Origin of the sequence: Pseudomonas sp. TH34, from assembly GCF_016650865.1 — a bacterium.
Classification (GTDB): Bacteria; Pseudomonadota; Gammaproteobacteria; order Pseudomonadales; family Pseudomonadaceae; genus Aquipseudomonas; species Aquipseudomonas yamanorum.
In genome coordinates this window covers 283708-339630 of sequence record NZ_JAEKFB010000029.1, presented here as the reverse complement: position 1 = coordinate 339630, position 55923 = coordinate 283708, and the positions used below count along the sequence as shown (strand labels likewise).

Annotated in this window: 53 protein-coding genes (2 of these 53 cut by a window edge); 29 read left to right on the top strand and 24 right to left on the bottom strand. The window is 61.1% G+C overall.

Annotated features, from left to right (window positions below; all coding sequences use genetic code 11):
• On the bottom strand, positions 1 to 27 hold the start of the coding sequence (locus tag JFU58_RS22610) for a DUF6436 domain-containing protein (RefSeq protein WP_201142369.1). The gene continues 558 nt to the left of window position 1, outside the view; the window shows 27 of its 585 coding nt (coding positions 1-27); its start codon is at positions 25 to 27; its stop codon lies beyond the left edge, outside the window.
• Positions 28 to 138: 111 nt separating this feature from the next.
• On the opposite strand from JFU58_RS22610, the gene JFU58_RS22605 reads away from it, so the two are divergent.
• On the top strand, positions 139 to 1080 hold the full coding sequence (locus tag JFU58_RS22605; RefSeq protein WP_201142367.1) for an alpha/beta hydrolase: 942 nt from the start codon (positions 139 to 141) through the stop codon (positions 1078 to 1080).
• A 104-nt stretch (positions 1081 to 1184) separates the two neighbouring features.
• Here JFU58_RS22605 and JFU58_RS22600 read toward each other — a convergent pair whose 3' ends face one another.
• A complete protein-coding gene (locus JFU58_RS22600; RefSeq protein ID WP_076013040.1) occupies positions 1185 to 1937 on the bottom strand; it encodes a DUF2059 domain-containing protein in 753 nt (250 codons plus the stop codon).
• 131 nt (positions 1938 to 2068) lie between these two features.
• On the opposite strand from JFU58_RS22600, the gene JFU58_RS22595 reads away from it, so the two are divergent.
• On the top strand, positions 2069 to 2701 hold the full coding sequence (locus JFU58_RS22595) for a 2OG-Fe(II) oxygenase (protein ID WP_017476570.1): 633 nt from the start codon (positions 2069 to 2071) through the stop codon (positions 2699 to 2701).
• Positions 2702 to 2703: 2 nt separating this feature from the next.
• Complete coding sequence (locus JFU58_RS22590) at positions 2704 to 3198, top strand: DUF523 domain-containing protein (protein WP_063033885.1); 495 nt, start codon at positions 2704 to 2706, stop codon at positions 3196 to 3198.
• Between the two features lie 110 nt (positions 3199 to 3308).
• On the opposite strand, the gene JFU58_RS22585 is transcribed toward JFU58_RS22590, so the two are convergent.
• Entirely contained in the window at positions 3309 to 4088 is a 780-nt protein-coding gene (locus JFU58_RS22585) for a transporter substrate-binding domain-containing protein (RefSeq protein WP_201142365.1), read from the bottom strand.
• 134 nt (positions 4089 to 4222) lie between these two features.
• On the opposite strand from JFU58_RS22585, the gene JFU58_RS22580 reads away from it, so the two are divergent.
• A complete protein-coding gene (locus JFU58_RS22580; RefSeq protein ID WP_063026439.1) occupies positions 4223 to 4663 on the top strand; it encodes a DUF4399 domain-containing protein in 441 nt (146 codons plus the stop codon).
• Between the two features lie 61 nt (positions 4664 to 4724).
• On the opposite strand, the gene serA is transcribed toward JFU58_RS22580, so the two are convergent.
• Positions 4725 to 5954 carry a phosphoglycerate dehydrogenase gene (gene serA / locus JFU58_RS22575; protein WP_010167810.1) on the bottom strand — a complete coding sequence of 410 codons (1230 nt, stop codon included), beginning with the start codon at positions 5952 to 5954 and terminating at the stop codon, positions 4725 to 4727.
• A gap of 204 nt (positions 5955 to 6158) precedes the next feature.
• Between serA and JFU58_RS22570 the strand changes: the two genes are divergently transcribed.
• The 4 genes from JFU58_RS22570 (at position 6159) to JFU58_RS22555 (ending at position 10442) form a co-directional block, all read left to right on the top strand.
• Positions 6159 to 7553 (top strand): FAD-binding oxidoreductase, encoded by a 1395-nt coding sequence (locus JFU58_RS22570; protein WP_003213844.1) that lies wholly within the window; start codon positions 6159 to 6161, stop codon positions 7551 to 7553.
• 22 nt (positions 7554 to 7575) lie between these two features.
• Entirely contained in the window at positions 7576 to 8241 is a 666-nt protein-coding gene (locus JFU58_RS22565; protein WP_003213842.1) for a fumarylacetoacetate hydrolase family protein, read from the top strand.
• 248 nt (positions 8242 to 8489) lie between these two features.
• Positions 8490 to 9419, top strand: a complete 930-nt coding sequence (locus tag JFU58_RS22560) for an SdiA-regulated domain-containing protein (protein WP_201142364.1) — start codon at positions 8490 to 8492, stop codon at positions 9417 to 9419.
• Between the two features lie 117 nt (positions 9420 to 9536).
• The gene (locus JFU58_RS22555; RefSeq protein WP_201142362.1) at positions 9537 to 10442 is read left to right on the top strand and encodes an SdiA-regulated domain-containing protein; all 906 of its coding nucleotides are present in this window, start codon (positions 9537 to 9539) and stop codon (positions 10440 to 10442) included.
• A gap of 133 nt (positions 10443 to 10575) precedes the next feature.
• Here JFU58_RS22555 and rpiA read toward each other — a convergent pair whose 3' ends face one another.
• The gene (gene rpiA, locus JFU58_RS22550) at positions 10576 to 11247 is read right to left on the bottom strand and encodes a ribose-5-phosphate isomerase RpiA (RefSeq protein ID WP_008438935.1); all 672 of its coding nucleotides are present in this window, start codon (positions 11245 to 11247) and stop codon (positions 10576 to 10578) included.
• 136 nt (positions 11248 to 11383) lie between these two features.
• Here rpiA and ilvA point away from each other — a divergent pair, with 136 nt between their 5' ends.
• On the top strand, positions 11384 to 12898 hold the full coding sequence (gene ilvA, locus JFU58_RS22545; protein ID WP_201142360.1) for a threonine ammonia-lyase, biosynthetic: 1515 nt from the start codon (positions 11384 to 11386) through the stop codon (positions 12896 to 12898).
• A 40-nt stretch (positions 12899 to 12938) separates the two neighbouring features.
• Positions 12939 to 13352, top strand: a complete 414-nt coding sequence (locus JFU58_RS22540) for a DUF2269 family protein (protein WP_076013032.1) — start codon at positions 12939 to 12941, stop codon at positions 13350 to 13352.
• A 112-nt stretch (positions 13353 to 13464) separates the two neighbouring features.
• Here the strand turns inward: JFU58_RS22540 and JFU58_RS22535 are convergent, their stop codons facing one another.
• The gene (locus JFU58_RS22535; protein WP_201142358.1) at positions 13465 to 14121 is read right to left on the bottom strand and encodes a histidinol-phosphatase; all 657 of its coding nucleotides are present in this window, start codon (positions 14119 to 14121) and stop codon (positions 13465 to 13467) included.
• A 143-nt stretch (positions 14122 to 14264) separates the two neighbouring features.
• Between JFU58_RS22535 and JFU58_RS22530 the strand changes: the two genes are divergently transcribed.
• Both JFU58_RS22530 and ptsP read left to right on the top strand, forming a co-directional pair.
• Positions 14265 to 14744 (top strand): RNA pyrophosphohydrolase, encoded by a 480-nt coding sequence (locus tag JFU58_RS22530; protein ID WP_003176750.1) that lies wholly within the window; start codon positions 14265 to 14267, stop codon positions 14742 to 14744.
• Between the two features lie 22 nt (positions 14745 to 14766).
• On the top strand, positions 14767 to 17046 hold the full coding sequence (gene ptsP / locus JFU58_RS22525) for a phosphoenolpyruvate--protein phosphotransferase (RefSeq protein WP_010167790.1): 2280 nt from the start codon (positions 14767 to 14769) through the stop codon (positions 17044 to 17046).
• Positions 17047 to 17145: 99 nt separating this feature from the next.
• Here ptsP and JFU58_RS22520 read toward each other — a convergent pair whose 3' ends face one another.
• Positions 17146 to 17892, bottom strand: a complete 747-nt coding sequence (locus tag JFU58_RS22520) for an NRDE family protein (RefSeq protein WP_201142356.1) — start codon at positions 17890 to 17892, stop codon at positions 17146 to 17148.
• 89 nt (positions 17893 to 17981) lie between these two features.
• Here JFU58_RS22520 and JFU58_RS22515 point away from each other — a divergent pair, with 89 nt between their 5' ends.
• The 3 genes from JFU58_RS22515 (at position 17982) to JFU58_RS22505 (ending at position 20528) form a co-directional block, all read left to right on the top strand.
• Complete coding sequence (locus JFU58_RS22515) at positions 17982 to 18764, top strand: sulfite exporter TauE/SafE family protein (RefSeq protein ID WP_017476560.1); 783 nt, start codon at positions 17982 to 17984, stop codon at positions 18762 to 18764.
• Positions 18765 to 18830: 66 nt separating this feature from the next.
• Positions 18831 to 19643 (top strand): prolipoprotein diacylglyceryl transferase, encoded by an 813-nt coding sequence (gene lgt / locus JFU58_RS22510; RefSeq protein WP_008438947.1) that lies wholly within the window; start codon positions 18831 to 18833, stop codon positions 19641 to 19643.
• A gap of 51 nt (positions 19644 to 19694) precedes the next feature.
• Positions 19695 to 20528, top strand: a complete 834-nt coding sequence (locus tag JFU58_RS22505) for a thymidylate synthase (protein WP_008438950.1) — start codon at positions 19695 to 19697, stop codon at positions 20526 to 20528.
• A gap of 124 nt (positions 20529 to 20652) precedes the next feature.
• Here the strand turns inward: JFU58_RS22505 and cadR are convergent, their stop codons facing one another.
• Positions 20653 to 21102: a Cd(II)/Pb(II)-responsive transcriptional regulator gene (gene cadR / locus JFU58_RS22500; RefSeq protein ID WP_017476559.1), complete on the bottom strand. Its 450-nt coding sequence runs from the start codon at positions 21100 to 21102 to the stop codon at positions 20653 to 20655.
• Between the two features lie 85 nt (positions 21103 to 21187).
• Between cadR and JFU58_RS22495 the strand changes: the two genes are divergently transcribed.
• The 7 genes from JFU58_RS22495 to JFU58_RS22465 all read left to right on the top strand — a co-directional run bounded on the left by JFU58_RS22495 (position 21188) and on the right by JFU58_RS22465 (position 30204).
• Positions 21188 to 23464 (top strand): heavy metal translocating P-type ATPase, encoded by a 2277-nt coding sequence (locus tag JFU58_RS22495; RefSeq protein ID WP_201142348.1) that lies wholly within the window; start codon positions 21188 to 21190, stop codon positions 23462 to 23464.
• Positions 23465 to 23480: 16 nt separating this feature from the next.
• The gene (locus JFU58_RS22490; protein WP_008438952.1) at positions 23481 to 24344 is read left to right on the top strand and encodes a LysR family transcriptional regulator; all 864 of its coding nucleotides are present in this window, start codon (positions 23481 to 23483) and stop codon (positions 24342 to 24344) included.
• A 225-nt stretch (positions 24345 to 24569) separates the two neighbouring features.
• Positions 24570 to 25634 carry a putative 2-aminoethylphosphonate ABC transporter ATP-binding protein gene (locus JFU58_RS22485; protein WP_063026458.1) on the top strand — a complete coding sequence of 355 codons (1065 nt, stop codon included), beginning with the start codon at positions 24570 to 24572 and terminating at the stop codon, positions 25632 to 25634.
• A gap of 1 nt (position 25635) precedes the next feature.
• The gene (locus tag JFU58_RS22480; protein WP_201142345.1) at positions 25636 to 27360 is read left to right on the top strand and encodes a putative 2-aminoethylphosphonate ABC transporter permease subunit; all 1725 of its coding nucleotides are present in this window, start codon (positions 25636 to 25638) and stop codon (positions 27358 to 27360) included.
• A gap of 23 nt (positions 27361 to 27383) precedes the next feature.
• On the top strand, positions 27384 to 28400 hold the full coding sequence (locus tag JFU58_RS22475) for a putative 2-aminoethylphosphonate ABC transporter substrate-binding protein (RefSeq protein WP_017476554.1): 1017 nt from the start codon (positions 27384 to 27386) through the stop codon (positions 28398 to 28400).
• A gap of 125 nt (positions 28401 to 28525) precedes the next feature.
• On the top strand, positions 28526 to 29650 hold the full coding sequence (locus JFU58_RS22470) for a TIGR03364 family FAD-dependent oxidoreductase (protein ID WP_201142343.1): 1125 nt from the start codon (positions 28526 to 28528) through the stop codon (positions 29648 to 29650).
• Positions 29650 to 30204 carry a phosphonate degradation HD-domain oxygenase gene (locus tag JFU58_RS22465; protein WP_177070884.1) on the top strand — a complete coding sequence of 185 codons (555 nt, stop codon included), beginning with the start codon at positions 29650 to 29652 and terminating at the stop codon, positions 30202 to 30204. Before JFU58_RS22470 ends, JFU58_RS22465 begins: the two co-directional genes overlap by 1 nt.
• Here the strand turns inward: JFU58_RS22465 and JFU58_RS22460 are convergent.
• Positions 30201 to 31574 carry a DUF3482 domain-containing protein gene (locus JFU58_RS22460; protein WP_177070883.1) on the bottom strand — a complete coding sequence of 458 codons (1374 nt, stop codon included), beginning with the start codon at positions 31572 to 31574 and terminating at the stop codon, positions 30201 to 30203. The genes JFU58_RS22465 and JFU58_RS22460 overlap by 4 nt on opposite strands.
• Complete coding sequence (locus JFU58_RS22455; RefSeq protein ID WP_017476550.1) at positions 31567 to 32946, bottom strand: DUF2868 domain-containing protein; 1380 nt, start codon at positions 32944 to 32946, stop codon at positions 31567 to 31569. The genes JFU58_RS22460 and JFU58_RS22455 overlap by 8 nt, the downstream gene beginning before the upstream one ends.
• 90 nt (positions 32947 to 33036) lie before the next feature.
• Here JFU58_RS22455 and JFU58_RS22450 point away from each other — a divergent pair, with 90 nt between their 5' ends.
• Complete coding sequence (locus tag JFU58_RS22450; RefSeq protein WP_201142341.1) at positions 33037 to 33549, top strand: dihydrofolate reductase; 513 nt, start codon at positions 33037 to 33039, stop codon at positions 33547 to 33549.
• Between the two features lie 94 nt (positions 33550 to 33643).
• Here JFU58_RS22450 and JFU58_RS22445 read toward each other — a convergent pair whose 3' ends face one another.
• Positions 33644 to 35035, bottom strand: coding sequence for an L-cystine transporter (locus tag JFU58_RS22445; RefSeq protein WP_201142339.1), 1392 nt, complete (start codon positions 35033 to 35035; stop codon positions 33644 to 33646).
• Between the two features lie 241 nt (positions 35036 to 35276).
• Between JFU58_RS22445 and JFU58_RS22440 the strand changes: the two genes are divergently transcribed.
• Complete coding sequence (locus JFU58_RS22440; RefSeq protein WP_063026473.1) at positions 35277 to 36335, top strand: phosphorylcholine phosphatase; 1059 nt, start codon at positions 35277 to 35279, stop codon at positions 36333 to 36335.
• A 244-nt stretch (positions 36336 to 36579) separates the two neighbouring features.
• Positions 36580 to 37911 carry an IS4 family transposase gene (locus tag JFU58_RS22435; RefSeq protein ID WP_201139679.1) on the top strand — a complete coding sequence of 444 codons (1332 nt, stop codon included), beginning with the start codon at positions 36580 to 36582 and terminating at the stop codon, positions 37909 to 37911.
• A gap of 41 nt (positions 37912 to 37952) precedes the next feature.
• On the opposite strand, the gene ilvD is transcribed toward JFU58_RS22435, so the two are convergent.
• The 4 genes from ilvD to JFU58_RS22415 all read right to left on the bottom strand — a co-directional run bounded on the left by ilvD (position 37953) and on the right by JFU58_RS22415 (position 44042).
• Positions 37953 to 39794: a dihydroxy-acid dehydratase gene (gene ilvD, locus JFU58_RS22430; RefSeq protein WP_063026475.1), complete on the bottom strand. Its 1842-nt coding sequence runs from the start codon at positions 39792 to 39794 to the stop codon at positions 37953 to 37955.
• A gap of 259 nt (positions 39795 to 40053) precedes the next feature.
• On the bottom strand, positions 40054 to 41253 hold the full coding sequence (locus tag JFU58_RS22425; RefSeq protein ID WP_201142337.1) for an MFS transporter: 1200 nt from the start codon (positions 41251 to 41253) through the stop codon (positions 40054 to 40056).
• A 122-nt stretch (positions 41254 to 41375) separates the two neighbouring features.
• Positions 41376 to 42458, bottom strand: a complete 1083-nt coding sequence (locus tag JFU58_RS22420) for a SagB/ThcOx family dehydrogenase (protein WP_201142335.1) — start codon at positions 42456 to 42458, stop codon at positions 41376 to 41378.
• 387 nt (positions 42459 to 42845) lie between these two features.
• A complete protein-coding gene (locus JFU58_RS22415) occupies positions 42846 to 44042 on the bottom strand; it encodes a class I SAM-dependent rRNA methyltransferase (protein ID WP_003213799.1) in 1197 nt (398 codons plus the stop codon).
• A gap of 313 nt (positions 44043 to 44355) precedes the next feature.
• On the opposite strand from JFU58_RS22415, the gene JFU58_RS22410 reads away from it, so the two are divergent.
• Positions 44356 to 45168, top strand: a complete 813-nt coding sequence (locus tag JFU58_RS22410) for an HDOD domain-containing protein (RefSeq protein WP_172834596.1) — start codon at positions 44356 to 44358, stop codon at positions 45166 to 45168.
• A 21-nt stretch (positions 45169 to 45189) separates the two neighbouring features.
• Complete coding sequence (mutM, locus tag JFU58_RS22405; RefSeq protein ID WP_201142333.1) at positions 45190 to 46002, top strand: bifunctional DNA-formamidopyrimidine glycosylase/DNA-(apurinic or apyrimidinic site) lyase; 813 nt, start codon at positions 45190 to 45192, stop codon at positions 46000 to 46002.
• 133 nt (positions 46003 to 46135) lie between these two features.
• Here mutM and JFU58_RS22400 read toward each other — a convergent pair whose 3' ends face one another.
• The 5 genes from JFU58_RS22400 to JFU58_RS22380 form a co-directional block, all read right to left on the bottom strand.
• A complete protein-coding gene (locus JFU58_RS22400) occupies positions 46136 to 46387 on the bottom strand; it encodes a YfhL family 4Fe-4S dicluster ferredoxin (RefSeq protein ID WP_003213796.1) in 252 nt (83 codons plus the stop codon).
• A 102-nt stretch (positions 46388 to 46489) separates the two neighbouring features.
• The gene (coaD, locus tag JFU58_RS22395) at positions 46490 to 46969 is read right to left on the bottom strand and encodes a pantetheine-phosphate adenylyltransferase (protein WP_003176711.1); all 480 of its coding nucleotides are present in this window, start codon (positions 46967 to 46969) and stop codon (positions 46490 to 46492) included.
• Between the two features lie 114 nt (positions 46970 to 47083).
• Positions 47084 to 48679 (bottom strand): GMC family oxidoreductase, encoded by a 1596-nt coding sequence (locus tag JFU58_RS22390; protein WP_003213795.1) that lies wholly within the window; start codon positions 48677 to 48679, stop codon positions 47084 to 47086.
• A gap of 33 nt (positions 48680 to 48712) precedes the next feature.
• The gene (locus tag JFU58_RS22385) at positions 48713 to 49258 is read right to left on the bottom strand and encodes a hypothetical protein (protein WP_063026481.1); all 546 of its coding nucleotides are present in this window, start codon (positions 49256 to 49258) and stop codon (positions 48713 to 48715) included.
• Positions 49259 to 49286: 28 nt separating this feature from the next.
• Positions 49287 to 50714, bottom strand: a complete 1428-nt coding sequence (locus tag JFU58_RS22380) for a coniferyl aldehyde dehydrogenase (protein ID WP_063026482.1) — start codon at positions 50712 to 50714, stop codon at positions 49287 to 49289.
• A 147-nt stretch (positions 50715 to 50861) separates the two neighbouring features.
• On the opposite strand from JFU58_RS22380, the gene JFU58_RS22375 reads away from it, so the two are divergent.
• The gene (locus JFU58_RS22375) at positions 50862 to 51533 is read left to right on the top strand and encodes a TetR/AcrR family transcriptional regulator (protein WP_003213791.1); all 672 of its coding nucleotides are present in this window, start codon (positions 50862 to 50864) and stop codon (positions 51531 to 51533) included.
• A 39-nt stretch (positions 51534 to 51572) separates the two neighbouring features.
• Positions 51573 to 52427: a sulfurtransferase gene (locus JFU58_RS22370; protein ID WP_177070878.1), complete on the top strand. Its 855-nt coding sequence runs from the start codon at positions 51573 to 51575 to the stop codon at positions 52425 to 52427.
• 120 nt (positions 52428 to 52547) lie between these two features.
• Here JFU58_RS22370 and JFU58_RS22365 read toward each other — a convergent pair whose 3' ends face one another.
• The 4 genes from JFU58_RS22365 to JFU58_RS22350 all read right to left on the bottom strand — a co-directional run.
• Entirely contained in the window at positions 52548 to 53543 is a 996-nt protein-coding gene (locus JFU58_RS22365; RefSeq protein ID WP_201142331.1) for a hydrolase, read from the bottom strand.
• A gap of 130 nt (positions 53544 to 53673) precedes the next feature.
• Positions 53674 to 54279, bottom strand: a complete 606-nt coding sequence (gene rsmD, locus JFU58_RS22360) for a 16S rRNA (guanine(966)-N(2))-methyltransferase RsmD (protein ID WP_003213788.1) — start codon at positions 54277 to 54279, stop codon at positions 53674 to 53676.
• Complete coding sequence (locus tag JFU58_RS22355) at positions 54279 to 55769, bottom strand: M16 family metallopeptidase (protein ID WP_201142329.1); 1491 nt, start codon at positions 55767 to 55769, stop codon at positions 54279 to 54281. Before JFU58_RS22355 ends, rsmD begins: the two co-directional genes overlap by 1 nt.
• On the bottom strand, positions 55762 to 55923 hold the 3' end of the coding sequence (locus JFU58_RS22350; protein WP_003213786.1) for a M16 family metallopeptidase. The gene runs 1194 nt beyond the window's last position; only the last 162 of its 1356 coding nucleotides appear in the window; its start codon lies beyond the right edge, outside the window; the stop codon is at positions 55762 to 55764. Before JFU58_RS22350 ends, JFU58_RS22355 begins: the two co-directional genes overlap by 8 nt.

The window sequence follows — 55923 nt, the reverse complement described above, 5'->3', positions numbered from 1 at the left end:
GAGGGTGGTGCGGTAGGGCTGTCGCATTTGGATCGATCCTCGGAGGACGCGTAGCTTGCCATGCTTGCCCTGACAGATGAATATCGCGGCTCGATATTCATCTGTTCAATGCGTTGAAGCCACAGTCTGGAAGTTCTTATGCCCGTTACGTTTGACCCTGATCATCTGCGCGAAAGCTTGCGGCCCCTGGTGGACGCGCAGCCGCTTTCTGCCGAGGCCCGGGTCTACCAGCGCTTCTACGGCCTGGACCTGCCCGCCCGCAAGGTGCCCGCAGCGAGCCGCCTGGGGCGGTTTGCGGTGGATGGGTTCGAGGTGGTCTGCCAGGTGTGGTGGCCGCCCGTTCCGGTGGCGACGATGTTCCTGTTCCATGGTTTCTACGACCATATGGGCCTGTACCGCAATGTCGTGGATTGGGCGTTGGACCAGGGCTTTGTGGTGATTGCCTGCGACTTGCCGGGCCATGGTTTGTCCAGCGGCGAGCGGGCCAGCATCGATGACTTTGCGGTGTACCAGGACGTGGTGCAGGCGCTGTTTGAGCAGGCCAAGGCGTTGCAGCTGCCGCAGCCGTGGCACCTGTTCGGGCAAAGTACCGGCGGCGCGATTGTGGTGGATCACCTGCTTAACCATGGCGTCGACAGCCCGGCCCAGGGCAAGACCTTTTTGCTCTCACCGCTGGTGCGTCCCCGCGCCTGGGGCTGGTCGCAGCTCAGTTATTACTTGCTCAGGCCGTTCGTCAAAGGCATCGCCCGGCGTTTCAGCGATAACACCAACGACCCGCAGTTCAAGCCGTTCCTGGAGGCCGACCCGTTGCAGCCACGGCAGTTGCCCACCGCCTGGGTGGGCGCGTTGGCGCGCTGGATCAAACGCATTGAAGCGGCGCCACGCAGTACGCGGCGGCCGTTGATCGTGCAGGGTGAGGAAGACATGACGGTGGACTGGCAGCACAACCTGAAGGTACTGCGCAGCAAGTTCGACCAGCCGGAGATCTTGATGCTGCCGCGCGGCAGGCATCACTTGGCGAATGAGATTCCGGAGATTCGGCAGCAATACTTCAGGTTTCTCACCGACCACCTGAAATAACGCAATCCAAATGTGGGAGCGGGCTTGCTCGCGAAGGCGGTAGATCAGTTAGCATAACCAGTGACTGGCACACCGTCTTCGCGAGCAAGCCCGCTCCCACAGGGTTACTGCGCCAGGCTTGAGGTGCTTTGGCCGACCGCCAGGCCGGCGCGAATCGCCGCCAGTGCCGCCTTGTAGTACGCCTTGCCATCCGGCGACTCCGCGAATGTCGCGAACTCCTCCAGCTCCGGGTCGGACAGATCCCGGTAGACGTACAACAACGTGTTGTTCAAATCATTGCCAATCTGCTGCATCAGGCGCTCACGCTGGCCGTTCAACATGCCCTGTGCCTGACCGCCGCCCAACAGGCCTGGGATCATCTGGCTCAAGCTGTCGGCGGCCACACCGGCAATCGCCAGGCTGACTTCAGCCCCGGCTTCCCGCGCAGGCAGCGCCTGGGCCAGGTGGCCAATGATCAGGCTGCGGGTGGCGTCGGCCTCCATATGCGGCAAGCCCTGGGCATTCTTCGCCAGTTGATCCCGGCGCGTGGCCAGCAACTCGGCGGCGACAATCTTGCGGCCAAGGGGCGACTGGAAAAAGGCCAAAGCCGGCTTCGGGTCCGCCAGATTCTTGCGAAGCTGTGCTTCGGCGCGCTGGTCTACCGACTGCGGCGCAAAGCGTTTATTACTGTTGTCCACCAGCGCTTGATACACCGCCGGCGGCAAGCTGTTGCGGTAGCGTTGCTGGGCGGCACTGAGGGCGTCATTAAAATGCGCGCGCTGGTCTGCCCAGCCGGCGACCTTGTACAACTGGTCATGGCTGTCTGCCCAGGCGGGCAAAACGCAGAGCATCAGCAAGGAAAAAAACAAACGACGCATAGGGACTCCTGTCAGTCGGCCACTATTGTCCGTGTCGGGCGTAGGATTTGTCGAGAAATCCTATCGGTCACCTGACTAAAGTGTATTCAGACGCTCGGCGGCTCTGTCGGATTCACAGGCGTATGGATACTATGCGCGCCATGCCCATACCCTCCGATCACCCGCTGCTGTTACGCATTGTCGATGACCTGGCCGCACAAGGCTGGTCGCAGCAGAATATCTTCCTGCCCGAGGCTCTGACCCTCGAACTGGCGGCTGAGTGCCATAAACGCGCCGCCGAAGGCGAATTGGCGCCCGCCGCCGTCGGACGCGGGCCGTCCCAGGAGATTCGCGAGGGCATTCGGGGGGATCATATCCAGTGGCTGGAACCGGGTGAGGTAGTCGCCTGCGACACCTACCTCGAGCTGATGGACAGCCTGCGGGTGGCAATGAACCGCGGCCTGTTCCTCGGCCTGGAAGACTTCGAAAGCCACTTCGCGATGTACCCACCGGGGGCGTTTTACCTCAAGCATGTGGACCGTTTTCGCGATGACGATCGGCGCATGGTGTCGGCGGTGATCTACTTGAACAATGCCTGGCTGCCGGAACATGGCGGCCAGTTGCGCATGTACCTCAAGGGCGACGTCGAATACGATGTGGTGCCCATCGGCGGTTGCCTGGTGGTGTTCCTGTCGGGGGAGATCCCCCATGAAGTCCTGCCCGCCACCCGCGAACGCCTGTCCCTTACCGGCTGGTTTCGCCGGCGGGGTAACGAGCCGTTCTGATGATGCAAAAGATTCTGGTCAGCCGCTGCCTGTTGGGGCACCGGGTACGCTACGACGGAGGCGCCAGCGGGCCTTTCGATCAATTGGCCGCGTGGCAGGCCGAAGGCCGGGTGGTTGCCGTGTGCCCCGAGGTTGCGGGAGGTTTGCCGACGCCACGGCCGTCTGCCGAAATTCCGGGCGGGCAGGGGATTGACGTGTGGGAAGGCCGCGCCCAGGTGCTGACGGCCCAAGGGGAAGACTTCAGCGAAGCCTTCCTCGATGGCGCCCGCCAGGCGTTGGCCTTGGTGCAGCGTCACAACATCCGGGTCGCCGTGCTCAAGGCCAACAGCCCGTCTTGCGGCAATCTGCTGACCTATGACGGCACCTTCACCGGCGTGAAGGTCACGGGCGAAGGCGTGACGGCGGCATTGCTCAAGCGCCATGGGGTGCTGGTGTTCAGTGAGCTGGAGTTGCCCGAAGCGGCAGCGGCCCTGGCCAAATGCTCAAGCCCGACATAGATCAACATGTGGGAGCGGGCTTGCTCGCGAAAGCGCAGTGTCAGTCACCCGATGCTCAAGCTGACCCACCGCATTCGCGAGCAAGCCCGCTCCCACATTGACCGAGTCGTTTATTCGGCCTTTTTCACCGGCTTGCTCGCATCCATTCCGAACCACTTCTCCGACAACGCCGTCAGCCGGCCATCGGCTTTCACCCGTTGCAGGGCCTTGTCCAAGCTGGCCTTGAACGCCGGGTTACCCTTCTGGAACGGAATCGCCAGGCTCAGCGTAGGGCCGACATCTGCGCCTTCCTTCACCGGCAACTGGCTGTCGCGAATCGCGTAGGGGATCAGCAACCGGTCACTGATGGCCGCATCGATCTGTTGGTCAGCGACGTCCTTGATCGGCTGCCTGGCATCGGCATAGCTGCGCAAATCAACGCCATCGGCGGTGCGCGCCTGCTCCACAAACTGACTGCCCTGGGCCACGCCCAGCGCCTTGCCCTTGAGCGCCGCGAAGCTGCCCAGCGGGCGTTGTTCCTGCTTGCGCACGATCAGTTGTGCACTGGAGTAGCTGTAGGGCTCGCTGAAGTCGAAACGATCCGCCAGTTCAGGAGTCATAGCGATATGGTTGATGGCCACGTCGTACTTGGCGCTTTCCACGCCAGGTAGCAGATCGGCGGCATCGACGGTGATAAAGGAGGGGCGTACGTCCATTTCCTTGGCCAGTAACTCACCCAGTTCCACTTCAAAGCCGGTGAGTTTGTCGCCTTCCTTGAAGTTGAAGGGCGGGGTGTTGGCTTCCAGGGCGATGCGCAATTCCCCGCGGTCAAACACATCGTCAATCAGTTCGGCATGGGCCAACGGGCTTACAAGGGGAAGTAAAAGTAACAGGCCAGGCAGGAAACGCATGGTCTCTCCTAAAGAATTCGAATGAGCGAGGCGCTGTTCCGGCTCGCTTTGCTATGGTGTTGAGTGCCTTGGACAGCAATTTGTCGCGAAGTTGTCATAACCCTACAGATTTCACCGAAAAACTGGAGAAGTGAATGAAAGCCTTTTTGACCCGTGCAACCCTGGCCAGCCTATTGCTGGGTGCTTCGATGTTGGCGACCGCTGCTGATGGCATTCCGCGCAGCGCTCCACCAGAAGGTGCCAAAGTGTTCATCGTGTCGCCAAAAGACGGCGCCACTGTCGATAAAACCTTCACCGTGAAATTCGGCATGGAAGGCCTGAAACTGGCCCCGGCCACCAGCCAGGACCCGGGCACCGGCCACCACCACCTGCTGATCGACCAGAAAGCATTGCCTGACGCCAGCGTGCCAATCCCGGCCACCGACACCGTGATCCACTACGGCAAGGCCCAGACCGAAACCGAGCTGACCCTCACCCCAGGCAAGCACACGCTGCAACTGGTCGCCGGCGACAAACTGCACATGCAGTTCAACCCGACTGTAGCCTCGAAAGTCATCACGGTTAACGTCAAGTAAGATTTGTTCAGACAAAAAAAGGGAGACCCGAGGGTCTCCCTTTTTTAGGCGCGTTTAACGATTAGAACAACACGCGGCTACGGATAGTGCCGTTGATGTGTTGCAGCTTCTCTTGCGCCAGGTCCGAGTACTCGGCGTCTACGTCGATCACCACGTAGCCGACTTTCTCGTTGGTCTGCAGGAACTGACCGGAAATGTTGATGCCGTTTTCCGCGAAGACCTTGTTGATCTCCATCATCACGCCAGGGATGTTCTGGTGGATGTGCAGCAGACGGTGCTTGCCAGGGTGAGCCGGCAGCGCTACTTCCGGGAAGTTGACCGAAGACACCGACGTACCGTTGTCGCTGTACTTGACCAGTTTCTCCGACACTTCCAGGCCGATGTTGGCTTGGGCTTCAGCGGTGGAACCACCGATGTGCGGGGTCAGGATTACGTTGTCCAGGCCACGCAGCGGGCTTTCGAAGATGTCGTCGTTAGAGCGCGGCTCTACCGGGAACACGTCGATGGCGGCGCCGATCAGGTGTTTGTCCTTGATCGCGTCGGCCAGGGCGTCCAGCTCAACAACAGTGCCGCGTGCGGCGTTGATCAGGATTCCGCCCTTCTTGATGGCGCGGATTTCCTTCTCGCCGATCATCCACTGGGTCTCAGCGGTTTCCGGTACGTGCAGGGTCACGATGTCGGACATGCCCAGCAGCTCGGTCAGGCTCGACACCTGGGTGGCGTTGCCCAATGGCAGCTTGGTCAGGGTGTCGTAGAAGAACACCTGCATGCCCAGGCCTTCGGCCAGAACCGACAGTTGAGTACCGATCGAGCCGTAACCGACGATACCCAGCTTCTTGCCGCGGATTTCGAAGGAGTTGGCTGCGCTCTTGATCCAGCCGCCACGGTGGCAGGAAGCGTTCTTCTCAGGGATACCGCGCAACAGCAGGATGGCCTCGGCCAATACCAGCTCAGCCACAGAGCGGGTGTTGGAGTACGGTGCGTTGAACACCGCGATGCCGCGCTCGCGCGCTGCGTTGAGGTCGACCTGGTTGGTGCCGATGCAGAAACAACCTACAGCGACAAGCTTCTTGGCGTGATCGAAGATCTCTTCGGTCAGCTGAGTGCGGGAGCGAATGCCGATGAAGTGCGCGTCGGCGATCTTTTCCTTGAGCTGGGCTTCCGGCAGAGAACTGGTGATGTACTCAATGCTGGAGTACCCAGCAGCCTTCAGAACGTCGACGGCCGATGGGTGGACGCCTTCCAGAAGAAGGAACTTGATCTTGCTCTTATCGAGAGAAGTCTTGCTCATCTGCGTAAACCTGTATCCCGGAGAAAAATGGCAGGGAATCGGATCACGTAAGCTGACCCGGACGGCAGGAAAGCCGTCACCGCAGAACGCCCTTGGGCACTATCCTGCGGGGGCGGTATGCTAGCATACGTGCCCCGCTAAACACCCATTCCTGCGACGTGAAGCGTTCTCAGGATGACCATGAATTGTTCGAGAGTTCTGTCGATGACCCATCCTGCCCTGATTGATGAGCTGAAGACCCTGGTTGAGCCTGGCAAGGTCCTGACCGATGCTGACTCCCTTGAGGCTTATGGCAAGGACTGGACCAAGCATTTCGCGCCGGCCCCGGTGGCCATCGTCTTCCCGAAGACCACCGAACAGGTGCAGGCCATCGTCCGTTGGGCCAATGAACACAAGGTGGCGCTGGTGCCGTCCGGTGGTCGTACCGGCCTGTCGGCTGCTGCGGTGGCAGCGAATGGCGAAGTGGTTGTGTCCTTCGACTATATGAACCAGATCCTCGACGTGAACCTCACCGACCGCACCGCCGTGTGTCAGCCGGGCGTGGTCACCAAGCAATTGCAGAACGTCGCCGAAGAAAAAGGCCTGTACTACCCGGTGGATTTCGCCTCGTCCGGCTCCAGCCAGATTGGCGGCAATATCGGCACCAATGCCGGCGGGATCAAGGTGATTCGCTACGGCATGACCCGTAACTGGGTCGCCGGCATGAAAGTCGTCACTGGTAAGGGCGACCTGCTGGAACTGAACAAAGACCTGATCAAGAACGCCACCGGCTACGACATGCGCCAGCTGTTTATCGGCGCGGAAGGCACCCTGGGGTTTGTGGTCGAAGCGACCATGCGCCTGGACCGTGCGCCGAAAAACCTCACCGCCATGGTGCTCGGCACCACCGATTTCGACTCGATCATGCCGGTGTTGCACGCCTTCCAGAGCAAGCTGGACCTGACCGCGTTCGAGTTCTTCTCCGACAAAGCCCTGGCCAAAGTCCTCGGTCGCGGCGATGTTCCGGCGCCGTTCGAGTCCGACTGCCCGTTCTACGCGCTGCTGGAATTCGAGGCGACCACCGAAGAAGTGGCCAACGACGCCCTGGCCACGTTCGAACACTGCGTGGAGCAGGGCTGGGTGCTCGACGGCGTGATGAGCCAGAGCGAAACCCAACTGCACAACCTGTGGAAGCTGCGCGAGTACATCTCCGAGACGATCTCCCACTGGACGCCGTACAAGAACGACATTTCGGTGACTGTGTCGAAAGTGCCGGCCTTCCTGAAGGAAATTGACGCGATCGTCGGCGAACACTACCCGGACTTCGAAATCGTCTGGTTCGGCCACATCGGCGACGGCAACCTGCACCTGAACATCCTCAAGCCGGAAAACCTGAGCAAGGACGAGTTCTTCGCCAAGTGCGCCACCGTCAACAAGTGGGTGTTCGAGACCGTGCAGAAGTACAACGGCTCGATCTCCGCCGAACACGGCGTGGGCATGACCAAGCGCGACTACCTGACCTACAGCCGCTCGCCGGTTGAAATCGAATACATGAAAGCAGTGAAAGCGGTGTTCGACCCGAACGGGATCATGAACCCGGGCAAGATTTTCGCTGTTTAACAGTCCCTGAAGGAGTCGGTCCATGAGCTACCAGCACAAGTATGTCGACGGCACCAATATTCACTTTCCCCTGGGGAAAGTGGTGTGCATCGGGCGTAACTACGCCGAACACGCCAAGGAACTGGATAACCCGGTGCCTACCGAGCCGCTGCTGTTTATCAAGCCTGGCAGCTGCGTGGTGGCGCTGGAAGGTGGTTTCGCCATCCCTACCGAGCGCGGTTCGGTGCACTACGAAGCGGAAATCGCCGTGTTGATCGGCAAGCCTCTGTCGGCCAAGCCGAGCCGCGAGGAAGTGCTGGACGCCATCTCCGGCTTCGCCCCGGCCCTCGACCTGACCCTGCGGGATAAACAGGCCGAGCTGAAAGCCAAGGGCCTGCCGTGGGAAATCGCCAAGTCGTTTGATGGCGCGGCAGTGATTGCCCCGTTCGTGGTCGGCAGCACGTTCCCGGACGTGACCGACATCGGCATCCGCCTGACCATCAATGGCGAAGTGCGCCAGGACGGCAACAGCGCGATCATGCTCAACCCGATCATCCCGATGATCCAGTACATGGCCGGCTGCTTCTCCCTGCAGGCCGGCGATGTGATCCTCACCGGTACACCGGCCGGCGTGGGCCCGCTGAATGTGGGTGACGAGCTGGTGCTGGAATTGCCGGGTGTGAGCCGCTTCGAAAGCAGCGTTCGCTAAATACCTGGCGAAACGCGGTTAAAAATGTGGGAGCCGGGCTTGCCCGCGATAACGGTGTGTCAGTCGCCTTGAATGTTGACTGACCCGCCGCCATCGCGAGCAAGCCCGGCTCCCACATTGTGTTGTGTTTGCCTGGAAGCACCGGTTTTTGCATTTTTTTCACACCCCATCCGGATAATCCTCAGCCTCCTGCGCGCGGACCTTGTGATCCTGTGCTATCCCCTAAAGCTGACTTTCTGGAAAGCGTAATGGCCGTGCCTCTCCCATCCGTAAAACCCTCGTTGCGTTCACGCCTTGCCATGCGCTGGTATTCCTGGCTGTTCCTGGCCGGCGCGATCATTTACGGCGTGGCCTGGGCGATGCATTGGGATGACCGTGGCGTGCTGTGGGTGGCGGAGGGCTTCGAAACCCCGACCGAGCGCCTGGAAAGCGTCTGGCTCCCGGACTACCGCGCGGTGATCGATGCCAAGTTGCTGCCCGGCATGGAGAAGGACGAAGCCTCGGACCTCACCTACAACCCGCTGACCAAGACCCTGTTCTCGGTCATGGGCAAAAACCCGTTCCTGGTTGAATTGACCCTGCAAGGCGACGTACTGCGCAAGATGCCGCTCAACGGCTGGAACAACCCGGAAGGCGTGACCATGATGGAAAACGGCTTGATGGCCGTGGTCGATGAGCGTCAGCACAGCCTGACCATCATCAAGGTCGACCCGCAGACCCAGCAGTTGAACAAAGCTGACTTCCCGTCCTACGACCTTGGCCCGTCGAAGGACCAAAACAAAGCCTTTGAAGCCGTGACCTGGGACAAGCGCAACCAGCAACTGATCCTCGGCGAAGAGCGCCCACCGGCGCTGTTCACCTGGAAAAGCGACGGCAGCCAGACCCTCACCGGCGACAAGCAAAAGCTCGCCAGCACCGAGCTGGACATGCGCAACCTCTCAGCGCTGACCGTTGATCCGCGTACCGGCCACCTGCTGGCGTTGTCGGCGGATTCCCACCTGTTGCTGGAACTGGACGAGATGGGCGAGCAAGTCAGCTTCATGACGTTGCTCGGCGGCTTCAATGGCTTGAAGAACACCATTCCTCGTGCCGAAGGCGTGACCATGGACGAGAGCGGCACGCTGTACATGGTCAGCGAGCCGAACCTGTTCTATCGCTTCGAGAAGCAGAAACAGTAGTTCGATTACGTCAGATTTCTCTCTATCTGCGGCATCCGCCAGACACCCGGGGCGTTTAAGTTTAAATTCAGGCGACCGTGATATTCATTCGCCAGTTTTCACTTTGAGCCCCGCCCGATGCGTCGACTTGCCCGTCCAAAGCCTGCCTTTTTCATCCTGATCCTGATCGCCTTGGTGGCTGTCGGCGTGGTCGCGCAGCAATTGCGCCTGTTCGAGCGTGCCTGGTTCAACTGGCAGTCGTGGCGTAATCCCGCCGGTGAGCACTCCATTGGCCTGGGGAATTACCAGGTGGCTTTGGAGGCGCAGGTGATCGACGGTCTCAACGATGATGTCTCGGCCCTGACCTTCGATCCGGTGCGCAACAGCCTGTTTACCGTGACCAACAAGAATGCCGAGCTGGTGGAGCTGTCCCTGGACGGCAGAATCCTGCGACGCATTGCGCTGGTGGGTTTTGGCGACGCCGAGGCTGTGGAGTACATCAGCGACAACACCTATGTCATCAGCGACGAGCGCCAGCAGCGGCTGATCAAGGTCCACGTGGATGATGACACCAAATTCCTTGATGCCGCCGACGCCGAGCAAATGACCCTCGGCGTGCACCTGGGCGGCAACAAGGGCTTCGAAGGCCTGGCCTATGACTCGGTGGGCAAGCGTTTGTTTGTGGCCAAGGAACGCGACCCGATGCTGATCTACGAGGTCCACGGCTTTCCCCATTTCAAACCGGAAAAAACCTACTCGGTGCACGTGATCAACAACCCCAAGCGCGATGCCGGATTGTTTGTGCGTGACCTGTCGAGCCTGCAATACGATGAGCGCAGCGGCCATTTGCTGGCGCTGTCGGATGAGTCATTCCTGGTGTTGGAGCTGGATATCGACGGTCGTCCCCTGAGCAGTTTGTCACTGCTCAAGGGGCGGCATGGCCTGAAGCAGCGCGTGCCTCAGGCCGAGGGGATTGCCATGGACAACGACGGCACGTTGTACATGGTCAGTGAGCCGAACTTGTTCTATGTGTTCAAGAAATGAACCCGATCCCAGCCATGGCGAAGATCGAAGGTGGGAGCTGGCTTGCCTGCGATGCAGGCGACGCGGTCTTTCAGTAGTGCCGGGGCGATGCCATCGCAGGCAAGCCAGCTCCCACACTGGGTCTGTGGTGCTTTTATGCCTTAAGGGTTTTCACGCCTTCCGGGGTGCCCAGCAGCAGTACGTCAGCCGGACGGGCCGCGAACAAACCGTTGGTGACGACGCCGACGATGGCATTGATCTGACGCTCCAGTTCCACCGGGTTGGTGATCTGCATGTTGAACACGTCGATGATGATGTTGCCGTTGTCGGTCAGCACGCCTTCGCGGTACACCGGGTCGCCGCCCAGCTTCACCAGCTCGCGGGCCACGTGGCTGCGGGCCATCGGGATCACTTCCACCGGCAGCGGGAACGCGCCGAGGACGGGCACCAGTTTGCTGGCGTCGGCGATGCAGATGAAGGTCTTGGCCACGGCCGCTACGATCTTCTCGCGGGTCAGGGCTGCGCCGCCGCCCTTGATCAGGTTCAGGTGTGCGTCGCTTTCATCGGCGCCGTCGACGTAGAACTCCAGGTCGCTGACGGTGTTCAGCTCATACACCGGGATACCGTGGCCCTTGAGCCGCGCAGCGGTGGCTTCGGAACTGGCAACCGCGCCGTCGAACGCGCCCTTGTGCAGGGCCAGCGCATCGATAAAGCAGTTGGCGGTGGAGCCGGTGCCGACACCGACGATGCTTTTATCGTCGAGTTTAGGAAGGATTAAATCGACGGCGGCCTGGGCCACTGCCTGTTTGAGTTGATCCTGGGTCATGCGGGCTCCGGAACGGGCGGGGAGTAAAGAGGGGCGCGAGTATAACCCAACAAAACCTCGGTTTTCGTGTGGTCGCCCGGCCAAACGCTGGGTTAGACTCCTTGGCCCTGCCCAACCCGCCCAGTGATGCTTTCCGATGCTTGAACAGTACGTCAAAAAGATCCTCACCTCGCGCGTTTACGACGTTGCCGTAGAAACCCCGCTGCAGACCGCCCGCCAGCTCTCCGAGCGCCTGGGCAACAAGGTCTGGCTCAAGCGCGAAGACTTGCAGCCGGTGTTCTCGTTCAAGATTCGCGGTGCCTACAACAAGCTGACCCAATTGAGTGCCGAAGAATGTGCGCGCGGTGTGGTCACCGCTTCAGCGGGCAACCACGCCCAGGGCCTGGCCCTGGCGGCCAAGGTGCTGGGGGTCAAGGCCACCATCGTGATGCCCAAGACCACCCCCGAAATCAAGGTCGAAGGCGTGCGCTCCCGTGGCGGCAAAGTGGTGTTGCACGGGGATTCGTTCCCGGAAGCGCTGGCGTATTCGCTGAAGCTGGTCGACGAAAAAGGCTACGTCTACATTCACCCCTACGATGATCCGCACACCATTGCCGGGCAGGGCACCGTGGCAATGGAGATCCTGCGCCAGCACCCGGGGCCGCTGGACGCGATTTTCGTCCCGGTGGGCGGTGGTGGCCTGATCGCCGGGATCGCGGCGTACGTGAAATACCTGCGGCCTGAAATCAAGATCATCGGCGTCGAGCCGGACGACTCCAACTGCCTGCAAGCCGCCATGGCGGCGGGCGAGCGCGTGGTCCTGCCGACCGTGGGCATCTTCGCCGACGGCGTGGCGGTGGCGCAGATCGGCCAGCACACCTTCGACATCTGCAAGGACTACGTGGATGAAGTGATCACCGTCAGCACCGATGAAATCTGCGCGGCGATCAAGGACATCTACGACGACACTCGCTCCATCACGGAGCCGGCTGGCGCCCTGGGCGTGGCCGGGATCAAGAAGTACGTCGAGACCCGTGGCATCACCGGGCAAACCCTGGTGGCCATTGATTCCGGGGCCAACGTCAACTTCGACCGCCTGCGCCATGTGGCCGAGCGCGCCGAACTGGGTGAAGGCCGCGAAGCCATCATCGCCGTGACCATTCCCGAGAAGCCGGGCAGCTTCAAGGCCTTCTGCGAGGCCGTGGGCAAACGCCAGATCACCGAATTCAACTACCGCTACCACTCCGGCCGCGAGGCGCACATTTTTGTCGGCGTGCAGACCCACCCGGAAAACGACCCGCGCAGTGCGCTGATCGCCAGCCTTACCAGCCAGGGTTTCCCGGTGCTGGACCTGACGGAAAACGAACTGGCCAAGCTGCACATCCGCCATATGGTCGGCGGCCATGCGGCACACGTCAGCGACGAAGTGGTGTTCCGCTTCGAATTCCCGGAACGTCCGGGGGCGCTGTTCAACTTCCTCAACAAATTGGGCGGGCGCTGGAATATCTCGATGTTCCACTATCGCAACCACGGTGCTGCCGATGGGCGCGTGGTGGCGGGCCTGCAAGTGCCGGCGGACGAGCGCCACCTGGTGCCGGCGGCGCTGGAAGCCATTGGCTACCCGTACTGGGATGAAAGTGATAACCCGGCCTACCAACTGTTCCTCGGTTGAGCGACTACGCTGACTGAGCGGCCTACAAGGAATCGAGAACATGGAAACGCTGACCACCCTTAAAGTTATCCACATCGCGGCCACGGTGTTGCTGCTGCTCAGCGGTGTCGCGCTGGCGGTGCTGGCCTGGCGCAAACGCAGTGCGGGGCCGGCCTATACCGTGCAGCGGCCGTGGGTGTTTGTGTGGTTGTTGATGGGGATTTGCGTGGTGAGCATGCCGTTCACTGGCTGGTGGCTGGCGCACTTGATCGGCTGGCCGCTGGGGCAAACCTGGATTCTGGGCTCGAGCGTGATCTACACCGTGGCGGCGCTGAGCTGGTTCTGGCTGGTGGCGCGGCTTAATCGACTGCGGTTGGGCGGGGCGGGGAGCGTGAACTTCACCGTGGCGCTGGCGGTTGTGAGCTTGGTGGGGTTTGTGGCGATTGCCGGGTTGATGGGTGCCAAACCCGTTTAAGACTTGAAACCGGGTCGCCTTCATTCGCGAGCAAGCCCGCTCCCACATTCGACTGCATTCCAAAGATGGAACTCGATCAAATGTGGGAGCGGGCTTGCTCGCGAAAGCGTTATCAGTTGCGCAGAGTAATCACCGGCCAACCACGCTTCTCAGCCTCAGCCCGCAGATTCGGATCCGGATCCACTGCCACCGCATGCGTCACCTGCTCCAACAGCGGCAGGTCATTCATCGAATCGCTATAGAAGTAACTGTCCTCCAGGCTAAACCCGGTTTCTTCCAGCCAACGATTCAAGCGCGTCACCTTGCCCTCGCGAAAGCACGGTACATCGGTGCTGCGTCCGGTGTAGCGGCCGTTTTCCATCTCGCATTCGGTGGCGATCAGGGTTTCCACGCCCAGGCGTGCGGCAATTGGCGCGGTGACGAAACGGTTGGTGGCGGTGATGATCACCAGCTTGTCGCCAGCGGCGCGGTGTTTGGCCAGCAACTCAGCCGCCTGGGGCAGCATGATCGGCTCGATGCAGTCGCGCATGTAGTCACGGTGCCACTCATCCAGTTGGGCCATCTCGGTGCGGCCAAGGATTTCCAGGCAGAAGTTCAGGTACTCGGCGTTATCCAGCTTGCCGGCCAGGTAGTCCTGGTAGAACTCATCGTTGCGGGCCTTGTAGGCCACGGCGTCGAGAATCCCGCGTTCACAGAGGTAATCGCCCCAGGCGTGATCGCTGTCACCCCCCAAAAGCGTGTTGTCCAAGTCGAATAAAGCCAGGCGCATTGCAGTTACTCGCTGAAAAGTCTGTAAAAAGGCGTCCAGAATACGGTCTTTTCACAAGAGTGCACATAAGGTAAGCAGCCTCGTTGCCGCTGTATCAATCTTTGTGGAACAATGCGGTGACATGCGTTTGCGAGGTTGTTGCCGTGATCGACCCCGATGGTTTCCGTCCTAATGTCGGGATTATTCTTACGAATGATGCCGGACAGGTGCTATGGGCTCGCCGTATCAACCAAGATGCCTGGCAGTTTCCTCAAGGCGGAATCAACCCCGACGAAACCCCTGAAGACGCCTTGTACCGTGAGTTGAACGAAGAAGTAGGCCTTGAACGTGAAGATGTGCAAATTCTGGCCTGCACCCGAGGCTGGTTGCGCTATCGTTTGCCGCAACGTCTGGTGCGTACCCACAGCCAACCGCTGTGCATCGGCCAGAAACAGAAATGGTTTCTCCTGCGCCTGATCTCCAACGAGCAGCGGGTGCGGATGGATTTGACCGGTAAACCGGAGTTCGATGGCTGGCGCTGGGTCAGTTATTGGTATCCGTTGGGCCAGGTGGTGACATTCAAGCGCGAGGTTTATCGTCGCGCTCTTAAAGAGCTTGCCCCGCGCCTTTTAGCGCGCGACTGACGACGGAGTTCGACCCCGAGCCATGCTCAATACGCTGCGCAAGATCGTCCAGGAAGTTAACTCCGCCAAGGATCTCAAGGCGGCGTTGGGGATTATTGTGTTGCGCGTCAAGGAAGCCATGGGCAGCCAGGTCTGCTCGGTTTACCTGCTGGACCCCGAGACCAACCGTTTTGTCCTGATGGCCACCGAGGGCTTGAACAAGCGCTCCATCGGCAAGGTCAGCATGGCGCCCAATGAGGGTCTGGTGGGCCTGGTGGGGACGCGTGAAGAACCCCTGAACCTCGAAAACGCTGCCGATCACCCGCGTTATCGCTACTTTGCCGAAACCGGCGAAGAGCGCTATGCCTCGTTCCTCGGTGCACCGATCATTCACCACCGCCGCGTTGTTGGCGTGTTGGTCATCCAGCAGAAAGAACGCCGCCAGTTCGATGAGGGTGAAGAAGCCTTCCTCGTGACCATGAGCGCGCAGCTCGCCGGGGTTATCGCCCACGCCGAGGCCACCGGTTCGATTCGCGGCCTGGGACGCCAGGGCAAGGGCATCCAGGAAGCCAAGTTCGTCGGCGTGCCGGGTTCGCCGGGCGCTGCCGTCGGTACCGCGGTGGTCATGCTGCCGCCGGCCGACCTGGACGTGGTGCCGGACAAGACCGTCACCGACATCGACGCTGAAATCATCCTGTTCAAGACCGCCCTCGAAGGCGTACGCAATGACATGCGCACCCTGTCCACCAAGCTGGCCACCCAACTGCGGCCTGAAGAGCGGGCGTTGTTCGACGTGTACCTGATGATGCTCGACGATGCGTCCCTGGGCAGCGAAGTCAAGGACGTGATCAAGACCGGTCAGTGGGCCCAGGGCGCACTGCGCCAAGTGGTCACCGATCACGTCAACCGTTTCGAACTGATGGACGACGCCTACCTGCGCGAACGCGCCTCGGACGTGAAAGACCTCGGTCGCCGCCTGCTGGCCTACCTGCAGGAAGAACGCTCGACCACTCTGGTGTACCCCGATAACACCATCCTGATCAGTGAAGAACTGACCGCCACCATGCTCGGCGAAGTGCCGGAAGGCAAACTGGTGGGCCTGGTCTCGGTATTGGGTTCGGGTAACTCCCACGTCGCGATCCTGGCCCGGGCCATGGGCATTCCGACGGTGATGGGCCTGGTGGACCTGCCGTATTCCAAGGTCGACGGCATCGAAATGATCGTCGACGGTTACCACGGCGAGGTCTACACCAACCCCAGCGAGGTGCTGCGCAAGCAATACGCCGAGGTGGTGGAAGAAGAACGCCAGCTGTCCCAGGGCCTCGACGCCCTGCGGGAACTGCCGTGCGTGACCCTCGACGGCCACCGTGTACCGCTGCTGGTCAACACTGGCCTGCTGGCGGACGTGGCACGCGCACAACAGCGCGGCGCCGAAGGTGTAGGGCTGTACCGCACCGAAGTGCCGTTCATGATCAACCAACGTTTTCCGAGTGAGAAGGAGCAGCTGGCGATTTATCGCGAGCAACTGTCCGCCTTCCATCCGTTACCGGTGACCATGCGCAGCCTGGACATTGGCGGCGATAAGTCACTGTCATATTTCCCCATCAAGGAAGACAACCCCTTCCTTGGCTGGCGCGGTATTCGCGTTACCCTCGACCATCCTGAAATCTTCCTCGTCCAGACCCGCGCCATGCTCAAGGCCAGCGAAGGCCTGAACAACCTGCGCATCCTGCTCCCGATGATCTCCGGCACCCACGAGCTGGAAGAAGCCCTGCACCTGATCCACCGGGCCTGGGGCGAAGTGCGCGACGAAGGTGCCGACGTGCCGATGCCGCCGATTGGCGTGATGATCGAGATTCCGGCAGCGGTGTACCAGGCTAAAGAGCTGGCGCGGCAGGTGGACTTCCTGTCGGTGGGCTCCAACGACCTGACCCAGTACCTGCTGGCCGTGGACCGCAACAACCCACGGGTGGCCGACCTTTACGACTACCTGCACCCGGCGGTGCTGCAAGCCTTGCAGAACGTGGTGCGCGACGCCCATGCCGAAGGCAAGCAAGTGAGTATCTGCGGTGAAATGGCCGGTGACCCGGCGGCGGCCGTGCTGTTGATGGCGATGGGCTTTGACAGCCTGTCGATGAACGCCACCAACTTGCCGAAGGTGAAATGGATGCTGCGCCAGATCAACCTGAGCCGGGCCAAGGAATTGCTGGCGGAGTTGATGACCATCGACAACCCGCAAGTTATCCACAGCTCGCTGCAATTGGCGCTGAAGAACCTTGGGTTGGCGCGGATGATCAATCCGGCGTCTGCAAAAACCCTCTAAACCGAGGCGCCCTCATCGCAGGCAAGCCAGCTCCCACATTTGGAATGCATTTCCCTGTGGGAGCCGGGCTTGCCCGCGATGAGGCCAGTCCAGTCACTGCTAAATTTTCAGTTCCACCTCGCCCAGCCTGCCGCCATGGGGCCCGAAACTGCGCTCCACGATATGCCGTGTCCCGTCGGCATTCACAATCAGCGCCGTGCTCGCCCGCGTCCCGTAACTGGGGCTGGCAATAAACACACTCGACAACAGGCTCTCCGTCGCCAGTCCCACGCCGGTGTCCGGCAAGTCGGCAAACGGCGCAGTCTGCGGGTCGCTCAAAATCTCCAACAAGGCCTCGGGCTGCGGATCTTCCAGCACTTGCGCCAGCGCCGCCTTGGCCTTCAACAACTTCGGCCACGGCGTATCCAGTCCCGCATTGGATAACCCATAAACCCCTGTTTCCAGGCGCGTTGGCGCAGACTCCTTGGCGTTGTAATGCCAAAGCTCGTCCCGCGTCCCGACCAACAGGTTAAACCCGGCATACTCAATGGATCTGCCATTAACGTCGGCCAAATAGTCGTCAATCGACAGCGAACCGCTGAGAAATCGCGCCACCAATTCGCCCCGCGACTTGCGGGCCGGCGGCTGGTGCGGGTCACGAATATTGGTCAGCGCCGCAAAGCGCCCCTCCGCCCCAACCCCCAGCCAAGTCCCGCCCGCTTCCTGGTCGCGCCCGGCGTAAACATGGGGCGCATCCAGCCACTGGGCCAACGGCAGACTGGGCCGGGCATAAAACTCATCACGGTTGGCCGCGACGATCAGCGGCTGGGCGTGGCCCGGCCGCCAGGCAAAAACAATCAGGCACATAAGGCAATCCCTTTGTGTTTTGCCCACTCTACCCATAGAACCCTGTGCTTTGCATCCGTTAACATGCCGGTCTGTTTTCGGGGGCTCCCATGGAATTTCTGCTGTATTTGCTGCTGGGTTCCTGTGCGGGCATGCTCGCCGGGCTGTTCGGCGTGGGCGGCGGGATCATTATCGTGCCCGTGCTGGTGTTCAGCTTCACCTTGCAGGGCTTCGATCCCTCGGTGTTGACCCACCTCGCTGTCGGCACATCCCTGGCGTCTATTATCTTCACGTCGGTGAATGCGGTGCGTGAGCATCACCGGCGCGGCGCCGTGCGCTGGCCGATCTTTGTGTGGATGGCCGTGGGCATCCTGCTGGGCGCAGGCGTTGGCGCGCTGACCGCCGAAGCGATTTCCGGGCCGCACTTGCAGAAGATCATCGGAGTGTTCGCCCTGGTGATCGCCTTGCAGATGACCCTGGAGCTCAAGCCCAAGGCCAGCCGTCAGGTGCCGGGAAAGCTCGGCCTGACCTTGGCGGGCGGCGTGATCGGCTGGTCGTCGGCGATTTTCGGCACCGGCGGCGGTTCGTTGACCGTGCCGTTCCTGACCTGGCGCAGCGTGCCGATGCAGCAGGCAGTGGCCACCTCGTCGGCCTGCGGCTTGCCGATCGCCCTGGCCAGTGCGTTAAGTTTCATGATTCTGGGCTGGCATGATCCGCTGCTGCCCGAGCATAGTCTCGGCTTTGTGTACTTGCCGGCGCTGCTGGGTATCGCCCTGACCAGCATGGTGGCGGCCCGTTTCGGCGCGCGCCTGGCGCATCGGTTGTCGCCGCGCTTGCTCAAGCGGCTGTTCGCCGGGCTGCTGTTTTGCGTAGGGCTGAATTTTTTGCTGTAACGCAGGCTTAATCGCGCACCGGCATGGTCCGATGCGCCATGACTATTGATTTAACGAGGAGTCGCAATGCTGCCTTACCCGCAGATCAACCCGGTGGCCGTGGCCATCGGTCCGCTGCAAATCCACTGGTACGGGTTGATGTACCTGATCGGCATCGGCGGTGCCTGGTTGCTGGCTTCCCGGCGCCTGAACCGTTTCGACCCGACCTGGACCAAGGAGAAGCTCTCCGACATGGTGTTCTGGATGTCGATGGGGGTCATCGTCGGCGGACGCCTGGGGTATGTGCTGTTCTACGACCTGCCAGCCTACATCGCCAACCCGACACTGATCTTCGAGGTGTGGAAGGGCGGCATGGCGTTCCACGGCGGGTTTGTGGGGGTGATGATCGCCGCCTGGTGGTTTGGCCGGCGTAACGGCAAGTCGTTCTTCCAGCTGATGGACTTCGTCGCACCGTTCGTGCCGATTGGCCTGGGCGCCGGGCGCATCGGTAACTTCATCAATGCCGAATTGTGGGGCAAGCCGACCGACGTGCCGTGGGCCATGGTGTTCCCGCCGTTCAGCGACCCGGCGCAATTGCCGCGTCACCCGTCGCAGCTGTACCAGTTCGCCCTGGAAGGTGTGGCGCTGTTCCTGATCCTCTATATCTTTTCGCGCAAGCCACGCCCAACCATGGCCGTGTCGGGCATGTTCGCGCTGTTCTACGGGATCTTCCGCTTTATCGTCGAGTTCGTGCGGGTGCCGGATGCGCAGCTGGGCTACCTGGCGTGGGGCTGGTTGACCATGGGTCAGATTCTCAGCCTGCCGATGATCATCGCCGGCCTGGGCCTGCTGTGGTGGGCTTACAATCGCCCGCAAGGCATCAAGAACACCGCGCTTTAAATTCGAACGCCGGGGCCCGAGGGGCCCGGCTTCAACGATACAGGTATAGACATGAAGCAATATCTCGAACTACTGAACGATGTCGTGACCAATGGCCTGACCAAGGGCGACCGCACCGGCACCGGCACCAAGGCCGTGTTTGCCCGTCAGTTTCGGCATAGCTTGGCCGACGGCTTCCCGCTGCTGACCACCAAGAAGCTTCACTTCAAAAGCATCGCCAACGAATTGATCTGGATGTTGAGTGGCAACACCAACATCAAGTGGCTGAACGAGAATGGCGTAAAGATCTGGGACGAATGGGCCACCGAAGACGGTGACCTGGGCCCGGTGTACGGCGAGCAGTGGACCGCGTGGCCAACCAAGGACGGCGGCAAGATCAACCAGATCGACTACATGGTCGAGACCCTGAAGACCAACCCCAACAGCCGCCGCATCCTGTTCCACGGCTGGAACGTCGAGTACCTGCCGGACGAGACCAAGAGCCCCCAGCAAAACGCCCGGGACGGCAAGCAAGCGCTGCCGCCTTGCCACCTGCTGTACCAGGCCTTTGTGCATGACGGACATCTGTCGATGCAGTTGTACATCCGCAGCTCCGACGTGTTCCTCGGCCTGCCGTACAACACTGCGGCCCTGGCGCTGCTGACCCATATGCTGGCCCAGCAGTGCGACCTGATCCCTCACGAGATCATCGTCACCACGGGCGACACCCATGCCTACAGCAACCATATGGAACAGATCCAGACCCAGCTGGCGCGCACGCCGAAGAAGCTGCCGGAACTGGTGATCAAGCGCAAACCTGCGTCGATCTACGATTACAAATTCGAAGACTTTGAAATCGTGGGCTATGACGCTGATCCGAGCATCAAGGCCGACGTGGCTATCTAAAAGCGATCTCGGTCCCAATGTGGGAGCGGGCTTGCTCGCGAATACGGTGTATCAGAAACACATTCAGTGGCTGACACTCCGCTTTCGCGAGCAAGCCCGCTCCCACATTTGTTTTGTGTACACATCAATGACCGTGGCTTCTGCCCACATGTGAGGGCTCAGCCTCGCTGGCCGCGACACTCCCGCTGACCTCCAGCCGCTGCAAAATCCCGCACTGATCCAGATCCGGCCCGCCGCCGCAGCGTTGGCGCAGGTCAAGCAACTGTTCCTGCAACGCCAGCAGCCCGTCGATCCGCGCCTTCACGTGGTGGATGTGCTCATCAATCAATGCATTCACGCTTTCGCACTGGTCCTGAGGACTGTCCCGCAGGCCCAGCAGGCTACGAATTTCCTCAAGGGTCATGTCCAGACTGCGGCAGTTGCGGATAAACACCAGCCGTTCGGTGTGCGCCTGGGTGTACAGCCGGTAATTACCGTCACTGCGCGCAGGCGGCGGCAGCAGGCCTTCTTTCTCGTAATAACGGATGGTTTCCACCTGGCAATCCGTCAATTTTGCCAATTCGCCGATCTTCATCGCAGCAATCTCCAAAAGGGTGCTTGACCCTATAGTGGCTACAGGGTCTTTACTTGGCAACAGGCACCTTTACGGACGCGACAGAATGAGCGACTCCATCCACACCCCGCACAAGCACGACCACGACCATGATCATGACCACGCGCACGATCACGGCCCCAAGCTCAAGCCTGTGCAGAAGCACGACCATGGCAGCCATGGCGATTCCTGCTGTTCCAGCAAGGCCGCGCCGGCACTGGTGAAGCTGACCGAAGCCCCGACAGCGGGCTCGCGGCTGAGCACCTTCCGCATCGAAGCCATGGACTGCCCCACCGAGCAGACGCTGATCCAGAACAAACTGGGCAAGCTCGCCGGTGTGCAGCAACTCGAATTCAACCTGATCAACCGCATTCTCGGCGTGACCCACGACCTGCCGACGACCGCGCCGATCATCGACGCCATCAAGTCTCTGGGCATGCAGGCGGACCCCATCGAAGAAGGCGTCGCCCCGGCTGAGCCGCCGGCGAAGAAGCATTGGTGGCCGCTGGCTGTGTCCGGCGTGGGTGCTCTAGGTGCTGAAGTGCTGCACTTCACCAACGCAGCCCCGACGTGGGTGATTGCCCTGGTCGCGCTGATCTCGATCTTCAGCGGCGGCCTCACCACCTACAAAAAGGGCTGGATCGCCCTGAAGAACCTCAACCTGAACATCAACGCCCTGATGAGCATCGCCGTCACCGGCGCGATCCTGATCGGCCAGTGGCCGGAAGCCGCGATGGTGATGTTCCTGTTTACCGTGGCGGAGTTGATCGAAGCCAAGTCTCTGGACCGTGCACGTAACGCCATCAGCGGCTTGATGCAGATGACCCCCGAACAGGCCACGGTTCGTCAAGCCGACGGCAGTTGGGTTGAACAGGACGTTAAAGTTATCGAATTGGGCTCTATCGTGCGGGTTCGTCCCGGCGAGCGTATTGGCCTGGACGGTGAAGTCACCTCTGGCCAGTCCACCATCGACCAGGCGCCGATTACCGGTGAAAGCCTGCCGATTGAAAAGACTGTGGGCGATAAAGTCTTCGCCGGCACCATCAACCAGGCCGGTTCCCTGGAATACAAAGTCACTGCAGCCGCCAACAACTCCACCCTGGCGCGGATCATCCACGCCGTGGAACAGGCCCAGGGCGCCCGCGCGCCTACCCAGCGGTTTGTCGACACCTTCGCCAAGGTCTACACCCCGGCGGTGTTCATCTTTGCCTTGGGCGTGGCGTTGATCCCGCCGCTGTTCATGGGCGGCGTGTGGTTTGAATGGGTTTACCGCGCGCTGGTGCTGCTGGTGGTCGCGTGCCCATGTGCACTGGTGATTTCCACTCCGGTGACCATCGTCAGCGGCCTGGCCGCCGCGGCGCGCAAAGGGATCCTGATCAAGGGCGGCGTGTACCTGGAGGGCGGTTACAAGCTCGACTACCTGGCCCTCGACAAGACCGGCACCATCACCCACGGCAAACCGGTGCAAACCGATTACCTGGCGCTGTTCCCGAACATGGAAGACAGCGCGCCGGCCCTGGCCGCCAGTCTGGCCGGGCGTTCCGATCACCCGGTGTCCCTGGCCATCGCCAACGCGGCTGTGGATAAGAATCTCGCCGTTCACACGGTGGATAACTTCGAGGCCCTGACCGGTCGCGGTGTGAAGGGTGAAATCAATGGCGAGGTCTACTACCTGGGCAACCACCGCCTGGTGGAAGAGCTGAACCTGTGCTCGCCGGCCCTGGAGAAGAAGCTCTTCGCCCTGGAAAAACAAGGCAAGTCCGTGGTCCTGTTGCTGGACAAATCCGGCCCGCTGGCGCTGTTCGCCGTGGCCGACACCGTGAAAGACACCAGCCGCGAAGCCATCCAGCAGCTGCACGACCTGGGCATCAAGACCCTGATGCTGACCGGCGACAACTCCCACACTGCCAAGGCGATTGCTGATCAGGTCGGCATCGACCAGGCTCAGGGCGACCTGTTGCCTACCGACAAGCTGCAGGCCATCGAAGCGCTCTACGCCAAGGGCCACCGGGTTGGCATGGTTGGCGACGGTATCAATGACGCCCCGGCCCTGGCCCGTTCCGAGATCGGGTTTGCCATGGCTGCGGCCGGTACCGACACCGCCATCGAGACCGCCGACGTGGCCCTGATGGATGATGACCTGCGCAAGATTCCGGCATTCATTCGGCTGTCGCGGCAAACGTCGAGTATCCTCAAGCAGAACATCGCCCTGGCCTTGGTGATCAAGGCGATCTTCCTCGCGGTGACCTTCCTTGGGATGGCCACCATGTGGATGGCGGTGTTCGCCGACATGGGCGTGAGCCTGCTGGTGGTATTCAATGGTCTGCGCCTGCTGCGCAAATAGTCGATGAGAGGGTGGTGTGCTGAGTGCCGAGCTGAAGGCGTTTTACATGGTCGCCCGCCTGGGCAGTATTACCCAGGCGGCGAAAAAGCTCGGGCTGAGCCAGCCCACGGTGACCACTCAGATTCGTCACCTGGAAAGCCAGTATTCGGTGGAGCTGTTCTACCGAGGCGGGCGCCGCCTGACCGTCAGCGACGAAGGCGCGCGGCTGTTGCCGATGGTCAAGGCGCTGCTGCAGCAGGAAGCGGACATCGAGTTTTTCCTGCGCAACAGTGGCCAGGTACAAGGGGCCTTGAGGATTGCCGCGACGGCACCTTATTACATCCTCGACCTGGTCAAAACCTTCCGCGAGCGGCTGCCGCAGGTCGAGGTCTCGGTGGAGATCGGCAATTCCCAACAGGTGCTGGAAGCGCTGGATGACTACCGCGTCGACGTTGCCGCCTCGTCCCAACTGCTTGAAGACCCACGCCTGATCCGCCGGGTGCTGGGCATGGACCCGCTGGTGTTGGCGGTGCATCGCAATCATCCGCTGGCGGTGCTTGAACATGTACCGCTGACCGCGCTGGCTGGGCATACCTTGCTGATGCGCGAGCCGGGGTCGACCACCCGTCGATTGACCGAGGAGATGTTGCAGGGCGCCGGCGTGAGTTACGGGCCGCTGCTGGAGATTGGCAGTCGGGAATCGATCCGTGAGGCAGTGCTGCGCAATATCGGCATCAGCATCATTGCCCGTCAGGAAGTGCCCCACGATCCGCAACTGCGTGTGCTGACCATCGAGAATGCGCCGCAGATTCCCGAGTATTTGTACTGCCTCAAAGAGCGAAAGGGCGCCCGATTGCCGGCAGCTTTCCTGGGGTTGGCCCAGGAAATGTCCCCTCTCTGATCGTTCCCACGCTCTGCGTGGGAATGCCGGCCTGGACGCTCCGCGTCCGCTCTTAAGGTCGTGACGCGGAGCGTCACAGGATGTATTCACACGCAGAGCGTAGGAACAATCTGTTGGCACAACCCAAATCCACCAATACCACTATCGCCACGTTTTGCCTTTCTGCCACAAGAGGGACGCATTGCCTGCCTAGGATGACCTTTATCAGTTTGATGAGGTGCCTCCATGAACACAGCCATGACCAACCCCGGCGCGCCAATGAAGGTGCGCGGTGTGCAGAAACGCTTCGGCGCCTTTACCGCGCTGGATAACGTGTCCCTGGATGTCGCCGCCGGCGAACTGGTGTGCCTGCTGGGCCCTTCGGGCTGCGGCAAGACCACCTTGCTGCGCTGCATCGCCGGCCTGGAACGCCAGGACAGCGGCGAGTTGTACCTCGGCGACCGCGACGTTTCCCTGCTGGCACCCCAGGCTCGGGACTACGGCATTCTGTTCCAGTCCTACGCGCTGTTTCCCAATCTCACCGTCGAAGCGAACATCGGCTACGGCCTCACCGGCAGTGGCCGCGATGAAGTGCGCAAGCGCGTCGGGCAGATGCTGGAACTCGTAGGCCTGGTGGGCAGCGAAAAGAAATTCCCCGGCCAACTCTCCGGCGGCCAACAGCAGCGCGTTGCCCTGGCCCGCGCCCTGGCACCGGCGCCGTCCTTGTTGTTGCTGGACGAACCCATGTCGGCCCTCGACGCCCGGGTACGCGAGCACCTGTGCACCGAGCTGCGCCAACTGCAACGCCGCCTGGGCATTACCACCCTGATGGTCACCCACAACCAGGACGAGGCCATGCTGATGGCCGACCGCATCGCCGTGATGAACAACGGCAAGGTCGAGCAGTACGCCACGCCCCAGGAAATCTACGACCGCCCTGCCACGCCGTTCGTGGCCGAGTTTGTCGGCCAGGGCAACTGGCTGCCGTTCAGTCGCAACAGCGCCAGCCACGCCCAGGTCGGCGGGATGAATATGCGCCTGGCGGAAAACTCCGGTGCCGCAAAATCGGGCCGTCTGTTCTGCCGCCCGGAAGCCATCAGCGTCAACCCGCCGGTGCATGAAGAAAACCTGTTCCCGGCCAAGGTCCGCGAGATCACCTTCCTCGGCAACCGCTGCCGCATGAGCTTTGAGCTGGACCAACTGCCCGGCCATCCGCTGCTGGCCGAACTGGCCCCGGAAGCCATGCCGCGCCTCGGCGCCCAGGACATCTGGGTCGCGCTGCCCCCGCGCAGCCTGCAGGTGTTTGCCTGAGATGGCCCGCGATATGACTCTGCCGATACCCGATAACGTGGCTCGTCAGGTTTCCCGTGCCGAAGTCGGCGACCGTATTTTTGTAGTCGGTGGCAAGCTGCTCTGGCTGTGCCTGCTGGGCGTCGCGGTACTGCTGCCGCTGCTGGCCATCTTCTGGCGCGGCTTCAGCAGTGAAGCCGGGCAGGGCGGTGGCCTGGTGGCGGCGCGGGAACTGGTCACCAGCGACAACTTCCACTGGTTGCTGGGTAACAGCCTGAAGGTTTCCAGCAGCGTGGCGGCCATCGTCGTACCGTTGGCCTACCTGTTTGCCTACGCCCTGCAACGCACGTTGATTCCGGGCAAGGCGATCTGGCGCGGCATGTCGCTGCTGCCGTTGATGGCGCCGTCGATGCTGCCCGGGATTGCGCTGGTCTACCTGTTCGGTAACCAGGGCATGCTGCGCGGGCTGCTGTCGGACAACATCTATGGCTTCTGGGGCATCGTCCTCGGCGAAGTGATCTACACCTTTCCCCATGCCTTGATGATCCTGTTGTCGGCGCTTTCCCTGGCGGATGCACGTTTGTTTGACGCCGCATCGAGCATGGGCGCGAGTCCCGCCCGGGCGTTTCGCAGCATCACCTGGCCGGCGACGCGCCAGGCCGTGTTTGCCGCGTTTTGCCTGGTGTTCACCCTGACCATCACTGACTTCGGCGTGCCCGTGGTAGTCGGCGGCGATTATCAAGTGCTGGCGCTGGAAGCCTACAAAGCTGTGGTCGGCCAGCAGCAATTTGGCCGCGGTGCCTTGATCGGCATGGTCCTGCTGCTGCCGGCGCTGTTCAGCTTCGGTGTCGACGCCTGGCTGCGCCGCCGTCATGGCGACTCCATGAGCGGCCGCGCCCAGGTGTTCCAGCCTGCGCCGTCGAAACTGCGAGATGGCTGCTACCTGGCCATCGTCCTGCTGATCTGCGCGATCCTGTTGCTGGTGTTCGGCATGGCGGTCTACTCGTCGCTGGTGAAGTTCTGGCCCTACAACCTGTCGCTGTCCTTGGCTCACTACCAGTTCGAGGACACGGCCGGCGGCGGTTGGCTGGCCTACCGCAACAGCATCACCATGGCCCTGTGCACCGCGTTGATCGGCAGCGTGCTGATCTTTACCGGCGCCTACCTGATGGAAAAGACCAAGGGCCAGAAGGGCCTGAACCTGGCGCTGCGCATGCTCAGCTTCGTGCCGATGGCGGTGCCAGGGTTGGTGCTGGGCCTGGGCTACGTGTTCTTTTTCAACCTCAACGGCAACCCGCTGCATGTGCTCTACGGCACCATGACGCTGCTGGTGGTGTGCACCATTGCTCACTATTTGACCACCGCACAAATGACCGCCACCACGGCCCTGCGCCAGTTGGACGCCGAGTTCGAAGCCGCCGCGCTGTCCCTGAAGGCGCCGCTGTACCGGCATTACCTGCGGGTCACCGTGCCGATCTGCTTGCCGGCGCTGCTGGACATCGTGCGCTACCTGTTCGTCTCGGCGATGACCACCGTCTCCGCCGCGATCTTCCTCTACAGCCCCGACACCATCCTCGCGGCAGTCGCCGTGCTGAACATGGACGACGCTGGCAACGTAGGCGGCGCGGCGGCCATGTCGACCCTGATTCTGTTCACCTCGGCGGGCGTGTCCTTGCTGCTGGCGTGGGCCTCACGCGGCTTGTTGCGCCGCTCCCAGGCCTGGCGCCAAACCGCGCCCGGCCAATAAATCATCCATAAAGGAACTGCACCATGTTCAAGCCCCTGGCGTTAGCCGCTGCTGTGCTCACTGCGTTCAGCCTGAATGCCTTTGCCGCCAAGACCGAGTTGACCGTGTACACGGCCCTCGAAGCCGAGCAATTGAAGACTTACAAACAAGCCTTCGAAAAGGCTAACCCGGACATCGATATCAAATGGGTGCGCGACTCCACCGGCATCATCACCGCCAAGCTGCTGGCCGAAAAAGCCCGCCCGCAGGCTGACGTGGTCTGGGGCCTGGCGGCTTCCAGCCTGGCGATCCTCGACCAGCAGGGCATGCTGCAAAACTACGCACCCAAGGACCTGGGCAAGATCGGCGCGAACTACCGCGACGCCGCCAATCCACCGGCCTGGGTCGGCATGGACGTGTGGGCTGCGACCATCTGCTTCAACACCGTCGAAGCCGAAAAGCAGGGCCTGAGCAAGCCGGTGAGCTGGCAGGACCTGACCAAGCCTGAGTACAAAGGCAAGATCGTGATGCCCAACCCGGCCTCGTCCGGCACCGGTTTCCTGGATGTGAGCGCCTGGCTGCAGACCTTCGGCGAGAAACAGGGCTGGCAGTACATGGACGACCTGCACCAGAACATCGGCCAGTACGTTCACTCCGGTTCCAAACCGTGCAAGCTGGCGGCGTCAGGTGAGTTTCCGATCGGTATCTCGTTTGAATACCCGGCCGTTCAATTGAAGCGCCAGGGTGCACCGCTGGACATCATCCTGCCGAAAGAAGGCCTGGGCTGGGACATCGAAGCGACTGCCGTGATCAAAGGCACTGCCCACGCGGACGCGGCACAGAAACTCGCCGACTTCTCCGCCAGCCCGGCGGCGATGGAGCTGTACAAGGAAAACTTCGCGGTACTGGCTCAGCCGGGTATTGCCAAGCCGCAGACCGAATTGCCGGCTGACTATGAGCAGCGGCTGATCAAGAACGACTTTGCCTGGGCGTCGAAAAACCGCGACAGCATCCTGACCGAATGGCGCAAGCGCTATGACGGCAAGTCGGAAAAACAATAACCGCCGATCGTTCCCACGCTCTGCGTGGGAACGCGGGCCTGGACGCTCTGCGTCCGCTTTTGTAGTCGTGACGCGGAGCGTCACAGGATGCATTCCCACGCGGAGCGTGGGAACGAGAGGTCTTCATGACACAACTGCTGATCATCGGCGCCGGCATCCTCGGCCTGTCCCACGCTTATGCGGCCGCCAAACGCGGCCTCAAGGTCAAGGTCTTCGAGCGCAGCGCCACTCCATTGGGTGCTTCCGTACGCAACTTCGGCCAGGCACTGGTCACCGGCCAGCCGCCCGGGCCGATGCTCGACCTGGCGCGGGAAAGCCGCGAAATCTGGGGCCAGTGGGCACAACTCGCCGGTATCCAGCTCAAACGCAACGGCTCCTATCTGTTCGCCCGCACCGAAGCCGAAGAGCACTTGCTTGAAGCCTTCTGCGCCGGTCGCGCCCTGGAGCACGGTTATCGCGTCGAGTTGCTGCAAGGCGCGGCCCTGCACGGTCTGTACGGTGGCCAGTTCGCTCATCACCGTGCCGCGCTTCACGGCCTGGACGATCAACAACTGTATTCCCGCGAAGCCATCCCGGCGCTGATCAACTACCTGAGCCGCGAACTGAACGTGGAGTTTCATTTCTCCACCCTGGTGCGCGACATCGAACCCGGCCAGGTGCACACCACCGCCGGCACCTTTCGCGGTGAGCAGATCATTGTCTGCTCCGGTCACGACTACCAGACGCTGCTGGCCGAGCAGATCGGCGAACTCAACCCGCAAATCTGCCGCCTGCAAATGCTGCGCGCTCGGCCAGCGGTGGAATTGAACCTGCAACACGCGCTGCTGACCGGTCTCAGCTGCGTCCACTACGGCGCCTTCGCCGATTTGCCGGAAGCCGCGCCGGTGCAGGCCGAAATCCTGCGGGATGTACCGCATCTGCACGAAAACGGCATTCACCTGCTGATCAGCCCAACGCCTTATGGTGAGCTGATCATCGGTGATTCCCACCATTACGGCAGCGATCCATCACCGTTCAATGCCGAGCAGGTGGACACCTGGATGATCGAGTTGGCCGAAGAGACTCTGGGCTGCAAGATCCAGGTCGTGGAGCGCTGGCAGGGCGTCTATGGTTCCCGTGGCCCAGGGCCGTTTTCGTTCTTGCGGGCGGCGCCGGGGGTGAATGCGGCGTTGATGCACACCGGCGTGGGCATGAGCGTCGGGCCGGCGATGGCCGAGCGCAATATCACTGAGCTGTGGGGGAGTGCGTGATGAATACTGAACAGGCAATCGCCGAAGTCTTCGGCCTGTACGAACAGCACGGTACGGCCGACTACATTGGCGAACCGGTCTCGCAGATTGAGCACATGTCCCAGGCCGCGCAACTGGCCATGGCCGAAGGCTTCGATGATGAAGTGGTGCTGGCGGCGTTCTTCCACGATATCGGGCACATCTGCGGCCAAGGTGGCGAGAACATGGGCGGTTATGGTGTGGTCAGCCATGAACGGCTGGGGGCCGATTATCTGCGCCAGGCGGGCTTCAGCGAGCGCATGGCAAAACTGGTGGAATACCACGTGCAGGCCAAGCGTTACCTGACCTTCAGCCAGCCGGATTACTACGCGCGCTTGAGCGAAGCCAGCCGTCGTACCTTGGGTTACCAGGGCGGCGTGATGACTGCCGAGGAGGCACGGGCGTTTGAGCAGGACCCGCTGTGCGCCGTCAGCCTGCGCATGCGTCACTGGGATGAACAGGCCAAGGAAATGCACGTGCCGGTGATGGACCTTGAAGTGTTGAAATCCAAGGCCCGGCAGTTGTTGGCGGCTTAGGTTTCGTCCAGGCGCTGGGCCAGGGCTTCGATCTGTTCCTGGCGTTCGGCCTGGCTCAACTTGGGATGCGGGTTGAGGGACGACCATTGCGGATGAGCCCGGGCCTTGTTCAGGGCTTCGGGCAATTTGCCTTCGCGCCAGGTCTTGTCCTGTGGCGTGTCGACCTTGATGCTGTGGATCGCCGCATGGCCCCGCAGGTTCAGGGCCTTGAGCAGTTGCCGCTGACGCAGGGCCAACAGGCGCAGCACGCTGTCGTCGACGGTCAGCTCGCGCTGGCCCTTGATCTTGCCCAGCAGGCGGCTGCCATAGCTGCGGGCCGTTTGCAGGGCGCCACCGGCTATGGCCCCGGCGAGGGCGGCGGCGCCGAGGGTCAGGCCGCCTACCAGTAAGTCCACGCCCGCACCGGCTGCGGCGCCAGCTGCAATCCCGCCGCCGACGCGCACGCCCAGTTGCTTGAGGGTTTCGGGGTTGAACAGGTCGTCGCCCCAGCGCCCGTCCAGCAGCGGTAAATCGCTGGCGGCGGCGTCCTGCGGGCGGAAGCCGAACAGCTTGAGCAAGGCTTCCACGCAGCGCTGTTCGCGCTGGCGCACGGCTTTGCGCAGTTCGCTGATGGCTTGCTGTTCCACCTCGACCTCGCTGACCACGCTGCGGCGGCAGGCGGCGCAGTCGATCAGCAGTTCGGCGATCAGCCGTGCAGCACTTTGCTGGCGAGCCTGGCGCTGGGCTTCCTGATCAAGGATCAGCCGCTCCAGTTGCCCACGGGAATTTTCCAGCAGCAGGGCGAGGCTTTCATAGAGGCGGCGCTCGCCGTCTTCCGGCGGCGCGACGCTGTCGAAACGCACCAGCGCGTGCAGGCCGAGGCGGGCGAGGGCTTCGCGCCAGTCCGGCTCGCGGTGGTCGGCGCTGCTGACAAAATTGAGCACCGGCAGCAACGGTTTGCCACAGCTGGCCAGCACTTGCAGCTCATCGCGGTACTTGGCCAGCACCGGTTCCCGGGCGTCTATCACATACAGCCCGGCGTCGGAGGCGAGCAGTTGGCGCAGCACCTTGGCTTCCTGTTCGAAGCGTTGCCGGGCCTCGCTGCCTTCCAGAAAACGCGCCAGCCGTGCCGGGCCGTCGAGGCGTTCGCCGGGGCGGTCCAGGCGCTCGAGGTAATCGAGCAGGGCGATGGCATCTTCCAGGCCTGGCGTGTCGTAAAGCTCCAGCAAGGCTTCGCCGTCTACCGACAGCCGAGCACCCTCGACATGCCGGGTGGTGCTGGGCCGATGGGACACTTCACCAAAGCCGACGTCTCGCGTCAGTGTACGCAGCAACGAAGTCTTGCCGACGTTGGTGTGGCCGACCACCGCAAGTTTCAGGGGCTTAGTCATGACCGGTCTCCAGCCAAGTGAGCGGCGCGCAATCGGCGAACGGGATCTCCAACTGTTGCAATGCTGTATGCCAGTCACCCAGGCGTTCCGCGTCCAGCGCCTGGCCCGCCGGCGCTTGCAGCAGCCAGACCCGAGTGGCGGTGGCGCTGCGGGCCAGTTCGGCGATCAGCGCGAGGCTGCCGCGATCCGGCGAGCGGCGTGGGTCGCAGGCGATGGCAAGGCGCGCGGGCGGGAAGCGGGTGAGTTGCTCCAACAGCTTGTTGCGGGATTCGCGGCTGTCGAGGATGCCGGCGTCCTTGACGCTGGCCGGGAGCTTCGGCGGCCAGGTACGTTGGTCATCAAGTTCGATGGCCACCAGCAGGGCGCCGTCGCTTTCCAGTTCGCTGACGCCGCCGGTCACGTGGTGCAACTGTTCGGGCGCCGCATCGTTGACCCCAAGCCGTTCGCTGCTGGGCATCAGCCGTTCACGCAGTTGGCTGTAGCCGGGCAGGTTAAGGTCGAGGCTCAAGGCGGCGCGCCCGCGTTTCCAGCGCCACAGGCACAGCAGCGCGAGGATCAGCCGCGGCAGGATGCCGTACACCAGCAGCACGCCTACCAGCCAGGCGGCCCAGGCCTGGCGGGCGCTTTCGATATTCAGGGCGGCATCGCCGCTGGCGCGGATCATCTCGACGGTGGGCACATTGAAGCCGAGCAAGGCGGGCAGGGCGCCGAGGGTTTGGGTCACGGCGACAAAGGTGTCGGCCCGCAGGATGGTGGTTTCCCACACAAAGCCGTAGCGCCGGGTGGCCAATAGCGTCAGCAGGATCACCATGGCGCTGAGCAGTGCCAGCAGCCACAAGCTGTTGACCAGCACACCGACGGCCCAGCGATTGAGTTTGCGCCGTTGCAGCAACAGCAGCAGGGCGGGCGCCAGTTGCGCGGCCTTGGCGTCGCGGGCGAGTTTTTCGCTGAGCCATAACCACAGGCGGCCGAGGCTGGCGCTGTGTTCACCGGCAAACAACAGGCCCAGGGCCCAGCTCAACAACAGGATCAGGTTCAAACCCAGCAGACTGCCCAAGGCCCAGAAGACATTGACCGGCACCAGCCCGTTGCCCAGTGCGGCAAAGGACAAGCCGGCGCCGCTGATAATGGCAACCACCGCCAGCAGGATCAGCGCCAGGCGTGCGCCTTGCAGCCAGCGGGTCAGGGCGGCGGTCAGGCCATCGCGTTCGGCCAACCACAGCGCGCGGTTTTGAATGCGCGTGGGCAAGTCGCCGCCGGTGCTGCGGGCCAGGCGATTGGCTTCCTGGTCTTCTAGGGCGCCCGCGTGTTCCTCCCGCAGGCGCACGGTTTCGGTCAGCCAGAGTGTTTGCAGGGGATTCAGAGCTGTCACGCGCCGTCCTGTTGAGCCAGTGAGGTTGGAGCATAACCGCTGGAACGCCGGTTGGGGTATGCCGCGCGCGCCTCTGGTATTCTCGTCGCCATGAAAAAAACTCTCCCTTTAAGCCTGATCGCAGCCCTCGGTGAAAACCGTGTGATCGGCGTCGACAACAGCATGCCCTGGCATTTGCCGGGGGATTTCAAATATTTCAAGGCCACCACCTTGGGCAAGCCGATCATCATGGGACGCAAGACCTGGGATTCCCTGGGTCGACCGTTGCCGGGCCGCTTGAACATTGTGGTCAGCCGTCAGACCGATCTGGCGCTGGAAGGTGCGGAAGTTTTTCCGTCCCTCGACACAGCAGTGGAGCGGGCTGAGGAGTGGGCCAAGGCGCAGGGCGTGGATGAGCTGATGCTGATCGGCGGCGCGCAGTTGTATGTCCAGGGGCTGGCGCAGGCGGATCGCCTGTATTTGACGCGGGTGGCGTTGAGCCCGGACGGGGATGCGTGGTTTCCCGAGTTTGATTTGAACCAGTGGAAGCTGGTGTCGAATGTCGAGAATGCGGCTGAGGGGGACAAGCCGGCGTATAACTTCGAAGTCTGGGAAAAAGCCTAAGAGCATCGCAGGCAAGCCAGCTCCCACAGTTGACCGAGTATTACTGAAAAAACCGGTTCAATGTGGGAGCTGGCTTGCCTGCGATAGCGGTCTGTCAGGCCTGCGCCAGTTCCGCATGCTCATCCGCATTCAACAGCTCTTTATCCGTCTGCTGCATGATCTGGCTGGTAATCGCCCCCGCCGTCATCGAACCGTTCACGTTCAACGCCGTACGGCCCATGTCGATCAGCGGCTCAACCGAAATCAGCAGCGCCACCAGTGACACCGGCAAGCCCATCGCCGGTAGCACGATCAGCGCGGCAAATGTCGCACCGCCGCCCACGCCCGCCACACCGGCCGAACTCAAGGTCACAATCGCCACCAGTGTTGCGATCCACAGCGGGTCCAGTGGGTTGATGCCCACTGTCGGTGCAACCATCACCGCCAGCATCGCCGGGTAAAGACCCGCACAACCGTTCTGGCCAATCGTTGCGCCAAACGAGGCGGCAAAGCCGGCGATGGACTGCGGAATCCCCAGGCGACGGGTCTGCGCTTCAATGCTCAGCGGGATGCTGGCGGCGCTGGAGCGGCTGGTGAAGGCAAACGTCAGCACCGGCCAGACCTTGCGGAAGAACCGCAGCGGGTTGATCCCGGCCAGGGACAGCAGCAGGCCATGCACCACAAACATCAGGCCCAGGGCCAGGTACGACACCACCACAAAACTGCCGAGCTTGATGATGTCTTGCAGGTTGGAGCTGGCGACCACTTTGGTCATCAGGGCCAATACGCCGTACGGGGTCAGCTTCATCACCAGGCGCACCAGGCGCATCACCCAGGCTTGCAGGGTGTCGATGGCGTTGAGGACTTTCTGGCCTTTTTCCACGTCATCCTTGAGCAGTTGCAGCGCGGCAACCCCAAGGAATGCAGCGAAGATCACCACGCTGATAATCGACGTCGGCTTGGCCCGAGCCAGGTCGGCGAACGGGTTCTGCGGGATGAACGACAGCAGCAGTTGCGGGATATTCAGGTCGGCGACCTTGCCTGCGTAGTCACTCTGGATCACTTGCAGGCGTGCCATTTCCTGGGTGCCGGCCACCAGGCCTTCGGCGGTGAGGCCGAACAGGTTGGTCAGGCCGATACCGATCAGCGCCGCGATCGCCGTGGTGAACAGCAGCGTGCCGATGGTCAGGAAGCTGATCTTGCCCAGGGACGAGGCGTTATGCAGGCGGGCCACGGCGCTGAGGATCGAGGCAAACACCAGCGGGATCACGATCATTTGCAGCAACTGCACGTAACCGTTGCCGACCAGGTCGAACCAGCCGATCGAGGCCTTGAGCACCGGGTTGCCGGCACCGTAGATCGCGTGCAGCACCACACCGAAGATCACGCTGAGGACCAACGCAAACAACACCTTCTTGGCGAGGCTCCAGTTGGTTCGGCGGGTTTGTGCCAGGCCCAGCAACAGGACCACGAACACCAGTAAGTTGAGAATCAGGGGCAGATTCATTGAAGCTCCGTTGAGAAGGCAGCCAATCGCAGGAGCCTGCGATTGCGAACCGGCAAGCCTAACAGCTTGAAATATATTGATTTAATAACGTTATCGCATGGTGACTGTCGTTTTTGGAATAAGCGGATGGCGCCCAGGCGTATGGCATTGGCGCGATCACGACGAAAGCGGTCGCGCTCGGGCGATAACTGTCACACAGATTTGTTAGCGTCGATGTCTTTCACTCAGGGAGAAAACGCACATGAAGCTAGCGCCGAAACTGTTTGCCGCCGCGCTGTGCCTGGGCCTCGCGAGCCAGGCCTTTGCCGCCACCGAGTTGAAACACTGGCCGGCGGCCGCCGCCAAGCAACTGGACATGATGATTGCCGCCAATGCCAACAAGGGCAACTTCGCGGTGTTCGATATGGACAACACCAGTTACCGCTACGACCTTGAAGAGTCGTTGCTGCCGTACCTGGAAAACAAGGGCCTGATCACCCGCGACACCATGGACCCTTCCCTGAAGCTGATCCCGTTCAAAGACACCGCTGACCACAAGGAAAGCCTGTTCAGTTACTACTACCGCCTCTGCGAAGTCGACGACATGGTCTGCTACCCGTGGGTCGCGCAGATTTTCTCCGGCTTCACCCTCAAGGAACTCAAGGGCTACGTCGACGAGATGATGGCGTCGGGCAAGCCGGTGCCGGTCACCTACTACGAAGGTGACGTGGTCAAGAATATGGAAGTGCAGCCGCCGAAAGTCTTCACCGGCCAGGCTGAGCTGTTCAACAAGCTGATGGAAAACGGCATTGAGGTCTACGTGATGACCGCCGCGTCCGAGGAACTGGTACGCATGGTCGCGGCCGATCCGAAGTACGGCTACAACGTCAAACCCGAGAACGTCATCGGCGTGAGCACCTTGCTCAAGGACCGCAAGACCGGCGAGCTGACCACTGCCCGCAAACAGATCGCCGCCGGCAAGTATGACGAGAAGGCCAACCTTGGCCTGGAACTGACCCCGTACCTGTGGACCCCTGCCACTTGGATGGCCGGCAAGCACGCGGCGATCCTGACCTACATCGACGAGTGGAAAAAACCGGTGATCGTCGGTGGCGACACGCCAACCAGTGACGGCTACATGCTGTTTCATGACGTGGACGTGGCCAAGGGCGGCATCCACCTGTGGGTCAACCGTAAAGACAAATACATGACCCAGCTCAACGGCATGATGGCCAAGCACGCAGCGGCCCAGGCCAAGGAAGGGTTGCCGGTGACGGCGGATAAAAACTGGGTGATCGTCAAGCCGGACGAGATCCAGTAAACCCGCGATCAGTGTGGGAGCTGGCTTGCCTGCGATGGCGGTGTGTCTGTCGGCAGATGTATCAACTGACAGATTGCTATCGCAGGCAAGCCAGCTCCCACATTTTTTGATCTCCTGCGTTCTGGGGATTTTCTCCAGACAAAAAAATGCCCCGCACCTGGCGTAATGCTGTTCACTTAAGCATTTGAGCCCACGCCGGGCTTCCTAGAAAATCCGATACCAGACCTCTGGCATCGGATTTTTTATGTCTGTTCAACAGGACCTGCTTGACCTCGGCGACCTTTTCAACTTCTGCGACCTGAGCACCTTTACCCAAAATATTCCCATTGAGTGGGTAGCGTCTGCGCTGGATCTTTCCAGTCAGGCCACCATTCGCCGGCGTCGCCTGCCCGCTGATCAAGTGCTTTGGTTGGTACTGGGGATGGCGCTATTTCGAGATGAGCCGGTTCACGAAGTGGCCAGACGTTTGAACATCTGCGCCCAAGGCCTGGCTTCTGACCACTTGTTGGCCCGCAGCGGTGTGACCGAGGCGCGAAAGCGGCTCGGTGCCGATCCTGTTGAGTGGCTGTTTCGCAAGACCGGTACTCAATGGGGGGCGGAGCGCTACGACGATGATGCCTGGCACGACCTGCAGGTATTCGCGGTGGACGGTGCACTTTTACGCACTCCGGATACGCCCGAGCTGCGAGATCACTTTGGATCGGGAAACACCCCGAGTGAGCGCCAGACACCGTTTCCCATGCTGCGCCTGGTGGCGCTGATGAATGTGCGTTCGCATGTGATCCTGGATGCTCAATTGAGCCCTTACCGACGCAGTGAAATGCGCTTGGCCGACGAGTTTTTGCAGCAGATTCCCGACCACTCAGTGACGCTGTTCGACAAAGGGTTCTGGGGCGCCGAGCTACTGTCGAGTTTGAGCCGTTCGGGCACCCACCGTCATTGGTTGATCCCGGCAAAAAAAGGACTGGTCTGTGAGGAAGTGGCCCGTTACAGCATGCATGACCGTTTGGTGCGCATGAAAGTCTCACCGCAGGCCAGAAAGCGAAATCCGGTCCTTCCATCGCACTGGGAGGTACGTGAAGTCAGCTATGAAATGCAAGGCAAAGTGAAGACCGTCATGACGTCCTTGCCGGCCGAGACCTACAACACCAAGGCCGTTGCCAAGCTTTATCAGGAACGCTGGGAGATCGAGCTGGGCTTCAGGGACATCAAGAGTTCGATGCAACAGAACGCTATGACCTTGCGCAGCAAAAAAGTCGAGCTGATTTATCAGGAGGTGTGGGGACTTTTGCTGGCTTACAACGTAATTCGTCGGGAAGCCAGTCAGGCAGCGGTGGCGTTTGGCCGAGCGCCCTCGGACATCCGTTTCAAACCGGCTTGTCAGTACATCGCGGTGCAATTGATTGTGATGGCTGCGGCCAACCCGATTTCAGCGACAGGGAGACGATTGGCAGAGTTAAGGGCAGGTATCGGAGGATTGTTTCTGGATCACCGTCCAAGGCCTTCGAGGCCAAGGACGGTGAAGATCTCAAAAACCCGATTTCCAGTAGACCGTAAGGCTGCTCCGCTTAAGTGAACAGCATTACGCACCTGGCGGGGCATTTTTATGGGCGAGGCTTACAGCCCGTCGAGCATCGCCTTGTTACGCACAGCACCCTTGTCGGCACTGGTGGCCAGCAGGGCGTAAGCCTTCAACGCGGTAGTGACTTTGCGCGGACGCTTCTCTACCGGCTTCCAGCCTTTCTTGTCCTGCTCGATGCGGCGTGCCGCCAGTTCTTCGTCGCTGATCAACAGGTTGATCGAGCGGTTCGGAATGTCGATCAGCACCTTGTCGCCATCCTGCACCAGGCCGATGGCGCCGCCCGCAGCGGCTTCCGGAGAAGCATGGCCGATGGACAGGCCCGAGGTACCGCCGGAGAAGCGGCCGTCGGTGAGCAAGGCGCAGGCTTTGCCCAGGCCTTTGGATTTCAGGTACGACGTCGGGTAGAGCATCTCTTGCATGCCCGGGCCGCCTTTCGGGCCTTCGTAACGGATGATGACGATGTCGCCTTCCTTCACTTCGTCAGCGAGGATGCCGCGTACCGAGCTGTCCTGGCTTTCGTAGATCTTGGCGCGGCCTTCGAACACGTGGATCGACTCGTCCACACCGGCAGTTTTCACCACGCAGCCATCCAGCGCGATGTTGCCGTACAGCACGGCCAGGCCGCCTTCTTTCGAATAGGCATGCTCAACACTGCGGATGCAGCCGTTTTCACGGTCGTCGTCGAGGGTTTCCCAACGGGTCGACTGGCTGAACGCGGTTTGCGTAGGGATGCCGGCCGGGCCTGCCTTGAAGAAGTGATGCACGGCTTCGTCGGTGGTCTGGGTGATGTCCCACTTGGCGATGCCTTCGGCCAGGGATTTGCTGTGCACGGTCGGCAGGTCGGTGTGCAGCAAGCCGCCACGGGCCAACGAACCGAGGATCGAGAAGATCCCGCCGGCGCGGTGCACGTCTTCCATGTGGTACTTCTGGATGTTTGGTGCGACTTTGCACAGTTGCGGCACGTGGCGCGACAGGCGGTCGATGTCCCGCAGGTCGAAGTCGATCTCGGCTTCTTGCGCGGCGGCCAGCAAGTGCAAGATGGTGTTGGTGGAACCGCCCATGGCGATGTCCAGGGTCATGGCGTTTTCGAACGCCTTGAAGTTGGCGATGTTGCGCGGTAACACCGACTCATCGTTCTCGGTGTAGTAGCGCTTGCACAGCTCGACGATGGTGCGGCCTGCTTGCAGGAACAGTTGCTCGCGGTCGCTGTGGGTGGCCAGTGTCGAGCCGTTGCCTGGCAACGCCAGGCCCAGGGCTTCCACCAGGCAGTTCATCGAGTTGGCGGTGAACATGCCGGAGCACGAACCGCAGGTAGGGCAGGCGCTACGCTCGTATTCCGCAACCTTCTCGTCAGAAGCGCTGGAATCGGCGGCGATGACCATGGCGTCCACCAGGTCGAGGCCGTGGGAGGCGAGCTTGGTCTTGCCGGCTTCCATCGGGCCGCCGGAGACGAAGATCACCGGGATGTTCAGGCGCAGGGAGGCCATCAGCATGCCGGGGGTGATCTTGTCGCAGTTGGAGATGCACACGATGGCGTCGGCGCAGTGGGCGTTGACCATGTATTCCACGGAGTCGGCGATGATCTCGCGGCTCGGCAGGGAATACAGCATGCCGTCATGGCCCATGGCGATGCCGTCATCCACGGCGATGGTGTTGAATTCTTTCGCTACACCGCCGGCGCGTTCGATCTCGCGGGCGACCAGTTGGCCCAGGTCCTTGAGGTGGACATGGCCGGGTACGAACTGAGTAAACGAGTTGGCAATCGCGATGATCGGCTTTTTGAAGTCGTCATCTTTCATCCCCGTGGCGCGCCACAGTGCGCGGGCGCCGGCCATGTTGCGGCCGTGGGTGGATGTTTTCGAGCGGTAATCGGGCATTGGAGCACTCCGGGCGGCTAATCAGGGACTAAGGGGAGTGAGCTTCTATTGACGTCTGGAACACTCAGAAAATGGCCGTGTGTCCGGAAGTTGCCACTCGCGTCGCGGGATCGCCGCTTGCTTGGGCCTCGAGCTCATAAACCCGCCGGGGGATGACTGGCGATGAATAGGTCCGATTCTACACCGCTGGCGGCCGGAGGGAATGGCCGCCAGCGTGTAGATAGCGCTTACGAGACGTGTGGGGGCGCAAATTTCACTGTCAGCGGCCGACCCGAGCGTTCGTCACCACGCCCCAAACGCTGAACACGATGAAGCTGATGGCGATGGTCAGCAGCAGGTTGGCTCCCGCTTGGGCGAGGGCGGCGCTGCTGACGGCGGCGGTGATGAACATGATGCTGTTGCCGGCCGAAGCGGCGGTGCCGGCGCTGCTGGAGAACAGCAACATGGCCGCGGAAATCGCGGCAGGGCGTACCAGGGTCACGGCCAGGGCGCTGATCAGCATCGGGATCAGCAGGGTGATGGTGGTGATAGCTCCAAGACCGACGATCAGCATCAGAAGCCCGCCTGCGACAAGCAGCAATCCAAGGCCGATGTTGATTTGCCGGGACAGCGAGATGCGTTTTTGAAGATACGACGCCGCCAAGCCACCGAGCAGATAGGCCACGCCATACACCATGAGTACCAGTGCGTACTGGTATTCGGAGAGTTTCAGCGAGTCCATGAAAATCAACGGTGTCACGCTGATCAAGGCGAAGTAGCAGGCGAACACCAACGCGGCGATCCACCAGTAACGCAGGAAGTCGCGATTGGTTGCGACATCTTTCAGCGTACCGATGATCGACACCTGCGTGCGGTGCGGGCTGGCGGACTTGGAGGGCAGTATGCAGAACGCATGGATCAACATGCCCGACGCCATCAGTGCGAACCCATAGAAACTACCTTGCCAGTCGAAGGTGGTTTGCAACCAGGAGCCGATCAGCGGTGACAAGGCGACGAACGAGCCGCTCAGGGTCATGTAGTAGAGGCGAACACGGGCTCGATCCTGTTCTTCGAACAGGTCCTCCACTAACGCGTGGCCCAGTACGAAGAAGCCGCAACCCATGGCCTGGACCGAGCGAAACAGCAGGAAGCTCAGGTAGTCCGTCGATAATGCGCAACCTATCGCACCCAGGATCGACAGCGTGATGCAACCGAGCAGGACTTCCTTGCGGCCCCATTTATCCGACAGCGGGCCGGCGACCAGTTGGGAAATCGAAAAAACCAACGTGAACAGGCTGATGGACAGCGCGACATCTGCGCTGGGCATGTCGAATCGGGCGGCGAGGGCCGGGAATGAGGGCAGCAGGATATTGATCGGGAAAAAGCTGATCAGCGAAATGCAGGTGATGAGGATGAAGCGTGAGAGTTGGTGGCGTTTTATCTCGCTGCCGAGTAAGGGCGAGCAGGAAGACTCAGACATTGTTTTTATTTCCGGTGGGGTGCCAAAAACCGATATTAGCCTTGGGTGGCGAGAATTCAATCAATAAAGGTGGAGTCATTCTCTTCCAAAGGCATGCTGTAAAAGGCTGCATCGCCAAGGCCTCAATCAGTCCTCAAAAGCTTTTCGAATTCATCGCTGAAAACATGACCGTCGCTGTAACCGGCGCCTACGAAAAGTACCAACTGCTCTTTAAGGTCCTGTATGCCAAGGGCTTTCTCGATCTTGGTGTCGTTGAGAGCGGAGGAAATCCAAGTGTTAAGCCCCATGGCGGTTGAAATGAGCTGAGCTGTTTGTGAGATGTGTCCGGCTTCTATCAGGGCAACTCGGTAGGCTCTGGAGTGTGGGTACTTCCACCACAGTTTGTCGAATCGTGATGTAATGAAAATACCAAAGGGAAGATTGTCGATGAAGTGCTGGCCGTTAAGGTAATTTCCAAGAGGCTCTTGTATTCGACGAATCAGCCTGAGTGCGTGTAACTCCGGGTGGTAATAATAAAATCCGGGATTTACGCCTCTTATGTTGTGCGCATACACATAACCTTCGCTGGAGCTTAATCCACCACCTGACGGGCTGCTTCGTCTAGCGCGGAAAGAGGGGGGCGTTAAATGTGAGGTGTCTTGCAGGCGTTCTTTTAAGTGCCCTAGAGACAGGTAGAGCAGCGTACTTAGGTCTTCTAAAGAAATGCTTTTGTTTAAATAGGTGCGGCAGGTTTTTCGCTTAATTAACGTGTGTTGCAGTAACGGGTATGTTCTGAGCGATTCGTTTGGTGAGGGTTGCGGTAGACTGATAAAGTCTTCTGATTGGAGATGGGCGAACCGATTCGAATCAGGAGGACTCTTGCGCATTACGCCCTGGCAGTGGGCCAAATAATGAGCTGCCCAACTGACGCCGTCTGTAGGTTGATCAGCGTCTGATAAGTCTTTTGTACCGATGTGGAATATCCTCGACAAATCATCCCATCCCCACTGGTTATCTAACGTTGGCGCACCTTGTTGAATAATTGCATGGTGAGTGAACGTCGAGTCGATCTCAAACTCAGGATTATAAAGCGAAAGGTCGTATATTAGCTCTAGCAGTCGCTGCGAGTGCGCGCGATCTAATTCAAATTGCTCATGAGTTTTGTAGTTCCAGATAATCAGATGTTGTGATTTGGTTAAGAAAAATAAGTTGGGATTTATTTGCATTGTTTTCTTCCCATTCTTAGGGCTGGGTTGGCGTACAACCCAGCTTGTCATTAACGACTTATTTAGGCATTCCAATCAATGCGAATGCTGCCAGTGCTTTTGACTCAAGAAAGATTGCATTCATATCAGCTCTCCATTTCATTAAGTTAAATGGCTGTCACACAAAATGATTGTGACAGAAACTAGGCTAGGCGCTGGTTTTAGATTTATCTAGTCAGGAGGCGTAGGAGGATTCTGCTGGCGTTGTAGTATATTTTTGCTGTAACGATGAAGCTATATATGGTTTTTGACTTTGTACAAAAAATGAAAAAGTTTGCTTTTATTTGAAGGGGCGGCTTTGTGAATTGATGCTGCCCGGAGCCAGTCGGGCAGCATCGCGGGAAAAACTTAGCTATTCGGCAACAACCGGCACGTAATGCTCTTGATATACCGAGTCTCGGCAATCGCCGGGTGCACCGGGTGGTCCGGGCCCTGGCCGCCGCGTTCCAGCATCTGGATATTGCGGTCCAGGTGACGGGCGCTGGTCAGCAGGATGTTTTGCAGGTCATCTTCCGGCAAGTGCATCGAGCAAGAAGCGCTGACCAGGATGCCGTCCTTGCTGAGCAGGCGCATGGCTTGCTCGTTCAGGCGGCGGTAGGCGCCTTCGCCGTTTTTCATGTCTTTCTTGCGCTTGATGAAGGCCGGCGGGTCGGCCACGATCACGTCGAAACGCTCTTCGCTGGCTTTCAGCTCTTTGAGGGCTTCGAACACGTCGCCTTCGATGCAGGTCATCTTCTCGGCAACGCCGTTCAGTGCCGCGTTGCGCTCCACGCCGTCGAGGGCGAAGGCGGAGGCGTCGACACAGAACACTTCACTGGCGCCGAAGGCGGCCGCTTGCACGCCCCAGCCGCCGATGTAGCTGTACAGGTCGAGTACGCGTTTGCCTTTGGCATACGGAGCCAGGCGAGCGCGGTTCATGCGGTGGTCGTAGAACCAGCCGGTCTTCTGACCCTGGATCACCGGCGCTTCGAACTTCACGCCGTTTTCTTCCAGGGCAACCCACTCCGGCACCAGGCCGAATACGGTTTCGACGTAGCGGTTGAGGCCTTCGGCATCACGCGCGGCGGAGTCGTTCTTGAACAGGATGCCGCTTGGCTTGAGCACTTGGGTCAGTGCAGCGATCACGTCTTCCTTGTGGGCTTCCATGGTCGCCGAAGCGATCTGCACCACCAGGATGTCGCCGAAACGGTCGACCACCAGGCCTGGCAACAGGTCGGAATCGCCGTACACCAGGCGGTAGAACGGCTTGTCGAACAGGCGGTCACGCAGGGACAGGGCCACGTTGATGCGGTGCACCAGCAGCGACTTGTCCAGTGGCAGCTTGATGTCGCGGGACAGCAGGCGGGCGCAGATCAGGTTGTTCGGGCTCATGGCCACGATGCCGAGGGTCTTGCCGCCGGCTGCTTCCAGGATCGCCTGGTCGCCTGCCTGGAAGCCGTGAAGAGGTGTGGCGGCCACATCGATTTCGTTGCTGTAGACCCACAGGTGGCCGTTGCGCAAACGACGATCGGCGTTGGCTTTGAGACGCAGGCTTGGCAGGGACATGACGTCGCTCCGGAAAAAAGAGCGGGAGTATACCGTGTTGTGCAGTACTTGGCCGCGCCGCCGGGCATGTGGGTTGTGATATCCCTGTGGGAGCTGGCTTGCCTGCGATAGCATCACCTCGGTTATCTGAAAGACCAAGCCGTCTGCTTCGCAGGCAAGCCAGCTCCCACATTCGATCCGGTTTCAGTTCGGGTTTTTGAGGTGTCAGCCCGGTTGCCATAAAGGTTAGAATCGCCGCCTAGTCCAGAGTGTGCCCCCTATGTCCCAAGAGCTATCCGCCGAACAGATCCAACAGAGCCTCCAAGGCATCAGCGTGCCGCCTCAACCGCAAATCATGGTGGATTTGCAGATGGAGCAGTACATGCCCGATCCGGATCTGGAAGTGATCGCCCGGCTGATCGCCCAGGACCCGGGCCTTTCCGGCTCGCTGCTGAAGATCGTCAACTCGCCGTATTACGGGCTGAGCAACAAGATTGTCTCGATCCAGCGCGCGGTGAACCTGCTGGGCAGCCGCTCCATCGTCAACCTGATCAACGCGCAGTCGATCAAGGGCGAGATGAGCGACGACACCATCGTCACCCTCAACCGTTTCTGGGACACGGCCCAGGATGTGGCCATGACCTGCCTGGCCCTGGCCAAGCGCACCGGCAGCCAGGCGGTCGATGAAGCCTACGCGTTGGGGCTGTTCCACGATTGCGGCGTGCCGCTGATGCTCAAGCGTTTCCCGAACTACATGAGCGTGCTGGAGGAGGCCTATGCCAACGCCGGCCCGGAATGCCGTGTGGTCGACACCGAGAACCAGGCGTTCAACACCAACCATGCCGTGGTGGGCTACTACACCGCCAAATCCTGGCGCCTGCCGGAGCATGTGACCGACGCCATCGCCAATCACCACAATGCCCTGGCGATTTTCAGCGACGAGTCCAACCACAAGCCGCAGCTGAAAAACCTGCTGGCGATCCTGAAAATGGCCGAGCACATTTGTGCGTCGTACCGCGTGCTGGGCAACCAGGTGGATGACCATGAGTGGAGTGCCATCGGCCCGCTGGTGCTGGACCATATCGGCCTGTCGGACTACGACTTCGAGAGTTTGAAGTTGTCGATCCGCGAGCTGGGCGCGCACTAACCCTTTCTCCATGAGGTAAACATGCCCGAGTTACCGGAAGTCGAAACCACCCGGCGCGGAATTGCGCCGCATCTGGAAGGCCAGCGGGTCAGCCGTGTGGTGGTGCGTGAGCGGCGTCTGCGCTGGCCGATCCCGGAAGACCTGGATGTGCGGCTGTCCGGGCAACGGATCGTGCTGGTGGAACGGCGGGCCAAGTACCTGTTGATCAATGCCGAAGTCGGCACCTTGATCAGCCATCTGGGCATGTCGGGCAACCTGCGCCTGGTAGAAGCCGGCAGCCCGGCGGCCAAGCATGAACATGTGGATATCGAGCTGGAGTCGGGCCTGGCCCTGCGCTACACCGACCCGCGACGCTTTGGCGCGATGCTCTGGAGCCTCGACCCACTGAACCATGAACTGCTGATCCGCCTGGGGCCGGAGCCGTTGACCGACCTGTTTGACGGCGAGCGGCTATTCCAGCTGTCCCGTGGACGCTCGATGGCGGTGAAGCCGTTCATCATGGATAACGCGGTGGTGGTGGGGGTGGGCAATATCTACGCGACGGAGGCGCTGTTTGCCGCCGGGATTGATCCGCGTCGGGAAGCCAAGGGCATTTCCCGTGGGCGTTACCTGAAGCTGGCGATCGAGATCAAACGCATCCTGGCGGCGGCCATCGAGCGCGGCGGCACCACGCTGCGGGACTTTATCGGCGGCGACGGGCAGCCGGGGTATTTCCAGCAGGAATTGTTCGTTTATGGCCGTGGTAGCGAGGCGTGCAAGGTCTGTGGGGCTGAGTTGCGCAACGTGATGCTGGGCCAGCGGGCGAGTGTGTTTTGCCCGAAGTGTCAGAGCTGACAATTTGTGGTGCTGCTGATGGCCTCTTCGCGAGCAAGCCCGCTCCCACATTCGACCGAGTTCCACCTTTGGAATGCAGTCGAATATGGGAGCGGGCTTGCTCGCGAAGGGACCTAACGAATCGCCAAGGGACTTAGGCCTTGCCGGTAATCAACCGGTACTTCTCCATCAGTTGCTCTTCCGTCTCCGGATGAGCCTCGTCCAGCGGAATGCAATCCACCGGGCAGACCTGCTGGCACTGAGGTTCGTCGTAGTGGCCCACACACTGGGTGCACAGGTTGGGGTCGATCACGTAGATCTCCTCACCCTGAGAAATGGCAGCGTTCGGGCACTCGGGTTCGCAGACGTCGCAGTTGATGCAATCGTCGGTGATGATCAGGGACATGGAAACTCCTGCCAGGGCTGTCAGCCAAGGCATCTGAAAACTAATGCGCGCAATTGTGCCGCATTGGCGCCCGCAGTGCGAGCGGGCGCCGATTGAGCGGTCTTACTTCTTGAAGCGCAGCGTCAGCGCATCCGCCACAGCCGGGTGCACAAACTTGGTGATATCCCCGCCCAACGCCGCGATTTCTCGAACCAATGTCGAGGAAATGAACGAATAACGCTCCGACGGCGTAAGAAACAGGCTTTCCACGTCCGGCGCCAGTTGGCGGTTCATGTTGGCCAGCTGGAACTCGTATTCGAAGTCCGACACCGCCCGCAGGCCGCGCAGGAAGACATTGGCGTTCTGTTCCTTGGCAAAGTGCGCCAGCAGCGTCGAGAAGCCGACCACTTCAACGTTGGGCAGATGTTTGGTGACCTCACGGGCCAGCTCCACGCGCTGCTCCAGGGGAAACAGCGGGTTTTTCTTGGGGCTGGCAGCGACCGCGATAATCACATGGTCGAACAAGCGCGAGGCGCGTTCGACCAGATCGCCATGGCCCTTGGTGATTGGGTCGAAGGTACCTGGGTACAACACTCGGTTCATCGCGTCGTCCTGGCGGAGTCCGTTGGGGAACCGGATGGTATCGCAGCATTACCGGTGGGCCAAGTCGACTTATTCAGAAGAAAGCACTATAGACACCGCGAATACCCGGTTTTTTCAGGCCGTTTTCAGACGTTCGGCCAATGCTGTCGCCAGTTGCGCGGTCAATCCGTAGACCGATAACTGCGGGTTAGCCCCAATGCTGGTGGGGAATAGCGAGCCATCGTGGATCGATAAGTTGCGCAGTTGATGATGGCGCCCAAGACTGTCGGCCACCGCATTTTTCGGTTCTTCACCCATGGCGCAACCGCCCATCACATGCGCGCTGCCGAGCCGCGTGCGATGCAATTCAAGGTTCAAACCGTCAATCATGCTGCGGGCTTCGGCCAATGTGTTCACGTAGCGCGCATCCCCGTGCAGCGGCATCACCGACTTGGCGCCGCCGGCGAACTGAATCTCCGCCATGCTGTGGAACGCCCGGCGCAGGCCATCCCAGGCGTAGGGCGAGACCTGATAATCGAGCACCGGGGTGCCATCGCCGCGCAATTCGACTGTGCCGCCCGGGCTGTCGGGGTGGAAACCGTCGCGCAACAGGGCAAGCATTGCGTGGGTCTTGGGCAGTTGGCCCATATCCAGCGCGTTCTGCGTGCCGTAGCCGCCAAGCAAGGTACTGGCGAGTCCCGGATGCAGTGGCGGCACTTCGAGCTTGTAGGACATTTTGCCGGTGGTGCCGTCCTGCCATTGGAAGTGGTCGGAATAGATCGACTGCGGCGCCCCGTAGAACGGGTTGATCACCTCGTCGAACAGCCCGGCGGAAAAATTCACCAGATGCAGAAAGGTCCGCTTGCCCAGGCGCGAGTGGGGGTCGGGCGCATCGGAACGGAGCAGCAGCGCCGGGCTGTTGATGCCGCCGCCGGCCAGTACGTAGTGCTTGGCTTTGACCGTGATTTTGCGGCCTGTGGGAGCCACGCAATACTGATCCATGGCCACGCATTCGAGGCTGGTGATGGTGTCGCCGCTGAACTTCAGGCGTTCGGCGCGGGCCAGGTACAGCAACTCGCCGCCTTTCTCCAGGGTGGACGGAATGGTCGTCACCAGCATCGATTGCTTGGCATTGACCGGGCAGCCCATGCCGCAATATCCCAGGTTGAAACAGCCGCGCACGTTGCGCGGGATCACGTGCCAGCTGTAGCCGAGTTTTTCGCAGCCTTTGCGGATCACGTCATTGTTGGCGTTCGGCGGCATCGCCCAGGGCGCGATGCCCAGGCGCTGCTCCATTTTTTCGAACCAGGGCGCCATCTCGGCGCTGCTGTGGCCCTTGACCGCATATTCGCTGGCCCAGTGGGCGAGGGTCGGGTCCGGGGTGCGGAAACTGGAGGTCCAGTTGATCAGCGTGGTACCGCCGACCGCGCGCCCCTGCAGGATGGTGATGGCGCCGTCCTTGCTCATGCGCCCGATGCCTTCCTGATACAGGCTGGCGTAGGCCTCGTCTTCCAGCAGCTTGAAGTCGTTGCTGGTTTTCAGCGGCCCCTCTTCAATCAACAGTACCTTGTAGCCGGCTGCGCTGAGGATTTCGGCGGTGGTGCCGCCGCCGGCGCCGCTGCCGATGATTGCGACGTCAGCTTCCAGGGTCAGGTCCTGGTCGAGGGCGGCGCCATTGTGGGTTTTCCAGCCGCGGGCCATGCCATCGCGGAACAGATCAGGTACGGGCATCAGGGTCGTCTCTTGTTTTTATCGGGATGCGAATCAGATTTTCGGTGGGCCGGGATAGCCGCAATGCGCCCAGGACTCGGGGCGGAAATACCAGGCCATGATCACCAGTTTGAGCAACGAGCCCTGGCCCATGCGCAGCAGGTTCAGGTAGCTGTTTTCCCAGCGGTGCAGGAAGTTGCGGATCTGCTCGGCGCTGGCGTTTTCCCAACTGCCCCACACACCGGTCAGCGGTCCACGGGTGACCGCCATGCCCAGTACGTCGAACAGTTGCTGGGTCAGCTTGAACATCTCGGGCGAGAGGTGTTGCAGGCTGAAATCGAGTTTTTTCAGGGTGTCGTCGATGCCGGCCACCACCACCTCGGCGCTGGCCACGCCCTCCAGCAGCACCGGAATCACTGCCCGCAAAAACGGCAGGTCACTGCTGCGCAACATCGCAAAGCCGCTGGCCGGGGTGCTGCTGGAGCAGCCGCTGAGGCTGGCGCCAAGCCCGGCTGTGGCCAGGAAGGCGCTGGCGCACAGGCCGAGTTTCAAGACGCCGCGCCGTGACAGCGCGGGTGATTCAGTCAGGCTAGGGTTCATTCTTATTGTTATCCCGGTGATGGGTTTGTTAGCGGACGAACAGCTTCTGGATCAACTTCTGGATGGATTTGCCGTAGGGCGGGTAAATCAGCTTGGCGGCGTTCAGGCGTTGCTTGATCAGCACGCCCTTGGCCTTGCTGAATGTCAGGAAACCTTCATGGCCGTGGTAATGGCCCATGCCCGACGGGCCGATGCCGCCGAAGGGCATGTCGTCCTGGGCCACATGCAGCAAGGTGTCGTTCAGGCACACGCCGCCGGAATGGGTCTCGTGCAGTACGCGGTTCTGTTCGGCCTTGTTGTAGCCGAAGTAATACAGCGCCAGTGGGCGAGGGCGCTGATTGATGTAGGCGAAGGCCTGGTCGAGGCCGCGATACGGCACGATCGGCAGCACCGGGCCGAAGATCTCGTCCTGCATCACCGTCATGTCGTCGCTGACATTCAGCAGCAGGCTGTGGGCCATGCGCCGGTCCTGGCCTTGGTCATACAGTGGGACCAAGGTGGCGCCCTTGTCAGTGGCGTCTTTCACGTAGCCGTTGAGCCGGGCCAGTTGTCGTTCGTTGATGATCGCGGTGTAGTCCGGGTTGTCGGCTAGAGTCGGATAGAACCCGCGAACCGCCTTGCTGTAGGCCTCGACGAAACCGTCCACACGGTCTTCCGGCACCAGCACGTAGTCCGGCGCCACGCAGGTTTGCCCGGCATTCAGCGCCTTGCCGAAGGCGATGCGTTCGGCGGCGTCCTTGAGTGGTACGTCGGCGGAAACAATCGCCGGTGACTTGCCACCCAGTTCCAGGGTGACCGGTGTCAGGTGTTCGGCCGCCGCGCGCATCACGTGCTTGCCGATGCTGGTGGCGCCGGTGAACAGCAGGTGATCGAAGCGCAACTTGGAAAACGCCATGCCGACTTCCGCTTCGCCGAGCACTACGCACACGAGGTCTTCGGGGAAGATCTTCGCCAGCAGCGCCTTGAGCAACTGGCCGGTGGCGGGGGTGGATTCGCTGAGCTTGAGCATCACCCGGTTGCCGGCTGCCAGGGCGCCTACCAAAGGGCCGATGGCCAGGTACAACGGGTAGTTCCAGGGCACGATCACCCCGACCACGCCCAGCGGTTGATAGATAACCTTGGCCGACGCGGGCTGGAAGGCGATGCCTACAGCGCGTCGGGAAGGTTTCATCCAGCCTTTGAGGTGTTTGCTGGCGTAGTGAATGCCATGCAGGCTGGGCATCAATTCGGCGAACAGGGTTTCGTCGGCGCTACGATGGCTGAAATCACTGCTGATGGCGTTGATCAGCGCCTTGCGCTCATCGCTCAGCAGGTCGCGCAAGGCCTTGAGCCATTGCTGACGCTGGGCGGCGGGCGGCATCGGGTTGGCCGCGTAGGCCCGGCGTTGAGCGTCGAACAGGTCCTGGAGTTGGTCCAGCGCCTGGGAATCTTGCAGGTAGGCAACGTTGGCAGACATGGCGAAGTTCCCGATTGTTATTGGAATGCTTCATTTATTAGAGTCATTGCTCTAAATTGTCAAATAACATTGCACATACGTGCCGATTTATCCGGGCAAGGATAGTCCGTAAGATGCCGCCATCACGGGTCTAGAAGTTGATTTCCCATGGCACCACGAGTAAAGACCAGCGAGCGCATTGTGCAAACCAGCCTGGAGCTGTTTAACCAGCAGGGCGAGCGCAGTGTCAGCACCAACCATATCGCTGCCCATATGGAAATTTCCCCGGGCAACTTGTACTACCACTTCCCCAACAAGCAGGCGATTATCGCGGTGCTGTTTCGTGAGTACGAAGCGTTGGTGGACAGTTTCCTGCGCCCGCCCCAGGGCCGTGCGGTGACCGTGGAAGACAAGCGCTTCTACCTGCAGGCGGTGCTCGCCGGCATGTGGCGCTACCGCTTTTTGCACCGTGACCTCGAACACCTGCTGGAAAGCGACCCGGAGCTGGCTACCGGCTACCGGCGGTTTTCCCAGCGCTGCCTGATCCAGGGTGCGGCCATCTATCAGGGTTTTGTCGATGCCGGCATCCTGAACATGGACCCGGTACAAACCGAAGCCCTGACCCTCAACGCCTGGATCATCCTCACCTCATGGGTGCGCTTCCTGTGCACCACCAATGAAAAGTCCACGCACCTGAGCGCTGAGGCCATCAAGCGCGGTGTGTACCAGGTGCTGGTGTTGGAAGCCGGGTTTATCACCCCTAAGGCGAAGGACGCGGTGGACGCTCTGTTCAAAGAGTTTTACGTGCCGTTGAATCAGGCGCTGGAAGAAGTGAAGTAGGATGTTTCCCGAACGCTAACCTAGCCACAGGAGTCAGTCATGCCGCTTGCTCAACTGATCAGCCCCCAGCAACTGGCCGAGCGCCAGCAGTCCGGCGGGCTGGTGATCCTCGATTGCCGCTTTGCCCTGGAAGACCCGGATTACGGCCTGTGCAGCTACGCCGAAGGGCATATCGAAGGGGCGCAGTATGCCGATCTGGAACGCCACCTCAGCGGGCCGGTATCCAAGGGCGTGACCGGCCGTCATCCGCTGCCGGCGCCGGATGCGTTTATCCGGCAACTGCGGGCATGGGGCGTCAACGCCGACAGCGATATCGTTTTGTATGACGACGGCCCCGGTGCCTATGCCGCCCGCGCCTGGTGGCTGCTGGCCTGGCTGGGCAAGCGCGACGGGGTGTTTATCCTCGACGGCGGCCTGAAAGCCTGGCACGCGGCGGGCTTCCCTCTGAGCCTGGATGCCCCGGTGATCGAGCCCGGCACCTTCAGCGGCTCGCCGGACAACCACCTGCAACTGGATGCCGAACACCTGCAAAAACGCCTCGGCCAACCCGGCCTGACCCTGATCGACGCCCGCGCCCAGCCGCGCTTTCGCGGTGAAGTGGAGCCGATCGATCCGGTTGCCGGGCATATTCCCGGTGCGCAGTGTGCGGCGTTCAATGAAAACCTGGGCAGCGACGGCCGTTTCCTGCCGGCGGATCAGCTCAAGCAACGTTTCGCCGACAAGCTGCAAGACCGCTCGCCGGATGACCTGGTGGCTTACTGCGGTTCGGGTGTGACTGCATGCCACAACCTGTTTGCGTTGTGTCTGGCAGGTTACCCGTTGGGCAAGTTGTACGCGGGGTCGTGGAGCGAGTGGATCACTGATCCAAAGCGGGAAGTTGCGACAGGCGACTGAGGTCTGCCTGACCCGGTCTGATCCAAAGTGTGGGAGCGGGCTTGCTCGCGAAGGCGGTGTGTCAGTCGCAGATGTATTGGCTGACACTCCGCCTTCGCGAGCAAGCCCGCTCCCACATTTTTATCGGCGTTGTGTCAGTAGCCACTCTGGGATTCGTCGTTCCAGGTAGTAAGTTGGCTGTTTCAGCGAGCCATCGACAAACCCGACATGCCCGCCCTTGGTCAGCAGTTCGAACTCGGTGCAGTCCGACAGCTCGTTGGCCTCGGGCAGGCTGTGGGCGAACACGAATGGGTCGTCCGCGGCCTGGATGATCAGGGTGGGTGTGCGAATCGCCCCAAGGTAATAGCGGCTTGAGGCCCGGCGGTAATAGTCCTCGGCGCTGAGGAATCCGTGCAGCGGCGCGGTGACGCGGCCGTCAAAGTCCCAGAACGTGCGCATCTTCTCCAGCGAGCCCAAGTCGGCCAGGGTTTTCAGGCCTGCTTCTTGGCCATCCTTTAGAAAACGGCTTTGTTTGACGCGGATATAGGCCACCATTTCACGCATGAAATGCTTCTGATAAACCCGTGAAAAGCCCAGGCCGATGCGATCGGCGCACTGGTCCAGGCGGAACGGCACCGACACGGCTGCCGCGCCTTGCAGCCCGGAGGCTTCGCCGGTTTCACCCAAGTGCTTGAGCAGCACATTGCCGCCCAACGAATAACCCACCGCATACAGCGGCGCCAACGGGCGCTTGGCCCGCAAGTGAGCGATGGTTTCGGCCAGGTCTTCACTGGCGCCGGAATGGTAGCTGCGGGCGAGCAGGTTGGGCTCGCCGGAACAGCCACGCCAGTTGAGCGCCACGCTGGCCCAGCCTTGAGCCGCCAGGGCTTTTTGCAGGCCGGCTACATAGGGCGAGTTGGACGAGCCGGTCAGCCCGTGCAGTACCAGCACCAACGGGGTGGTTGCGTCATGGGGTCCGTGCCAGTCGAGGTCGAGGAAGTCCCCGTCTGCGAGCCACAGCCGTTCGCGCTGGCGTTCGATGTGGGTGGTTTTGCGCCACAGCGGTCCCCACAGCGTTTGCAGGTGCGGGTTGCCGAGGCCGAAGGCGGGGGTGAAGCGGTCGAGGGGCGGAGTCATGAAATTCTCGGTGCCGAATGGGCTTGCTCCAATCATTGTAGGAGCGAGCTTGCTCGCGAAAAACTCAAGATCACCGCGTTCCCCTGGTTTCCCGCGTCATCGTTAACGATCTTCGCGAGCAAGCTCGCTCCTACACGGTGCGTTGCCACAACGCGTAATACACCCGCCCGGATTTCTGCTCGCGGTGCAGGCGCCAGGTGCCCGGCAGGCCGAGTGTGGACGGTGCGGTTTCGCTTTCAGTGTAGATCCAGGCATCCGGTGCCAACCACTGGCGCTCTTCCAGCAACGCGCAAACGGTCGGCAGCAGGTTCTGGTTAAACGGCGGATCGAGGAACACCACGTCAAACTCACGGGCTTCCTGGGTTTCCAGGTAACGCAGCGCATCAGCCGTCTGCACTTGCCCGGTGGTGCAACGCAGGGTGCCCAGGTGTTCCTTGAGGCTGGCAACCGCCACGTTGCTGGCGTCGAGCGCCTGGCCCAGTGCAGCGCCACGGGACAGGCTTTCGAGGAACAACGCGCCGCTGCCCGCAAACGGATCCAGCACCTTGGCCCCGGCGATATACGGCGCGAGCCAGTTGAACAGGGTTTCACGCACGCGGTCGGGCGTCGGGCGCAGGCCCACGACGTCGGGGAAGCTCAGCTTACGGCTGCCCCATTCTCCACCGATGATGCGCAGTTGGCCCACACCGTTGTGAACGTTGTGGACGGGTTTTTTGGGACGGGATGGACGGGCCATTAATGCTCCGGAACCCCGAGCGGCTGCTCGGCGGGTTTATCTGTGGGGGGCGGTAGTGGCTTTTGCGCAATCGTTGGGCCGGCGGTCACGATGACCATCTTGTCGGCACTCAAATGTTTGTTCAAAGCAGCTTTGACCTGGTCAACGGTCAGCGCCTGGGATTGTTTCATGAAATCTTCCAGGTAGCTCAGCGGCAAGTTGTAGAAACCCATGGCGCCCAGTTGCCCGACGATATCGGCGTTGCTCGCGGTGGACAGCGGGAAGCTGCCGGCCAGTTCGCGCTTGGCGTCATCAAGTTCTTTTTGGGTGGGGCCGGTCTTCAGGTAGTCGGCCAGCACGTCCTGCACCAGTTTCAAGGTGCCAGCGCTCATTTCGGCGCGGGTTTGCAGGTTGATCATGAACGGGCCGCGTACCTGCATCGGCGAAAAGCCGGAGTATACGCCGTAGGTCAGACCGCGTTTCTCGCGCACTTCGCTCATCAAGCGGGTGCCGAAGCCGCCGCCGCCGAGGATCTGGTTGCCCAGGGACAGCGCAGCATAGTCCGGGTCGGCACGGTCGATGCCCAGTTGCGCCAGCAGCAGGGTTGTCTGCTTGGACGGGAACTCGATATGCGTGGTACCAGCTTTCGGCTCCGCCGGTTGGGCGATCTTCGCCAGCGCCGGGCCTTTAGGCAGTGAAGCGGAGACCTTGGCAGTCATGGCTTCGGCTTCGGCGCGGGTCAGATCACCGACTACAGAAATCACTGCGTTGCCGGCGGCATAGGCCTTGGCGTGGAAGTCCTTCAACTGCGCGAGGGTCACCTTCGGCACGCTTTCGGCGTTGCCTTCGCTCGGATGGGCGTAAGGGTGGTCGCCATAGAGCTGCTTGAACAGCTCGATGCTCGCCAGTTTGCCGGGGTTCTGCTTCTGGTATTCAAAGCCGGCCAGCAGCTGGTTCTTGATCCGCGCCAGGGAGTCGGCGGGGAAAGTCGGCTTGCCGATCACGTCGTCAAACAGCGACAGGGCGGCATCACGCTTGTCGCTGGCGCTCAGGCTGCGCAGGGAAACCAGCGCCATGTCGCGGTAGGCGCCATTGCTGAAATCGGCACCCAAGCCGTCGAAACCGGCGGCAATCTGGCTGACGTCCTTGCCCGGCACGCCTTCGTTGAGCATTGCGTTGGTCAACAACGCCAGGCCAGGCGTGTCGCCGTCCTGGCTGCTGCCGGCGGCGAACAGGATGCGCATGTCGAACATCGGCAGCTCATGGGCTTCGACGAACAGCACCTTGGCGCCTTCGGCGGTGGTCCAGGTTTGCACGTCGAGCTTGCGGTTGGTCGGTGCCTTGTCGTCCAGCTCGGCCAGGGATTGCAGTTTGTTGGCGGACTTGGCCTGCTCCAGCGCCTGGCTGGCGACGGATTCGCTCGGGCGCAGGAAATACACCGCGCACGCGGCAGCCAACGTGACCACGATCAGGCCGGGCAGCACCAGACGGTTGTTTTTACGTTCACTCATGAGCGGTCTCCTCAGGCAAGACATGGGCGACGCTGAGACGTTCGCGGGTGAAATAGGTGCGTGCAGCTTTCTGGATATCTTCGGCGGTTACGCTTTGCAGCTCGGCAAGCTCGGTGTCCATGAGTTTCCAGGACAGGCCGACGGTCTCCAGGGA

Coding starts and splice junctions, on each gene's coding strand:
- JFU58_RS22390 (WP_003213795.1), bottom strand. CDS start 48,679: ATGCCCGTACCTGATCTGTTCCGCGATGGCATGGCCCGCGGCTGGAAA.
- JFU58_RS22570 (WP_003213844.1), top strand. CDS start 6,159: ATGACCCATCCTGCCCTGATTGATGAGCTGAAGACCCTGGTTGAGCCT.
- ptsP (WP_010167790.1), top strand. CDS start 14,767: ATGCTCAATACGCTGCGCAAGATCGTCCAGGAAGTTAACTCCGCCAAG.
- JFU58_RS22565 (WP_003213842.1), top strand. CDS start 7,576: ATGAGCTACCAGCACAAGTATGTCGACGGCACCAATATTCACTTTCCC.
- rpiA (WP_008438935.1), bottom strand. CDS start 11,247: ATGACCCAGGATCAACTCAAACAGGCAGTGGCCCAGGCCGCCGTCGAT.
- JFU58_RS22440 (WP_063026473.1), top strand. CDS start 35,277: ATGAAGCTAGCGCCGAAACTGTTTGCCGCCGCGCTGTGCCTGGGCCTC.
- JFU58_RS22555 (WP_201142362.1), top strand. CDS start 9,537: ATGCGTCGACTTGCCCGTCCAAAGCCTGCCTTTTTCATCCTGATCCTG.
- JFU58_RS22470 (WP_201142343.1), top strand. CDS start 28,526: ATGACACAACTGCTGATCATCGGCGCCGGCATCCTCGGCCTGTCCCAC.
- JFU58_RS22465 (WP_177070884.1), top strand. CDS start 29,650: ATGAATACTGAACAGGCAATCGCCGAAGTCTTCGGCCTGTACGAACAG.
- JFU58_RS22590 (WP_063033885.1), top strand. CDS start 2,704: ATGCAAAAGATTCTGGTCAGCCGCTGCCTGTTGGGGCACCGGGTACGC.
- JFU58_RS22600 (WP_076013040.1), bottom strand. CDS start 1,937: ATGCGTCGTTTGTTTTTTTCCTTGCTGATGCTCTGCGTTTTGCCCGCC.
- JFU58_RS22370 (WP_177070878.1), top strand. CDS start 51,573: ATGCCGCTTGCTCAACTGATCAGCCCCCAGCAACTGGCCGAGCGCCAG.
- JFU58_RS22380 (WP_063026482.1), bottom strand. CDS start 50,714: ATGTCTGCCAACGTTGCCTACCTGCAAGATTCCCAGGCGCTGGACCAA.
- coaD (WP_003176711.1), bottom strand. CDS start 46,969: ATGAACCGAGTGTTGTACCCAGGTACCTTCGACCCAATCACCAAGGGC.
- JFU58_RS22435 (WP_201139679.1), top strand. CDS start 36,580: ATGTCTGTTCAACAGGACCTGCTTGACCTCGGCGACCTTTTCAACTTC.
- JFU58_RS22415 (WP_003213799.1), bottom strand. CDS start 44,042: ATGTCCCTGCCAAGCCTGCGTCTCAAAGCCAACGCCGATCGTCGTTTG.
- JFU58_RS22375 (WP_003213791.1), top strand. CDS start 50,862: ATGGCACCACGAGTAAAGACCAGCGAGCGCATTGTGCAAACCAGCCTG.
- JFU58_RS22400 (WP_003213796.1), bottom strand. CDS start 46,387: ATGTCCCTGATCATCACCGACGATTGCATCAACTGCGACGTCTGCGAA.
- JFU58_RS22450 (WP_201142341.1), top strand. CDS start 33,037: ATGAAAAAAACTCTCCCTTTAAGCCTGATCGCAGCCCTCGGTGAAAAC.
- JFU58_RS22560 (WP_201142364.1), top strand. CDS start 8,490: ATGGCCGTGCCTCTCCCATCCGTAAAACCCTCGTTGCGTTCACGCCTT.
- JFU58_RS22475 (WP_017476554.1), top strand. CDS start 27,384: ATGTTCAAGCCCCTGGCGTTAGCCGCTGCTGTGCTCACTGCGTTCAGC.
- JFU58_RS22445 (WP_201142339.1), bottom strand. CDS start 35,035: ATGAATCTGCCCCTGATTCTCAACTTACTGGTGTTCGTGGTCCTGTTG.
- JFU58_RS22355 (WP_201142329.1), bottom strand. CDS start 55,769: ATGAGTGAACGTAAAAACAACCGTCTGGTGCTGCCCGGCCTGATCGTG.
- rsmD (WP_003213788.1), bottom strand. CDS start 54,279: ATGGCCCGTCCATCCCGTCCCAAAAAACCCGTCCACAACGTTCACAAC.
- JFU58_RS22505 (WP_008438950.1), top strand. CDS start 19,695: ATGAAGCAATATCTCGAACTACTGAACGATGTCGTGACCAATGGCCTG.
- JFU58_RS22520 (WP_201142356.1), bottom strand. CDS start 17,892: ATGTGCCTGATTGTTTTTGCCTGGCGGCCGGGCCACGCCCAGCCGCTG.
- ilvD (WP_063026475.1), bottom strand. CDS start 39,794: ATGCCCGATTACCGCTCGAAAACATCCACCCACGGCCGCAACATGGCC.
- JFU58_RS22425 (WP_201142337.1), bottom strand. CDS start 41,253: ATGTCTGAGTCTTCCTGCTCGCCCTTACTCGGCAGCGAGATAAAACGC.
- JFU58_RS22480 (WP_201142345.1), top strand. CDS start 25,636: ATGGCCCGCGATATGACTCTGCCGATACCCGATAACGTGGCTCGTCAG.
- JFU58_RS22495 (WP_201142348.1), top strand. CDS start 21,188: ATGAGCGACTCCATCCACACCCCGCACAAGCACGACCACGACCATGAT.
- JFU58_RS22385 (WP_063026481.1), bottom strand. CDS start 49,258: ATGAACCCTAGCCTGACTGAATCACCCGCGCTGTCACGGCGCGGCGTC.
- JFU58_RS22485 (WP_063026458.1), top strand. CDS start 24,570: ATGAACACAGCCATGACCAACCCCGGCGCGCCAATGAAGGTGCGCGGT.
- ilvA (WP_201142360.1), top strand. CDS start 11,384: ATGCTTGAACAGTACGTCAAAAAGATCCTCACCTCGCGCGTTTACGAC.
- JFU58_RS22595 (WP_017476570.1), top strand. CDS start 2,069: ATGCGCGCCATGCCCATACCCTCCGATCACCCGCTGCTGTTACGCATT.
- JFU58_RS22585 (WP_201142365.1), bottom strand. CDS start 4,088: ATGCGTTTCCTGCCTGGCCTGTTACTTTTACTTCCCCTTGTAAGCCCG.
- JFU58_RS22535 (WP_201142358.1), bottom strand. CDS start 14,121: ATGCGCCTGGCTTTATTCGACTTGGACAACACGCTTTTGGGGGGTGAC.
- cadR (WP_017476559.1), bottom strand. CDS start 21,102: ATGAAGATCGGCGAATTGGCAAAATTGACGGATTGCCAGGTGGAAACC.
- JFU58_RS22460 (WP_177070883.1), bottom strand. CDS start 31,574: ATGACTAAGCCCCTGAAACTTGCGGTGGTCGGCCACACCAACGTCGGC.
- JFU58_RS22540 (WP_076013032.1), top strand. CDS start 12,939: ATGGAAACGCTGACCACCCTTAAAGTTATCCACATCGCGGCCACGGTG.
- JFU58_RS22420 (WP_201142335.1), bottom strand. CDS start 42,458: ATGCAAATAAATCCCAACTTATTTTTCTTAACCAAATCACAACATCTG.
- mutM (WP_201142333.1), top strand. CDS start 45,190: ATGCCCGAGTTACCGGAAGTCGAAACCACCCGGCGCGGAATTGCGCCG.
- JFU58_RS22365 (WP_201142331.1), bottom strand. CDS start 53,543: ATGACTCCGCCCCTCGACCGCTTCACCCCCGCCTTCGGCCTCGGCAAC.
- JFU58_RS22605 (WP_201142367.1), top strand. CDS start 139: ATGCCCGTTACGTTTGACCCTGATCATCTGCGCGAAAGCTTGCGGCCC.
- serA (WP_010167810.1), bottom strand. CDS start 5,954: ATGAGCAAGACTTCTCTCGATAAGAGCAAGATCAAGTTCCTTCTTCTG.
- JFU58_RS22515 (WP_017476560.1), top strand. CDS start 17,982: ATGGAATTTCTGCTGTATTTGCTGCTGGGTTCCTGTGCGGGCATGCTC.
- JFU58_RS22580 (WP_063026439.1), top strand. CDS start 4,223: ATGAAAGCCTTTTTGACCCGTGCAACCCTGGCCAGCCTATTGCTGGGT.
- lgt (WP_008438947.1), top strand. CDS start 18,831: ATGCTGCCTTACCCGCAGATCAACCCGGTGGCCGTGGCCATCGGTCCG.